Annotated in this window: 50 protein-coding genes and 1 pseudogene (2 of these 51 cut by a window edge); 31 read left to right on the forward strand and 20 right to left on the reverse strand. The window is 70.0% G+C overall.

Translation table 11 applies throughout. The features are described from left to right. A protein-coding gene (locus tag QCD66_RS15760) for an SRPBCC family protein (protein WP_357539154.1) crosses the window boundary here: on the forward strand, nucleotides 1-222 show its 3' end. It extends 261 nt beyond the left edge of the window; the window shows 222 of its 483 coding nt (coding positions 262-483); its start codon lies off the left edge, out of view; its stop codon occupies nucleotides 220-222. After that, on the forward strand, nucleotides 209-781 hold the full coding sequence (locus QCD66_RS15765) for a TIGR03086 family metal-binding protein (RefSeq protein WP_375734351.1): 573 nt from the start codon (nucleotides 209-211) through the stop codon (nucleotides 779-781). The genes QCD66_RS15760 and QCD66_RS15765 overlap by 14 nt, the downstream gene beginning before the upstream one ends. Before the next feature lie 198 nt (nucleotides 782-979). On the opposite strand, the gene QCD66_RS15770 is transcribed toward QCD66_RS15765, so the two are convergent. From QCD66_RS15770 to QCD66_RS15780, 3 genes are read right to left on the reverse strand one after another with little or no spacing between them, the layout of a single operon-like run. Further along, nucleotides 980-1,942: a glycoside hydrolase family 26 protein gene (locus QCD66_RS15770; RefSeq protein WP_375734350.1), complete on the reverse strand. Its 963-nt coding sequence runs from the start codon at nucleotides 1,940-1,942 to the stop codon at nucleotides 980-982. 5 nt (nucleotides 1,943-1,947) lie between these two features. Further along, the gene (locus tag QCD66_RS15775; protein WP_375734349.1) at nucleotides 1,948-4,161 is read right to left on the reverse strand and encodes a glycosyl hydrolase family 28-related protein; all 2,214 of its coding nucleotides are present in this window, start codon (nucleotides 4,159-4,161) and stop codon (nucleotides 1,948-1,950) included. Nucleotides 4,162-4,184: 23 nt separating this feature from the next. Further along, entirely contained in the window at nucleotides 4,185-5,225 is a 1,041-nt protein-coding gene (locus tag QCD66_RS15780; protein WP_407567172.1) for a LacI family DNA-binding transcriptional regulator, read from the reverse strand. Nucleotides 5,226-5,452: 227 nt separating this feature from the next. Here QCD66_RS15780 and QCD66_RS15785 point away from each other — a divergent pair, with 227 nt between their 5' ends. From QCD66_RS15785 to QCD66_RS15795, 3 genes are all read left to right on the forward strand, one after another. Next, entirely contained in the window at nucleotides 5,453-6,061 is a 609-nt protein-coding gene (locus QCD66_RS15785) for a DUF2690 domain-containing protein (protein WP_407567173.1), read from the forward strand. A gap of 218 nt (nucleotides 6,062-6,279) precedes the next feature. Further along, entirely contained in the window at nucleotides 6,280-8,445 is a 2,166-nt protein-coding gene (locus QCD66_RS15790) for a glycoside hydrolase domain-containing protein (protein ID WP_375734345.1), read from the forward strand. Between the two features lie 11 nt (nucleotides 8,446-8,456). Further along, nucleotides 8,457-9,116, forward strand: a complete 660-nt coding sequence (locus tag QCD66_RS15795) for a hypothetical protein (RefSeq protein ID WP_375734344.1) — start codon at nucleotides 8,457-8,459, stop codon at nucleotides 9,114-9,116. Nucleotides 9,117-9,207: 91 nt separating this feature from the next. Here the strand turns inward: QCD66_RS15795 and QCD66_RS15800 are convergent, their stop codons facing one another. Further along, nucleotides 9,208-10,329, reverse strand: a complete 1,122-nt coding sequence (locus QCD66_RS15800) for a hypothetical protein (RefSeq protein ID WP_375734343.1) — start codon at nucleotides 10,327-10,329, stop codon at nucleotides 9,208-9,210. 155 nt (nucleotides 10,330-10,484) lie between these two features. Here QCD66_RS15800 and QCD66_RS15805 point away from each other — a divergent pair, with 155 nt between their 5' ends. The 4 genes from QCD66_RS15805 (at nucleotide 10,485) to QCD66_RS15820 (ending at nucleotide 15,775) form a co-directional block, all read left to right on the forward strand. After that, nucleotides 10,485-11,477 (forward strand): histone-like nucleoid-structuring protein Lsr2, encoded by a 993-nt coding sequence (locus QCD66_RS15805; RefSeq protein WP_375734342.1) that lies wholly within the window; start codon nucleotides 10,485-10,487, stop codon nucleotides 11,475-11,477. A 14-nt stretch (nucleotides 11,478-11,491) separates the two neighbouring features. After that, nucleotides 11,492-11,983 (forward strand): UPF0158 family protein, encoded by a 492-nt coding sequence (locus QCD66_RS15810; protein WP_375734341.1) that lies wholly within the window; start codon nucleotides 11,492-11,494, stop codon nucleotides 11,981-11,983. A 63-nt stretch (nucleotides 11,984-12,046) separates the two neighbouring features. Continuing rightward, nucleotides 12,047-12,310, forward strand: coding sequence for a hypothetical protein (locus tag QCD66_RS15815; RefSeq protein ID WP_357539165.1), 264 nt, complete (start codon nucleotides 12,047-12,049; stop codon nucleotides 12,308-12,310). Nucleotides 12,311-12,490: 180 nt separating this feature from the next. Beyond that, the gene (locus tag QCD66_RS15820; RefSeq protein ID WP_375734340.1) at nucleotides 12,491-15,775 is read left to right on the forward strand and encodes a DUF4132 domain-containing protein; all 3,285 of its coding nucleotides are present in this window, start codon (nucleotides 12,491-12,493) and stop codon (nucleotides 15,773-15,775) included. A gap of 342 nt (nucleotides 15,776-16,117) precedes the next feature. Here the strand turns inward: QCD66_RS15820 and QCD66_RS15825 are convergent, their stop codons facing one another. From QCD66_RS15825 to QCD66_RS15840, 4 genes are all read right to left on the reverse strand, one after another. Continuing rightward, the gene (locus tag QCD66_RS15825) at nucleotides 16,118-16,996 is read right to left on the reverse strand and encodes an IS5 family transposase (protein WP_407567174.1); all 879 of its coding nucleotides are present in this window, start codon (nucleotides 16,994-16,996) and stop codon (nucleotides 16,118-16,120) included. 226 nt (nucleotides 16,997-17,222) lie between these two features. Then, nucleotides 17,223-18,644, reverse strand: coding sequence for a M20/M25/M40 family metallo-hydrolase (locus QCD66_RS15830; protein WP_375737220.1), 1,422 nt, complete (start codon nucleotides 18,642-18,644; stop codon nucleotides 17,223-17,225). Between the two features lie 695 nt (nucleotides 18,645-19,339). Next, nucleotides 19,340-19,630: a transposase gene (locus tag QCD66_RS15835; RefSeq protein ID WP_375737219.1), complete on the reverse strand. Its 291-nt coding sequence runs from the start codon at nucleotides 19,628-19,630 to the stop codon at nucleotides 19,340-19,342. A gap of 254 nt (nucleotides 19,631-19,884) precedes the next feature. Then, nucleotides 19,885-20,769 carry an SDR family oxidoreductase gene (locus tag QCD66_RS15840; protein ID WP_375737218.1) on the reverse strand — a complete coding sequence of 295 codons (885 nt, stop codon included), beginning with the start codon at nucleotides 20,767-20,769 and terminating at the stop codon, nucleotides 19,885-19,887. Nucleotides 20,770-21,372: 603 nt separating this feature from the next. On the opposite strand from QCD66_RS15840, the gene QCD66_RS15845 reads away from it, so the two are divergent. Both QCD66_RS15845 and QCD66_RS15850 read left to right on the forward strand, forming a co-directional pair. After that, nucleotides 21,373-22,317, forward strand: coding sequence for a replication-relaxation family protein (locus QCD66_RS15845; protein WP_375737217.1), 945 nt, complete (start codon nucleotides 21,373-21,375; stop codon nucleotides 22,315-22,317). Nucleotides 22,318-22,755: 438 nt separating this feature from the next. Further along, entirely contained in the window at nucleotides 22,756-23,604 is an 849-nt protein-coding gene (locus QCD66_RS15850; RefSeq protein ID WP_407567248.1) for an IS5 family transposase, read from the forward strand. Between the two features lie 28 nt (nucleotides 23,605-23,632). Here QCD66_RS15850 and QCD66_RS15855 read toward each other — a convergent pair whose 3' ends face one another. The 6 genes from QCD66_RS15855 to QCD66_RS15880 form a co-directional block, all read right to left on the reverse strand. Beyond that, on the reverse strand, nucleotides 23,633-23,779 hold the full coding sequence (locus QCD66_RS15855) for a hypothetical protein (RefSeq protein ID WP_375733863.1): 147 nt from the start codon (nucleotides 23,777-23,779) through the stop codon (nucleotides 23,633-23,635). 62 nt (nucleotides 23,780-23,841) lie between these two features. Beyond that, nucleotides 23,842-24,111: a hypothetical protein gene (locus QCD66_RS15860; RefSeq protein ID WP_407567175.1), complete on the reverse strand. Its 270-nt coding sequence runs from the start codon at nucleotides 24,109-24,111 to the stop codon at nucleotides 23,842-23,844. Then, nucleotides 24,108-24,668 carry a hypothetical protein gene (locus tag QCD66_RS15865; protein WP_375733861.1) on the reverse strand — a complete coding sequence of 187 codons (561 nt, stop codon included), beginning with the start codon at nucleotides 24,666-24,668 and terminating at the stop codon, nucleotides 24,108-24,110. The genes QCD66_RS15860 and QCD66_RS15865 overlap by 4 nt, the downstream gene beginning before the upstream one ends. A gap of 19 nt (nucleotides 24,669-24,687) precedes the next feature. Beyond that, a complete protein-coding gene (locus QCD66_RS15870; protein ID WP_375733860.1) occupies nucleotides 24,688-24,912 on the reverse strand; it encodes a hypothetical protein in 225 nt (74 codons plus the stop codon). Beyond that, a complete protein-coding gene (locus QCD66_RS15875) occupies nucleotides 24,909-25,202 on the reverse strand; it encodes a hypothetical protein (RefSeq protein WP_375733859.1) in 294 nt (97 codons plus the stop codon). The genes QCD66_RS15870 and QCD66_RS15875 overlap by 4 nt, the downstream gene beginning before the upstream one ends. Before the next feature lie 265 nt (nucleotides 25,203-25,467). After that, nucleotides 25,468-26,343, reverse strand: a complete 876-nt coding sequence (locus QCD66_RS15880) for a hypothetical protein (protein WP_375733858.1) — start codon at nucleotides 26,341-26,343, stop codon at nucleotides 25,468-25,470. A 189-nt stretch (nucleotides 26,344-26,532) separates the two neighbouring features. Between QCD66_RS15880 and QCD66_RS15885 the strand changes: the two genes are divergently transcribed. The 9 genes from QCD66_RS15885 to QCD66_RS15925 all read left to right on the forward strand — a co-directional run bounded on the left by QCD66_RS15885 (nucleotide 26,533) and on the right by QCD66_RS15925 (nucleotide 37,287). After that, nucleotides 26,533-26,856, forward strand: coding sequence for a hypothetical protein (locus tag QCD66_RS15885; RefSeq protein ID WP_375733857.1), 324 nt, complete (start codon nucleotides 26,533-26,535; stop codon nucleotides 26,854-26,856). 217 nt (nucleotides 26,857-27,073) lie between these two features. Next, nucleotides 27,074-27,292: a hypothetical protein gene (locus QCD66_RS15890; protein ID WP_407567176.1), complete on the forward strand. Its 219-nt coding sequence runs from the start codon at nucleotides 27,074-27,076 to the stop codon at nucleotides 27,290-27,292. 25 nt (nucleotides 27,293-27,317) lie between these two features. Continuing rightward, nucleotides 27,318-28,280 carry a hypothetical protein gene (locus tag QCD66_RS15895; RefSeq protein ID WP_375733855.1) on the forward strand — a complete coding sequence of 321 codons (963 nt, stop codon included), beginning with the start codon at nucleotides 27,318-27,320 and terminating at the stop codon, nucleotides 28,278-28,280. A gap of 1,079 nt (nucleotides 28,281-29,359) precedes the next feature. Beyond that, nucleotides 29,360-31,006 carry a thiopeptide-type bacteriocin biosynthesis protein gene (locus tag QCD66_RS15900; protein ID WP_407567249.1) on the forward strand — a complete coding sequence of 549 codons (1,647 nt, stop codon included), beginning with the start codon at nucleotides 29,360-29,362 and terminating at the stop codon, nucleotides 31,004-31,006. Then, nucleotides 30,999-32,078, forward strand: coding sequence for a hypothetical protein (locus tag QCD66_RS15905; RefSeq protein ID WP_407567177.1), 1,080 nt, complete (start codon nucleotides 30,999-31,001; stop codon nucleotides 32,076-32,078). The genes QCD66_RS15900 and QCD66_RS15905 overlap by 8 nt, the downstream gene beginning before the upstream one ends. Further along, a complete protein-coding gene (locus tag QCD66_RS15910; protein ID WP_375733853.1) occupies nucleotides 32,075-34,162 on the forward strand; it encodes an ATP-binding cassette domain-containing protein in 2,088 nt (695 codons plus the stop codon). Before QCD66_RS15905 ends, QCD66_RS15910 begins: the two co-directional genes overlap by 4 nt. Beyond that, nucleotides 34,155-34,994 (forward strand): hypothetical protein, encoded by an 840-nt coding sequence (locus QCD66_RS15915; RefSeq protein ID WP_375733852.1) that lies wholly within the window; start codon nucleotides 34,155-34,157, stop codon nucleotides 34,992-34,994. Before QCD66_RS15910 ends, QCD66_RS15915 begins: the two co-directional genes overlap by 8 nt. Continuing rightward, on the forward strand, nucleotides 34,991-36,253 hold the full coding sequence (locus tag QCD66_RS15920; protein ID WP_375733851.1) for an FAD-binding protein: 1,263 nt from the start codon (nucleotides 34,991-34,993) through the stop codon (nucleotides 36,251-36,253). The genes QCD66_RS15915 and QCD66_RS15920 overlap by 4 nt, the downstream gene beginning before the upstream one ends. Then, nucleotides 36,250-37,287, forward strand: a complete 1,038-nt coding sequence (locus tag QCD66_RS15925; RefSeq protein ID WP_375733850.1) for a glycosyltransferase — start codon at nucleotides 36,250-36,252, stop codon at nucleotides 37,285-37,287. The genes QCD66_RS15920 and QCD66_RS15925 overlap by 4 nt, the downstream gene beginning before the upstream one ends. Here QCD66_RS15925 and QCD66_RS15930 read toward each other — a convergent pair. Continuing rightward, a complete protein-coding gene (locus tag QCD66_RS15930) occupies nucleotides 37,200-39,404 on the reverse strand; it encodes a BTAD domain-containing putative transcriptional regulator (RefSeq protein ID WP_375733849.1) in 2,205 nt (734 codons plus the stop codon). The genes QCD66_RS15925 and QCD66_RS15930 overlap by 88 nt on opposite strands. Nucleotides 39,405-39,980: 576 nt before the next feature. Between QCD66_RS15930 and QCD66_RS15935 the strand changes: the two genes are divergently transcribed. Continuing rightward, nucleotides 39,981-40,232: an SAM-dependent methyltransferase gene (locus tag QCD66_RS15935; RefSeq protein WP_407567178.1), complete on the forward strand. Its 252-nt coding sequence runs from the start codon at nucleotides 39,981-39,983 to the stop codon at nucleotides 40,230-40,232. 301 nt (nucleotides 40,233-40,533) lie between these two features. Here QCD66_RS15935 and QCD66_RS15940 read toward each other — a convergent pair whose 3' ends face one another. The 3 genes and pseudogenes from QCD66_RS15940 to QCD66_RS15950 form a co-directional block, all read right to left on the reverse strand. Next, on the reverse strand, nucleotides 40,534-43,284 hold the full coding sequence (locus QCD66_RS15940; RefSeq protein WP_375733847.1) for a BTAD domain-containing putative transcriptional regulator: 2,751 nt from the start codon (nucleotides 43,282-43,284) through the stop codon (nucleotides 40,534-40,536). Between the two features lie 239 nt (nucleotides 43,285-43,523). After that, nucleotides 43,524-43,808: pseudogene (locus QCD66_RS15945) on the reverse strand (transposase); the annotation flags it as partial. A gap of 65 nt (nucleotides 43,809-43,873) precedes the next feature. Continuing rightward, the gene (locus tag QCD66_RS15950) at nucleotides 43,874-44,425 is read right to left on the reverse strand and encodes a hypothetical protein (protein ID WP_375733846.1); all 552 of its coding nucleotides are present in this window, start codon (nucleotides 44,423-44,425) and stop codon (nucleotides 43,874-43,876) included. Nucleotides 44,426-45,396: 971 nt separating this feature from the next. Between QCD66_RS15950 and QCD66_RS15955 the strand changes: the two genes are divergently transcribed. Next, the gene (locus QCD66_RS15955) at nucleotides 45,397-45,864 is read left to right on the forward strand and encodes a cellulose binding domain-containing protein (RefSeq protein ID WP_364218826.1); all 468 of its coding nucleotides are present in this window, start codon (nucleotides 45,397-45,399) and stop codon (nucleotides 45,862-45,864) included. Between the two features lie 277 nt (nucleotides 45,865-46,141). Here the strand turns inward: QCD66_RS15955 and QCD66_RS15960 are convergent, their stop codons facing one another. Beyond that, nucleotides 46,142-46,555 (reverse strand): hypothetical protein, encoded by a 414-nt coding sequence (locus QCD66_RS15960; protein ID WP_375733844.1) that lies wholly within the window; start codon nucleotides 46,553-46,555, stop codon nucleotides 46,142-46,144. A 905-nt stretch (nucleotides 46,556-47,460) separates the two neighbouring features. Between QCD66_RS15960 and QCD66_RS15965 the strand changes: the two genes are divergently transcribed. The 4 genes from QCD66_RS15965 (at nucleotide 47,461) to QCD66_RS15980 (ending at nucleotide 50,020) form a co-directional block, all read left to right on the forward strand. Then, nucleotides 47,461-48,882 (forward strand): WGR domain-containing protein, encoded by a 1,422-nt coding sequence (locus tag QCD66_RS15965; protein WP_375733843.1) that lies wholly within the window; start codon nucleotides 47,461-47,463, stop codon nucleotides 48,880-48,882. Nucleotides 48,883-49,126: 244 nt separating this feature from the next. Continuing rightward, complete coding sequence (locus QCD66_RS15970) at nucleotides 49,127-49,360, forward strand: DUF6244 family protein (protein WP_375733865.1); 234 nt, start codon at nucleotides 49,127-49,129, stop codon at nucleotides 49,358-49,360. Nucleotides 49,361-49,491: 131 nt separating this feature from the next. Further along, nucleotides 49,492-49,815 (forward strand): DddA-like double-stranded DNA deaminase toxin, encoded by a 324-nt coding sequence (locus QCD66_RS15975; RefSeq protein ID WP_375733864.1) that lies wholly within the window; start codon nucleotides 49,492-49,494, stop codon nucleotides 49,813-49,815. Then, nucleotides 49,802-50,020 (forward strand): hypothetical protein, encoded by a 219-nt coding sequence (locus tag QCD66_RS15980; protein WP_364218812.1) that lies wholly within the window; start codon nucleotides 49,802-49,804, stop codon nucleotides 50,018-50,020. The genes QCD66_RS15975 and QCD66_RS15980 overlap by 14 nt, the downstream gene beginning before the upstream one ends. A 371-nt stretch (nucleotides 50,021-50,391) precedes the next feature. Here QCD66_RS15980 and QCD66_RS15985 read toward each other — a convergent pair whose 3' ends face one another. Next, entirely contained in the window at nucleotides 50,392-51,597 is a 1,206-nt protein-coding gene (locus QCD66_RS15985; protein ID WP_375733842.1) for a M14 family zinc carboxypeptidase, read from the reverse strand. 532 nt (nucleotides 51,598-52,129) lie between these two features. Here QCD66_RS15985 and QCD66_RS15990 point away from each other — a divergent pair. The 5 genes from QCD66_RS15990 to QCD66_RS16010 all read left to right on the forward strand — a co-directional run. After that, nucleotides 52,130-52,372: a hypothetical protein gene (locus QCD66_RS15990; RefSeq protein WP_375733841.1), complete on the forward strand. Its 243-nt coding sequence runs from the start codon at nucleotides 52,130-52,132 to the stop codon at nucleotides 52,370-52,372. 151 nt (nucleotides 52,373-52,523) lie between these two features. Further along, the gene (locus QCD66_RS15995; protein ID WP_375733840.1) at nucleotides 52,524-54,677 is read left to right on the forward strand and encodes a fibronectin type III domain-containing protein; all 2,154 of its coding nucleotides are present in this window, start codon (nucleotides 52,524-52,526) and stop codon (nucleotides 54,675-54,677) included. A gap of 388 nt (nucleotides 54,678-55,065) precedes the next feature. Then, nucleotides 55,066-56,208: an acyl-CoA dehydrogenase family protein gene (locus QCD66_RS16000; protein ID WP_364218806.1), complete on the forward strand. Its 1,143-nt coding sequence runs from the start codon at nucleotides 55,066-55,068 to the stop codon at nucleotides 56,206-56,208. Then, nucleotides 56,205-57,101, forward strand: a complete 897-nt coding sequence (locus tag QCD66_RS16005; RefSeq protein WP_375733839.1) for a MaoC family dehydratase N-terminal domain-containing protein — start codon at nucleotides 56,205-56,207, stop codon at nucleotides 57,099-57,101. Before QCD66_RS16000 ends, QCD66_RS16005 begins: the two co-directional genes overlap by 4 nt. Nucleotides 57,102-57,103: 2 nt before the next feature. Continuing rightward, on the forward strand, nucleotides 57,104-57,671 hold the 5' portion of the coding sequence (locus QCD66_RS16010; RefSeq protein ID WP_375733838.1) for an acetyl-CoA hydrolase/transferase family protein. Its footprint extends 728 nt past the window's final position; only the first 568 of its 1,296 coding nucleotides appear in the window; its start codon is at nucleotides 57,104-57,106; its stop codon lies beyond the right edge, outside the window.

The following is a 57,671-nucleotide window of genomic DNA, read 5'->3' on the forward strand; positions in this document are numbered from 1 at the left end:
GACCGCATCGTGCAGACGTTCACCTACGAAGGCGACCCCGACGGTGTGGCTCTGGAGACGCTGTGGTTCGAGGACCTCGGCAACGGCCGGACCCGGCTGCGCACCCAGTCCCTTGTGGATAGTTTCGAGGGTCGGGACGCATGGCTGAGGAGCGGCATGGAGGTCGGGGTCAACGAGGGCTACACGAAGCTCGAGGAGATGCTCGCCGATGGCACTGCCTGACCGGCCCGCCGAGCGGCACCGGGAGATCAGCCGGGTGTTCACCGACCGCGTCCGGGGTGCCCGGTCGTGGGACGTGTCCTCGCCGGTCACCGGGTGGACCGCCCGGGACGTGGTGCGTCACCTGACGCAGTGGTTTCCCGCGTTTCTGGCCGCCGGCAGCGGCAGACAGCTGCCGGGCGGACCGAGCGTCGACGACGATCCGGTCGGCGCGTGGCAGGCACAGTGCCAGGCCGTACAGGCGCTGCTCGACGACCCGGCGACCGCCGACCTGGTTCTGAGCAACCCACATCTCGGCGAGGTGCCGCTGGACCGCGCGATCGACCAGTTCTACACCGCCGACGTGTTCATGCACACCTGGGACCTCGCCCGGGCCACCGGCCAGGACGACCGGCTCGACTCCGACTTCTGCGCCGAGCTGCTGGCTGGGATGGAGCCGATCGAGCAGGTCATGCGGTCGTCCGGGCAGTTCGGGGCCCGAATGCCGGTGCGAGACGACGCCGACGCGCAGACCAGGTTGTTCGGCTTCATCGGCCGGGACCCGGACTGGACGCCACGTTGACGGCGACGACCTCGACCGGATACGCCGCGTCGGGGCCCGCTACGACCCCGGCGCCGTCGTCACCCGCTGACCCGTGACCACCGCCCCGACTCCTCGAAAGTGGCGCGGCCTTCGACGACGGCCGACGCGCCTGGCCCCCCGTGGCCGACTTCCGGCCCGCTTGTGACCGGGAGGGCTGGCCGGCGCGAGGGTCCGGTGTCACGGTCCCGGCGGGTTGAAGTAGGGGTCGGCGGCGAAGCCGGCGAAGGCGCGCTGCGCGGGTCCGCCGTCGGGGACGGTGACCCGCCAACGGTTGTCGATGTCGTCGCCGTCGCGGTGGAAGTAGAGGAACGCCTTCAGGTTGGGGTAGTCACTCTTGATCACAGCCCGGGTGGTGTCGAGCCACGCGGCCTGGACGGGGGCCACGTCGTCGCGGTGCACGCCGGTCTCGCCGACCATGAACGGTTTGCCGTGCGCGACGGCGAAGGCGTGCGCGGTGTCGAACATGAGGTCGAACGGCCGGTAGTCGTAGTCGGGCTTGTCCGGCTTCGGCCGGGCGTAGCCGTCGGCGGCGATCCAGTCGACGTGGTCGTCGCCGGGATAGAACGGCTCGGCCTTGAACGTCTCCCGGTACGCCCGCCAGGTCGGACACCACACGAACGCCACGTTCGGCGCCTGCGCGAACTTCCCGTGCACGTACCGCCAGGCGTCCCGAAACAGTGCCGTGTCGGTGTAGCGCAGGTCGAACTCCCAGGTGAAGCGCAGGAACACGGCGGCGTCGAGGCCCGCCAGAAGCTGGGCCTGGCCGTCGATCTCGGCGTCGTGCACACCGTCGACGATCTGGCGCAGCCGGGCTTCGTTGCCGGCTCCCCAGGAGATCATCGGGATGCGCCCGGCGGTGATGTCCTGCTGGATGCGGGTCAGCGGCGCGCCGGTCCCCGCGTGCTGGAAGCTGTGGTTGATCCGCAGCCCGTGGCCGATCTTCGATTCCAGTGCCTCCGGTTGGGAGACGCCGGTGTTGTTGCCGGCGTACACGTAGGCGCCGAAGTGGGCGCCGGAGGCGGGGACGAGGTCGGCGGCGACGGCGGCGGCCGTCCCCGCCACGGCCGGGCTGGCGCCGCCCGCGTACGCCCCGATGGCGGCACCTCCGGCGAGGGTGAGCAGACCGCGACGACTGATCATGGCCGTCACCGGATCTCGATCAGCGTGAACTCGAGTTCGGGCACCGAACGCCCGGTGTCGTGGTCGGTGACCGCCACCCCCCACTGCGTGAACTCCGGGGTCTTGTCCCGGTAGCCGCGGTTGCCGCGCAGTTCGATCCGTTTGCTGTTGCGGACGCTGACCCCGTACGGGTGCGGGCCGAGGACGGTCGCCACCCGGAACAGCACCGAGTTGGCGAACAGCAGGTCACTGGAGTCCTCGATCTCGACCGCCTGCGACCGCCACCCGTACAGGTGGTCCTCGGTCTGCAGGCCGAGGAACTGCCACCTGGACACGTCGCGCAGCACCACCTCGCGGGTCTCGTGGTGCTCGACGGAGACCTCGTACACCCGGGTCGGAACCTTGGTGTCCTCGACGAGCAGTCCGTTGTCGGCCCAGCCGTTGACGCTCCAGACGTTGGCGAGCACGCCCCCGCCGCCGCGGACCCAGATGCCGTACTTGTGCGCGCCCCGGTAGGTGTAGCCGGGGTCGCCGGACGCGACGTCGGCCGGGTGCCACTTGACGAACTGTGTCGTGACGTCGGCCAGGTAGGAGCCGGTTCCGGACTGCCACAGCAGGTTCACCGAGCCGGCGGTCTGCCGCGCGGTGTCCAGGCCGATGCCGGTCACGGTGTTGCGGCCGCCGCGGGGTGTCGCGACCAGGGGGCGTGGCTCGCGCGGGTCGCTGAAGTTCGGGTGCCCGTCGGCGGCCAGCAGCCAGGTCTGCCGGGGGTGCAGGCCGATCAGGTTCGTCGTCCGGCGCAGGTGCAGCGTGTCGCTGAACAGGTACTGGCCGATCGGGACGAAGACGGTGTCGTGGCGGTCGACCGCGGCCTGGAAGACCTCGAGGTCGTCGGCGCCGGTGCCGATGCTGCGTCCCATCTCGGCGGCGACATCGGCGACGCTGACCCAGGTGCGGGTCGGTGGCAGGGCGGGCACGTCGGTTCGCAGCGTGCGGCGGATCTGGGCCGCGGGTGCGGCCCCGGCGAGGTCGGCGTGTACGCCGTCGGCGCGCTTCTCGTGCCGGCTCAACGCCCGCTCCACCCGCAGCCCGTACGTCAGCTCGCGGATGCGGGTCGACGCCGACCGGGTGCTCGTGCGGTGGCCGCTCTGGGCGAGCAGGAGCAGGTCCCGGGTGCCGGCGGCGGTGCAGTCGAGCAGCGTCAGCTGGTTGCTGTACCGGATCAGGTCGTTGTCGGCGCCGGGGATGGTGTCGCTGTCGTTGAGTACGACCGCCACGTCGCGGACGTCCTGGAAGTGGGAGTCCTGGATGTAGAGGTGCTGCCACTGTCCTTGCGCGCTCTCGAAGGCGCGCGGCATGCCGTCGAAGGCGGTGCGGACCACGACGAGCTTGGCGTCGTTGAACATCACCACGCCGGCGCGGCGTTGCCCGGTGAACCGGCAGTCCAGCAGTGTGGTCTGCCAGCCGGCCGAGGCCGCGTACGCGTGCAGGCCGATCTCGCCGCCGGTCACCCGTACCCGCTGGATGATGTTCGCGTTGTGGTCGATGCCGGTGTGGCCGTCGCCGACGTCGATGTCCATGTCCTGCAGCAGGCACAGTTGCGCGCCGCCGAACCGTACGGCGACCGCGTCGGTGTTGCCCGGGCCGATGCGGATGTCGACGTTGACCAGTGCGGAGCCGAACGTGTCGTTGTTCGCGTAGGCGATCGGGCCGCCGACCGGGCGGCGGCGGAAGGCGAAGATGTCCCTGATCGTTCCGGTGGCGTACCCGGGGGTGTGCGCACCCAGGAGGAACAGCGGGCGGCGGGCGCCGACGCCGACGACGCGTACCGAGTCGTAGACGTTGACCGGAGCGGAGAGCCGGTAGGTGCCCTGCGGTACTAGGACGACCCCGCCGCCGTCGCCGTGCGGGAAGTTTCGTGCGCCGCCGAGGATGTCGCCGAGCTTGTTGGCGATGCCGCGGCGGGACGCCTCGTCGATGGCGGCCTGCAACGCCTGCGTGTCGTCGCCGACGCCGTCGGCGTGCGTGTCGAATCCGGGGGAGCCGAGCACGACGGCGGTGGGGTCGTGTGGCGGGGTGGTGATGACGGACCCGAACCCGGTCGGGTCCCAGTGGGTGGCGGTGGGGGCTGTGGCGGTGCCGGGGACCGCCGAGGCGATGTCGGGAAGCAGGGGTGTGGCGGCGAGGCCGACACCGGCGGCGACGAGGCGTCGCCGGGACAGTCGGGGGGAGTTGTCCACTGTCAGGGTTCCTTTCGCGGCAGTCAGTTGGGGGCCGGGGCGCAGACGGTCTGCCCGGTCTCGACGCGGCAGGGGAGCAGCCGGTGGCGATCGGTGTCGCCGTGGCCCCCGATGAGTTCGACCAGCAGTCGGAGGGCCTGGGCGCCCATCTCCACGCGTGGGATGCGGAATCCCGACCAGTTCAGGCCGCTGTGCGCGGCGCTGTCGACCGCGATCTCGGGCTGGCCCAGGATCGCGATCGACAGGTCCGCCGGCACGGTGAGCCCTCGTCGGGCGGCGGCGGTGCGGAGCCCTTCCGCGCGGTGTGCCTCGGCGAGTACGAGTCCGGTCAGGCGGTTGTCGAGCACGACGTCGAGGATCTCGTCGGGGGTGAGGTCCGCGGGATCGAAGGAGGTGGGTCGCAGGCCGGCGTCGCGCATCGCGGCCCGGTAGCCGGTGAGTCGGTCGAGGATCGACTCGCGGTCGCTGAGTTCGCCGACGAAGCCGATCCGCTCGTGGCCCTGGGTGAGGAACAGGCGTACGACGTCGTGTGTGGCCCGTACGTAGTCGGCGCCGATGTAGGGCAGGTCGGCGTTGTTCGGCAGCTGGCGGCGGCCGACGAAGACGAACGGGAGGCCGTCGTCGAGGAGGTGGACGAGTTCCTGCTTGTCCTCGCTGTGGCCGAGCAGCAGGCAGCCGTCGGTGATGCCGAGGTGGGCGCGGGCCTTGCCGGAGAGCCGGCGGCGGCCGTGTTCGACCTGCGCGCTGGTGAACAGCAGCAGGTCGCATCCCCACTGTTCGGCCTCGCCTTCGATGCCGATGAGGAACGGGTGGTAGAAGTCGCCACCTCCACGGGGGAAGACCGGTTCGTAGGTGAAGACGCCGACGATCTGGTTGCGGCCGCCCGCCAGGCGCTGCGCGACCGGGTTGGCCGAGTAGTTGGTCTTGTTGATCGCGTCGAGCACCCGTCGGCGGGTGTCGTCGCCGACGCGGTTGCCGTCGCCCTTGAGTACCAGCGAGACGGTCGCCTGGCTTACGCCGGCCAGGCGTGCCACGTCGGCCTGGGTTGCTCGACCCGCTCCCATGAGACTCCTCGTTATGCGTATAACTACTCAGGTCCGCCGATCGAGGTAGGCGAGGCGGTGGAGCGATCTTGTTGCATCTCAAGATCTATGTCAAGGGTGTTACGAACTCGGGTCCAGCCGGTCATGCGAATAACGAACCGGGTCTCGCTGCCGACCAGGGAACATGTTGCGGGAGAGGTCGGGCGCTCCGGACCACCTGCCCGTGCCTCGGCGCCTACGCGCCGACCGTGGTCCGTTCCGGCCCGGTACCACGCGCGATCATGCATCAACAGCCGTTGCATCTACCTTCGAAGGCGCAAGGTGTCGTCGTCGCGCCGATCGCGGTCCATACGCTGCGCTCCATGCAGACCGTATCCGCGGAAACAGCGAAGTCGCCGATGGCACGAGAACCGAAGCGGCGGACCCTGAGCCGATGGCTCGTGGTGCTGCTCGTGGCGGCGGTGGCCGGCACGACGGGCACACGGGTGCCGGCCCGGCCCGCCCTCGCCGGCAAAATCAAAGTCGAATGCTGGGGCGACTGGTGTTCTGGCCGGGACCCCGAAGAGACGAGGTGTTCGGTCGATGCCTACACCGTTGCCTCGGCCGGCATCCCCTGGTCGGGCGGCCTCGAGGTCGAGTTGCGGTGGTCGCCGACCTGTCAGACGAACTGGGCAAGGGTGAACTACGGTGCCTTCTCGTTCGTTCGGGCAGTTCAGTCGGGGACCGGCTACACACAGGACTACAGCGCGACCAACGGCACCTACTGGTGGAGCCGAATGATCTATTCGCCTGACCGGTGCGTGAAGGCCAGCACGGCCTCAGTGCTCTACACCCAGGTCGACACATGGTGCGTGTAGCGACGCCGACAACATCGAGAGATTTACATCGCTGCTAACTGTCCGTACGATTGGCGCTACTCGATCAAGCTCCGGCCCTGGTCCCCAGCCTGCCTGGCGGGCCGGCCGCACAGCCACCGACCACCCTTCGGCCCGGCGGAACGATCGCCACCACGGTCCGACTCGTCCGCCGATGAGCACGCGACACATCGCCACGACGCCAGCAGTACGGGGGAAGAATGCCGATAACGATCCGTCCGCGCGCCACCTGGGGTCAGTACGTCTCCGAGCCACGGCGGGCGCACGCCTCCGCGGCCCCGGTGCCGACCACCGGGCGCGAATGGGACCCCGTCGGGGGAGTCTTCATCCACCACCGTGGACCCTTCAACCCGTTCGCCCGCAGCTACGACACCGAGGAGGACTGCCAGCGGGACATCGCCGAGATCTACGAGTCGCACTGGAACAGCGCCGACTTCGACGGCGACATCGGCTACAACTTCCTCGTCTGCCAGCACGGCAACATCTACCAGGGCCGAGGATACGAGCGGGGCGAGGCCAACTCCGGCACCGCCCCCAGGATCGACGGGCTCGGCCGCAACGCCGGCTTCTACTCCATCTGCGCGCTGATGCGCTCGAACCACTACGCGGCCGAGCCGCTGCTGCGCGCCTTCCGGTCGCTCATCGACCACCTGCGCAACGAGGCGCCCAGACGCACCGGCCCGCGCATCCTGCCGCACTCGTACCAACACGGCGAGACCGAGTGCCCCGGCAACCTCACCATGTACGCCCGGGCCGGGTCGACGATCGACCCCGCCGTCGCGTGGTCCGGCCTTGCCGACATCCACATCTACCGGGCGCAGCAGTGGGCGAACATCACCTACGCCAACGCGCCCGGATACCTCAGGTGTCCGGAGGACGGGCGGACCGGCTGGTCGACGGTCCTGTCCCTCACCCAGGGCCTCCAGCACGAACTCGGCATCTCCCCGACGGTACAGAACTTCGGCCCAGGCACCTTCAACGCGGTCCGCGCCCGCAACCTGCTCCCGCAGCAGGAGTTCCGGGCCAACCTGATCCGGATCTACAACGGCGCGCTGTGGTGCAAGGGCTACTGGACGTCCACCGAGCAGGGGACCTGGAGCGGTGACTCGCAGGCCGCGATCGAGCAGTTGTACGCCGACGCCGGACTGTCGTACTCGAACCAGACGATGCGGCACGCGATGTGGCCGCACGTCCTCAAGGCGATGCTGCGGATGGACCAGTTCCAGCTCGTGCCCGGTGGCGACGCCAACATCCAGACCATCCAGCGGCGGCTGAACTCCCGGTACGTCGCCGGGATCGGGATCCCCGCGATGGGCCTGGTGCCCTGCGACGGGATCTACTCCCGCGACGTCCAGCAGGGTCTCATGATGGCCATCCAGCACGAGATCGGCATCCCGTCCGCCTCGATCAACGGATACTTCGGCCCCGGCACCCAGACGGGACTGCGGACAGTCGGCTCCGGCACCCTCACCGGCGACCTGCGCTACCTGTTCCGCTCGGCCTGCTACTTCAACTCGCCCACCGTGTCACCCGACAACCCCGGGACACCGCTGGGCTACCGGCCCGAGGACATCGGCACCGACACCGCCACCAGCACCCACCTGAACTGGTTGCGGGCATTCCAGCGGTTCTCCCAGATCCCGGTGACCGGCACCAACGACTACACGACCTGGGCGCAGCTGCTGGTCTCCTCCGGCGACACCGACCGGCCGGCCATCGGCTGCGACTGCATCACCGAGATCACCGCGACCCGGGGCGGGCAACTCGTCGCCGCGGGCTACCGGATCGTCGGCCGTTACCTCGACGAGCACCTTCCCCCCGGCGACCCGTTCTACCTCGGCAAAGCCCTCAAACCGACCGAGCCGCAGACCATCCTCGACGCCGGGCTGCGCCTCTACCCGATCTTCCAGTACAACGGCACCCAGCTGATGAACTTCACCTACGAGAAGGGGTACGACCAGGGCCGGGCCGCCCACCACAAGGCCGTCGGGTACCGCCTTCCCGCCGGCACCTGCATCTACTTCGCGGTCGACTACGACGCCCTCGACGCCGAGATCGACAGCAACGTCCGGCCGTACTTCGAGGGGGTCAGAACCGCCCTGACCGAGCTGGGCAACCGCTACTTCTTCGGCGTCTACGGCTCGCGCAACGTGTGCAACCGGATCTCGCGGGAGGTCGGCGCCCGCTGGTCGTTCGTCTCCGGCATGTCGTGGGGCTTCTCCGGCAACCTCGGCTTCCCGCTGCCGGCGAACTGGTCCTTCAACCAGATCCGGGAGTACGAATTCCGGCCCGGCTGGGGACTGGACCACAACGTCTGGCGCGACGGGTCCGACCCCGGCGTCACCACCCTGGACAACGGCGAGTGAGGAGAGTTCCGATGGTCACCAGACGAAGCCTGCTCGGTGCGGCGTCGGCGGGCGTCGGCGTACTCGCCCTGACGCCCGGCGCCGGCGCCCACGCCGCCGTCACCGGCGAGTGGACCCGAGGCGTGTCCGCCAACGGCTGGCCGATCGATCCGAAGGCGATCACCGACCACCGGGTCGAGGGATCGTCGACCTCGGTGGCCCTGCGTGCGGGCCCGGCCGCCGTCGTGCTGCTGCACGTCGCCCGCCGCTGGCACTACGAGATCGCCCCGCTCGACACCGGCGAGGGAGGCGGGATCACCGGCCACGTCACCAGTCGGGTCGTCGGCGCGGACTTCGAGTCCAACCACCTGTCCGGCACGGCCGTCGCCTTGCACCCGACCGCGTATCCGCTCGGCGGCAGCGAAGGACTCTGGCCGCACCACGAGGTGATCGTGCGGGACATCCTGCTCGACTGTGACGGCACGGTCGTCTGGGGCGGCGACCTGCGGCCGTCGAAGTTCTCCCACTTCCACCTCGTCGCCAGGCCCGACGACAGGGCCCTGTCCCGGGTCGCCGCGGCCCTCGACACCGGTGTGCGGGTCGGGTCGCGGTCGCAGAGCGCCGGCACCGTCGCCGACCCGGCGACCCCGGCCCGCCGGGAGAGAGCCCGCCGGCTGTCCCGCCCGCGCTGACCCGGGTGGCGGCCAGCGGCCGCGAGGGTGACAAGTCCGTGCGTTTCGTGTGGCGGGCTGGTTCATACGGCTCGCCGCCGTCCGGTCGGCGCTATTCGTGCAGTCCGACTCGCACATGCGCGGCGAGGCGGTCGCTGAGGACGGTGAGCCGGGGCAGATGGCTGCTGGCGTACCAGTCGGACTTCTGTCCGCGTAGCAGTTGTTCGCCGTGTTCGTGCCAGGTCGTGGCGGGTTTGCCGGTGGCAGCCCGCAGGACACGATCGGCGTTGTCGGGGTAGCGGGCAGCGAGCCGCTGCAGCGGGACCGGGTCGACGGTGTCATCGTGCAGGTACGCCCGGACGATCTCCTTGTACCGGCGGCGGCGCATGAGATCGGGGTCAGCGAAGGCCTGCTCGGCGAGGGCGTAGTCGGCGTACATACCGAGGCCGGTCTGCGGGTCGTAGATCACGCCGACGGTCTCGGCCGAGTAGTCGAGCCAGTCCAGGTCGGTCGGCGGGGCGGTGCCGGGTTCGCCGGAGTAGGCGTCCCAGTACCCGCGTATGGCCTTGTCGACCTCGTCCACGCCGAGGGTGACCTCGTCGCTGCCGAAGTGCGCGACGAACGCGGCGTGTTGGGCGCGTTGCAGCTCCCACGCGCGGGCCAGGCGCTGCGGGTTGTAAAAGACGAGTGCGGGCTGCTCGGTCGCGAGCCGGATCGCCGCACCGTAGGCGTTGGCCCGGTCCTGGGCGGAGTAGCGGGCGGTAGCGCCGCTGAGCAGCCAGTCGTCGTGCACGGGCACGATGCGGCTGCCGATGAACGAGCCTGGCGGCATTTTGTCGAAGATCGGCTCGTCGGTGTTGGTGCGGATGCGGTAGGGCAGGTCGTCGACGAGATTCACGGTGTGCAGGACAGGGCCATCGCGCCCGGTCACCTCGAAGACGCCCTCGCGTACGTCACGCCAGCCAAGGAGGAACTCGCGTTCGGCCTCGGGGAGTGCGGGATGGGCTTCGACGAACAGGTCGATGACGGTGCGCCCGTCGTGCAGGCGGTGCTGCTGGACGAACCAGTCGAAGAAGTTCGACAGTTCGCCCTCGTCCTCCACGACGACGACCCGTCCGAACCGGGCTCTGATCTCCTGCCGGAACGCGCGGTCGAAGCGCGGCTTGCGCGCATAGTCGAGCAGTTCACGCTTCAGCGCCACACTGCGCCGCACCAACTCGTCGATCGATGACACAGGCTGCCCTCCGCAGGAGGAGCCTATGCCCGACCCATGACATGCCGCGCGCGAGGGCGGGCGGTCGCCTCTTCACAGCTCCGGCGATCGGCGCCGCATGATCCCGTCACCCGGTCGGCGGGGAACCCGCGGGTCGGCTGAGCAACACTGGACGCGTGGAGTTGCTGATCGCCAGGAACCCGGACGAGGCATCGACCCTGCCGTACCTGCTGAAGGTGCCGTTGGGCGACGGACTGGTCTTCCGGGCGCGCGACACGTGGCCGCGGACAACGGCGGTGTACCTGCACCCGGTCTGGGCCGACGAGTGGCCCGACACCCCGGAGATCGTCGAGCGGGTGCCCGTGCGGTCGTGCGTGCGCCGGGGTGCGGCGATCGACCTGGTCCTCGACCGCGGTCGGGAGAACCGGTCACAGATCGTCTACACGACCGCGAGAGGCCGCGAGGTGGTGTTCTGGCAATCGCCACGCACCCGCAAGCAGGCCAGGCCGCAGGTGAACACGCCCACCGCCCGCGCCGCCGGGCTGGCCGACCTGCCGGTCGTCGTCGACTCGCACGAGCGGTACGCCTACACGTTCGCCGGCAAACCCGTCACGGTCACCCGGCGGGCCCTGCACTGCGGCGACTACGGCCTGGAACACCAGGGCCGACTGGTGGCCTCGGTGGAGCGCAAGAGCCTGGCCGATCTGGTCGCCTCGCTGATGTCCGGCAAGTTGAAGTTCGCGCTCGCGGACCTGGCCGCGCTGCCCCGGGCCGCGCTGGTGGTCGAGGACCGCTACTCGCAGGTGTACGCGTTGACGCGGGTGCGGCCGGCGGTGGTGGCCGACGGCCTGGCCGAGGTGCAGGTGGCCTGGCCCAACGTGCCCATCGTCTTCTGCGAGACCCGCAAGCTCGCCGAGGAGTGGACGTACCGCTTCCTTGCCGCCGCCCACGTCTGGGCCGTCGGCGAGGCGCCCGCCGTGCGGGCAGGGAACGGGCCCACACCTGCCACCACTGCCGCGCCGGTCGGGTCGCAGCCGTCGACCAGGCAGATTCGTGCCTGGGCGCGGCTCAACGGCATCGACGTGCCCGACCGCGGTCGGTTGCGCCCGGAGGTGATCCAGGCCTGGCACGACGCTCACCCGTCCCCGACGACGCCCGAGACAGATTGAACGGGAGACTGCCCGTGCTGAGGATTGCGGACCTCGACCTCGACGAGCTCGTCACGGCGCTGCAGAGCCAGGACGGCTATGAGCAGTTCTGGCTCATCGACCCCGTGACCGGCGAGATCACGTTCGGGTCTTCGGACCTCGATCCGGATCCGGACCTCGACGACTGCGACCTGGTCCGGATCGATCCGCTGCCGTCGCGCGTGTGGTATCGGGACATGGCGGACTTCACCGACGGGATCGCCGACGAGCGGGCCGGGGACAGGTTGGCCCGTGCGATCCAGGGCCGGGGGGCGTTCCGCCGGTTCAGGGACGAACTCCACGACGAGTACCCGCACCTGCTCCAGCTGTGGCACGGCTTCTCGGGCCGGCGAGCCATCCGCCGGGCCGTCGAATGGCTCGCCGACAACTCTTTGGTCGACGTCGCCGACGCGGACCGTTTCCTGGCCGACCATCCTGACCTCGACCTGTCCGGGACGGGTCGAACCGCCCGCCCCACCGAGGTATAGGTGCCGCCCCGGGGACCGCGGTGGAGCGGCACCGAACTCGATGCTCTGATAGAGCTCGCGACCGTGGATGCGTACGACGACGATGACCAGCTCACCGGCCTGTACACCATGCTTGAGGAGCACCTGGCGCTGCCCTTCACCACCGAGGTGCTGGGTGTCGCGGTTTCGGTCGACCGGATCGACCTGACCGACGACGGCCGGATCGTCGCCGTGTGCGAGCGAGCCGGGATACGCCAGGCGATCGGCATCCTGGACCTGCCGCTGCCCGACCCCGCTCCGACCGGCAGCCAGTGGATCGCGGCATACCGGCGGTGGGCACGACGCTGACCCCGGCGGCGACGGCGTTGCCGGCTGATGCCGAAAGCACCGAGGCGGTGCTCTGGATGGTGCGGGCAGGAGTGCCGGCCGGGACGCCGCCACCAGGTCCCAAGCGGCCGGGAAGCAGTCACGGTTCTGTCGGTGGTCGTCGCTACCGTGTCGCCCGATCGCACAGGGAGGCGTACGGGGATGACCGACGAGGACCAGCTGGTGATACCGCGGGCGTGGTACCGCAGCATCCATCCGCGTCGCGGCGGCGCGCCGGTCGGCTACGAGCCGGATCCGGACTGGCAGAACGCGCTTCGCAGGCTCGTCGCGCAGCGCCCGTCGGTGCGTGACGCACTGCGGCACCACCACACCCCCGCCGAGGTGGCGTCGGCCGGGCTGGCATGGTTCGACGAGACCGGCGAGGAGACGCCGTTGGGTGCGGCGGCGGTCGCGACGGCGCTGATCGCGTTCGCCGACCGGCGCGACCCCGACTACCAGCCGATCGCCGACGCCTGGATCGGCCGGCACGGACTGATGTTCGCCGTGCGAGCGGCGGCGGAGCTGGCTGGGCTCGGCTACGGCGGTTGGTCGCGTTCGGGACCGGTCCACCGGGACCGCGAGGGTGGCGAGGTGATCGGGAGCCACTGGCTCGCACGTGGCCACGAGCAGGTCCTCGGCCGGGTACGGGCAGCGCTGGCGTGGGAGTCCAACGACGAGTACACGGCGGCGGTCGCGGCGCTGTCGGGGTATCGCGACGGGTCGCTGCGGCAGCGGATCGTCACCTCGTTCCTCGTCCCGGGCCGGGAGGACTGGGTCGACGCGGACGTCCGTGCCCTGGCCGGGATCGAGGACTCCTCGGCGCTGTTGTTGCTCGCCTCGGCCACCACGGTCGCCCAGGTGCACCTGATCGAGGATGCCCTCGCGGTGTCGGTCCGGGCCGCGCTGTTCTCGTCGCGGATGCTCCACACGGTCGCGGAAGGGCTCGGTGCCGCCGGCGCGGACCTGTTCGTGCACTGGCTGGACGACTTCTACACCGACGCCGCCACCCGCTGGGTGCTGCTGTCAGTGGTCGCGGCCCTGCCCGGTGACCACCCGTTCCAGCTGCTGCTGAACAGGCTGAACGACAGGCACGTGGCCGCTGCCGTCGTGGCGGCCGCCGACCGGTTCCCGCACCGGGCGCTGCGGCTGCTCGCCACGGCCCCGAAGACCGACGACCTGCTGCGCCGACACCTGCTGCGGCATCCCGGCCTCGCCGACGAGTTGCCGCCCGGCCTGCCCACCGCGGCATCAGCCCGGATCCACGCCGCCAGGGCAGTGCCGACCGAACCGACGGCACCCGCGCAGTCCCTGCCTGCACTTCTGGTCACGCCCCCGTGGACGGTGCGGCGCAAGACGCCCCGACCGGTGGTCCTGACCGGATTGCGCTGCGCCGACGAGCCCAAGTTCCATCCGGATTCCGCCGACCGGGTCCGAATCGATCCGGTCGACCTGCGCCACGATGTCAACCCGGCCTTGGTCAAGGCGCAGATCCGGTCCGGGACCGCCGAGGACTGGCAGGCCCGGCACGTGCTGGAGACCGAACCGCCGCAGATCGCCGTACCGCTGTTGGCGGTCTGGCGCCCGCGCGAGCTGTGGGGGCTTGCCTGGTGGCTGCCCCGCCTGACGACCCGGTTCGGTGTGGACGCCTACCCGCTGGTGCTCGACATCGCCCGGCGCAGCCCGGCCGAGGCCGGCCCGCAGCTGGCGCGGTTCACCAGCCCGGACATCGCGCTGCTGATGGCCGACTGGCTGGCCCGGCTGAAGACCGTACACAAACTCGCCCTCGCGTGGCTGCGCCGCCACCCGGCGGCGGCCGCGCGGGCCCTCGTCCCGGTGGCCCTGTCGAAGCCGGGAGTTGCCCGCCGGCAGGCCGAGCGGGCGCTCGTCGCGATCGCCGGGGCCGGGCACCGGGACACCGTGCTGGCCGCCGCCGCGTCCTACGGCCCGCCGGCCGCCGCCGCGATCACCGACCTGCTCGACGCCGACCCGCTCGACGGGTTCCCGGCGCGGATCCCGCGACTGCCCGACTGGGTCGACGTGGCCACGATGCCTCCCGTCCGGCTGCGTGACGGCACCGGCGTGCTGTCCCCCGACGCGGCCGGGCACGTCGTCACGATGCTCGCGATCTCCAAGCCGGACGAGCCGTACGCGGGGCTGCCCGTGGTCGTTGGCGCGTGCACCCCGGACAGCCTCGCCGCGTTCGCGTGGGAACTGCTGGAGCGCTGGCTGCGGGCCGACGCAGCGCCCGCGCACGGGTGGACGCTGAACGCGCAGGCCCTGCTCGGCGACGACACCACCGCCGGACGTCTCGGCGCCGTGGTGCGGCGATGGCCCCACGAGGGCGCCCACCAGCGCACCGCGGCCGGCCTGGACGCACTCGCCCGGCTCGGCACCGAGGCGGCGCTGCTGCAGTTGCACAGCATCGCCACCACGGTGAAGGCGAAGGCGGTCCGCGCCCGGGCGACGGCGAACCTGCAGGAGGCGGCCCAGCAGCGCGGCCTGTCGGCTGAGCAGCTCGCGGACCGGCTCGTGCCCGATCTCGGCCTCGGCCCGGACGGCACCCTCGTGCTCGACTACGGTCCCCGCCGGTTCGTCGTGCGCCTCGACGAGCAGCTCAGGCCGCTGATCACCGATGGGGACGGCAGCCACCGTAAGGGGCTGCCGAAGCCCGCCGCGGCCGACGACCCGCAGCTGGCCGCCGCAGCGCTGGACCGGTTCGCCGCGCTGCGCCAGGGGCTGCGCGCGTTCACCAGACAGGTGCACCGCCTGGAGGAGGCGATGGTGCGCCAGCGGCGCTGGACCGGTGCCGAGTTCCGGCAACTGCTGGTGGACCATCCGGTGCTCGGCCGGGTGGTGCCGAGGCTGGTCTGGGCGCTGTTCAAACCGTCGGGCGAGGTTGTCGGTGCGTTGCGGGTCGCCGAGGACCGTACGTTCGCCGATCTCGACGACGAGACGATCACGGTCGCCGACGATGCGTGTGTCGGCGTCGCCCACCCCGTGCAGCTCGGCGCCGACGTGTCCACCTGGGCCGACCTGTTCGACGACTATCAGCTGCTGCAGCCGTTTCCGCAGCTCGGACGTGAGGTTCATGGGTTGACCGTCGATGAACGGTCGGCGGTCCGGCTGGCCCGGTTCGACGGTGTCAAGGCGTCGACGGTCAGGCTGCTCGCGCTGGAACGGCGGGGTTGGCGGCGCAGCGGCGAGGACGGCGGCCGCCAGCATCGGATGGAGTGCGACCTGCCCGACGGCGGCCGGGTCGTCGTCGCGCTCGTCCCGGGCATCATGATGGGGGCTCCGGACCATCATCCGGAGCAGACGTTCGAGGACGTGTGGATCTGTCGCGCCGGCGGTGACGAGTGGCGTGACCCGCATGACGTTACGTTCGGGGAACTCGATCCGGTCTCGGCCTCCGAGTTGCTGCGTGACCTGACCGAGGCGACAGGCTGACGCGAGGCGCTCGAGGCAGCCGGACGGCCCGCGAGGCGGCAACCACGTCGATCTAGGACACCCGCCGGCGGGCGGTCCCGGCCGGCGGGCTGGCGACACTCGTCCCGGCGGGGTCTGTGATCAGGTCGTGGTGACGGCCGGGAAGCCGGCGGTGAGGGCGGCCATCGCGCGGCGGATCCGGGTGTCGGCCGCCGGGCCGCTCGCACCGGTCGGCGCGACGTGGTGCAGCACCCCGACCACCGCCAGGGCCAGTGCCTGCGTGTCGGTGTCGGCAGCAGGTCCGGGGCTACTGCCAACGCCTTGACACAGAGAGATTCCGCTAAGGCGTGTTTCATAAGTCGGTCAGAGCCATTCGGTGATGATGGTGATGGTCAGGACGGCTTGGAAGCGGACGGCAAGCTTGTCGTAGCGGGTGGCGACGCCGCGGTGGCGTTTGAGCCGGTTGATTCCGTTCTCGACGGCGTGGCGTAGCCGGTAGAGCTGCCGGTCGAACGCGGGTGGGCGGCCACCGCGGGAACCCTTGGCCTTACGGTGGGCGTCCTGGTCCTTCTTGCTCGGGATGCAGGCCCTGATCCCGCGCGAGCGCAGGTATCGGCGGTTGCCGCGGCTGGTGTATGCCTTGTCGGCCAGAACCAGGTCGGGGCAGGTACGGGGCCGGCCCACGCCCAGACGTGTCACGCGGATACGGCGCAGGACGGGGATGAACTGTGGACTGTCACCACGGTGCCCGGCGGTCACGATCAGGGAGAGAACCTTCTGCCCCTGCTCGCAGGCCAGATGAGTCTTGGTGGTCAGCCCACCCCTCGATCGACCCAGCGCGTGGTCGGCCGGCTCGTCGTGCACGCCGCCGGGAGGCTCCTTCTGCAGATGGCCGTCCTTGCGGGCACCCGCGGCGTGCTGGTGAGCGCGGCTGGTCATCGAGTCCACGCTCACCGTCCAGGCGATCCGGCCGGTCGCGTCGCCGACGGCCTGCAACGCGGACAGGATCTGGTCCCAGGTCCCGTCACGCTGCCAGCGGCGGAACAGGCCGTAGACGGTGGGCCAGGGCCCGTACTCGGCCGGGACGTCACGCCACGGGGCACCGATCCGGATCCGCCACCGGATCCCGTCGATGAGCTGTCGTTTCTCCCACTTCGGCGGACGACCCGTCGCCGGCGCGGCAGGCAGCAGCGGGGCCAGAACAGCCCACTGCCTGTCGGTCAGGTCATGCCGCCTCGTCACCGCTACGCTGGGCACAAGGTCTCCGGTATGAAGTTCTTGCTTGGTCGCAGAACCAGATACCGGAGACCTCTTCAGTTATCGATCACGCCACGCCGCAACTTCGTGGGACAGCCCGACTTACGAAACACGCCTTAGATCCACAGGCCGCGGGGTGGGACGGCACGCCGTCCCACCCCGGTACCGGTGCTTCCGTGCCGGGCGGGCTCACCGGCCACCCGACCGGAGGTCAGCCCCGGGCCGTCGCGAAGGTGGCGGCGCCGATTAGCTCCAGCGACACCTGGAGACGCTCCAGGCTGATGTTCTTCTCGATGGTGTCCTCCGGGCTGTGGTACGGCGGCTCCAGCAGCGCCGGGGACTCCTCGCCCCGCCAGGAGAAGTTGGCGCTGGCGATGCCGACCTCCTGGAACGACTGGTGGTCGCTGGAACCACGCTGCGTGACCGGGGAGATCCGCGGCTCGTACCCGAGTCGGGTGGCCGCCGCCGCGACCTCGTTGGTGGCCCGGTTCGCCTCGCCGGTGAAGGACAGCAGCCAGTACTTCGTGGCCGGGTCCCAACTCGTGGCGACCATGTCGTTGTTGTAGACCGCGAGGAAGCGGTCCCGCTCAGCCTGCGGAAGCTGCCGGACGTAGTACCGGGAGCCGATCAGGCCCTGCTCCTCGGAGCCCCACAGGGCGAACCGGATGGTCGCCTCCAGTGGCGTGTTCTTCAGCACCCGGGCCAGCTCCAGGGCGAGCACCGTGCCGGAGCCGTCGTCGTTGGCCCCGGGGGCGCCGATGACGGTGTCGTAGTGGGCGCAGACCATGACGATGGGGCCGTCCGCGCCGAGGGAACCGACCCGCTCGCCGATCACGTTGTTCGAGATCAGGTTGCGGTGCGCCGTGGTCTTGATGACCAGGACGAGCCGCTGCGCGGCGGCCAGTTCACGCAGCCGGTGCTTCTGCGCCTGCGCGACGCCGACGACCGGGATCGGTACCGGGTTGCTGGCCGAGCCGGGCAGGGTGGGGGAGAAGGCCGAGGCCATCCGGGGTGCCACCGCGTCCGCCGGGAGGAAGATCACGGCCGCCGCGCCCTTCGCCAGGGCGGTGGCGACGAGTTGCTCACGCTGGGCGGCGACGTAGTCGACGAGGACAATCCGGCCGGTCGAGTTCGCCGGGTAGTTCTCCGGTGCGCCGGCGCCGACGTCGATCACCTGGCCGCGGACCTTGGTGTCCAGCGCACCGTGCGCGGAGGCCCCGGCCTGCCAGCAGAGGTCCCAGGGCAGGCGGGTCGGCGAGCTGAGGTCGGCGAGGAACTTGTCCGCCACCGGGAACGGCTGCAACGTCGTGTCGTAGCCCATCCGGTCGAGGGTGCGGGCGATGAAGTCGGCGGCCCGCCGCTCCGATGCCGTGCCACCGATGCGGGGGCCGATCTTCTCGGTGAGGGTGAAGAGGTCGTTGAGGGCCCGCTTCGCCGAGGCCTGCCGGACGATCTTCTTGTCGTCCAGCGTGAGCTGGGGCATCCGGAGAGCACCCGGGCGCAGGTCGTCCGCGGCCCAGGCCGGGACCGGCAGGGCGACGGTGGCGGCACCGCCGAGCGCCACGGCCAGCATCCGGCGGCGGTTCAGGGGGGAGCGGGAAGAGGGGGTGGCGTGCCCGTCCTGTGTAGTCAAAGGGTCCTCCTGGTTTGGGGCTGGACCCGGGACCGTCTTGCGGTGGCCCGGGTCACATGCGACAGAACTTATCTGTCCGTTCATCTCTTCTCAAGATCGCGCAGCGGTTTCTCCGCAGGTCAGATCGTTATACGGCGGTAAAGTGACGGTTTGTGGACCGGGACTGCCGGCCTCGGCAAGGATCGTTACGGTCAGGTCCTAGTACCTGATCGCCGACCAGCCCGAACGGTCGATGACTGATTAATCCGTGCTGGTCCGGTATTGTCCGGTGTGCTCGCCGGGTGGTGGAACTCCAGCGGCGGGTCTGTGAAGCCAACGGCGACGTCTCTGCTGCCGACGCCTTGACACAGCGAGGTGCCCCGCCACGATGGCCGACCGAGTCAGGCAGGCCCACGCCTTCTTCCGCACGTAGGCCTTGTCCGCGTGCGGCTTGTCGGCCGCTGTCGAGGGCGGACTCGTCGGCCGTGGATCGGGGTGATGGAATCCAGTGGTGGTGGGGAACAGGTGGGCGTCGGGGACGTTCGCCGCCGAGATCAGTACGGTCAGCGGGACGCCCTTGCGTTCACACAGACGTGGATCTTCGAGCCTGGCTTGCCGCGGTCGACCGGGTTTGGTGCTGTTTCGTCGCCCTCTTTGCGCGCGGACGCTGATCGAGTCGACGACCATCCTGGACCAGTCGATCTCGCTGACGATGCTCAGGCGGTGCGGGAACCGCTGGTGCAGCCGTATCCACAGCCTGTCCTTGGTCCATTCGGTGAACCGGCGGTGCACGGTGAACGGCTGACGCCGAAGAGGACCGCCGGCAGTTTGGGCCAGGAGCAGCCGGACTGGACCAGGTAGACGATCGTGGCCAGGACCGCCCGGTCATCAGCCCGCCGCTTCCCACCGTCCTGCGGCCATGGCGGCGGGACCGGGATCAACGGCTGGACGGCCTGCCGGAAGTCGTCCGGGACCCAGGCCCGCACCATGTCGCCCACATCGACCATCACGCAAAAGGATGGCAAGCCATGGCCAGCTCATCACCATCTGTGATGAGCTCCAAGGGAGGGGGCGGGGCAGCACGAGGCGCACTCCCTACCCAGCCGGGATCGACGGCTGTAGGCCGCGCTGCCGCCATGGCGAACGTGAAACCGTCAGATACGGGTGAATCGCGACGCGGACGCTTCGTCGCGGGCCGACAGATCGGGGATCTGCAACGTCAACCATCTCGATGCGAACCGGTGACGCCGCCTCCACATGTTCAGCGGGCGAGGACTCGGCCGCCGAACAGGGCCAGGGTCTCGCCGGTGACGTAGCTGCTGTCCGCGTTGCTGGCGAAGAAGAGGAAGGCGGGGGCGATCTCCTCGGGCTGTGCGGGCCGGCCCAGCGGTACGCCGTCGATCTGGTCACCGTACCCGGCCATCTGCTCTGGAGTACGGCTGGAGGCGTTCAACGGCGTCCATACCGGTCCGGGCGCCACACAGTTCACCCGGATGCCCCGTGCGATCAGTTCCGTTGCCAGCGACTTGGTGAAGGTGTGGATCGCTCCGTTGGTTTCCGCGTATCCGATGAGCGACGGGTTTCCCTCGAAACCGGCGACCGAGCCGCAGTTGATGATGCACCCACCCGCCGGCAGGTGTCCCAGTGCCGCGCGGGCCATGTAGAAGTAGCCCGACACGTTGGTGCGGAACAGTTCGTCGAGAGCGTCGTCCGAGACGTCCGCCAGCGACGAGTGCTGGAACATGATGGCGGCGTTGTTCACGAGGATGTCCAGCCGGCCGAACTCCGCCACGGTGCGCTCCACCGCGTCGTCGCAGAACGAGGAGTCCTTCACGTCTCCGGTGAATACCAGGCAACGTCGCCCCTCTTGCTGAACCAGTGCACGAACGTGGTCGGCGTCTTCTTGCTCGGCGGGCAGGCAGACGATGGCCACGTCTGCCCCTTCTCGTGCGAAGAGGACCGCGACGGCGGCGCCGATACCACTGTCTCCGCCGGTGATCAGCGCGGTGCAGTCATTGAGCTTCCCGGAGCCGGGCAGCGCGTTCGCCTGGTTGCGTGGGCGAGGATCCATCCTGGCGTCCAGTCCCGGCCTCGACTGGGACTGTCCGCGAAAGGGTGGCGCGGGCTGCTCGACAACTCTGCTCAACATGATGCCCCCCGTCGTTGCGGGGCGGATCCCCCTTGCCACACCGTTCAAACATGAACTCGCCGGGGTCAGGTTCTGAAAGAACGGCGACCCGAGTCGGTCCTCAGCCCACCGCTACTGGCCACAAGATCGTAATGAGATCGTGGGGGGCCGCGGGCCACAGCGCGACCCTGACCGGCGGCGGCAGATTCTGGCCTGGGTGCCCGATTTGTTCGTGGGTCGTTCGGCGGTGTAGGTCAACGGTAGGCTCAGACATCAGCGATCTCCCGGACTGGGCGGATACGTGGCACCCCTGCGGGCCCACGCATTGACGGCCTTCATCCGCGCACGTCACCCCAACGCGTTGCCCCACCAGCGTCAGCCCGGCCCCGCGCGGCCACCGCCACAGCAGCCTGCGCTCGCCAACCACCAACCGGAGTGACGGCACAGATCGACCTACCCCGGTGAACCCGCCCGTTGGTGCGCCTCAACCGGACAGTTGGCCTCCCGCGCCACCGGCGGCCGACACCGGTCGGGTGCGTCGATACAAGACGTCAGCACCAGTTGGGTAACCGCCCGACCACGGCCGCCACATTGCGGTCGCCAGTTGGGCCATGGGTAGACATGAACGACACGTACCCGGGACGGGAACCACACCCGCCCACGACGCAGCCACCGCACCCCGCCGACCCCCGGCCGGCCACCGGACCCGCCGAGCCGCCCACACCGCCCCAGATCTCGGCCAAGCCCACACCCGGCACCGCCGACGCCCTGCCTGGTGACCCGCCCGTGCCGGTCACCATCTGGCACGTCACCGATCTTCACAACCGCGGCGCCCACCACACCGACACGATCACCGCCGAAACCGCGCGGCTGCTCGTCGCGTACTACACCAGCGGCCCCGGCGACGCGATCGTCAGCCTCGGCCACGAGCCCGCCCTCGCCGGAGCGGCCGGCGCCGCCGGCTGCACCTACGTCGCCGTCAACTCGCCCGCCGACCTCGCCGACCTCGACCACGTCGCAGGCACCGTCCGACTCCTCGTCCTGCGCTGGCCGCCGCAGCACCGCCAGCTCCCACCCGCAAAGACCGCCACCGCGGAACTGACCGACCTGTTCGCCACCTGCCGGCTGCTGCTGGCCCACAACGGCTACACCATCGTCGCCGTCACACCCGGTGACGCCGCCACCGACTACACCGCGCACGTCCGACTCGTCGTCCCGGCAGCCCGCCGAGCCGGCCTCGGCTGGCTGCGACACATCGTCGCGGTGACACCGGCCGCAGCCACACAGCCTGCCGCTCGCGCCTGCTACGAGACGACCACGCCGGCAGGTGTCGACCTACTGGTGTTCAGCATCGGCGACAACCCACGCGGCGAGCGACCACCCACCGCCAAAGCCGTACGAGACCGCCAGGACGCCACCGCCGCCAGCCCCCACCTGCACCACACCACCGGCACCAACCAGTTCTTCGTCGACCTCATCGTCCACTCCCGCACCCACGCCGGCTGCAGTTGGCGGCGAGGCAAGCTCCCGCAGTTGCGATCGCGCAGGCGGCGCCGGCCTGGGTGATCCAATCGGCCGAGTCTATCGAGGCACCTCACCAAAGCCCACCGCCGGACGAGTCATATTCAGCGGGAAGGAATCGGTCAGGGATGCCCTCGGCGAAGAATGACCCGACATTGAGAACTCAATGCAGTCGGAGCACCTCGCCGGCAACCGTGCCGCGATCAGCACGACCGCCATTGACGCCAGCGAAGGTGAGGTTTCCCGATGACGCGGAAGACGCCTACCAGTCTCAGTGCCCGTTGAAGAACCAGGTCGGCGTGGCTGGGCTCGGTTGAGGGCGCAGGAATCCGAGTCGATCTCGGTGTGTCGCGCGGACACGTGGTAGGGCCTCCGGTACGGCTGTGGTTGTCGAAGCCATGCCATCCCGAAGGCCCTACAGTGAGTTTCTACCTGGTCTGCGGCCAGGCCGTCGCCGCGCCCCCCGCCACCGCCCCGGAGCACCTGCCCACGGCCCGTCCACGCCGCTACCCGTCGGATACCACCGACACCGAGTGGCAGCTGATCGCCTCCTACCTGCCCACCGGCGGCACCGGCAATCGCGGCGGCCGCCCGGTCACCTACCCGCGTCGTGACATCGTCGACGCCATCCGCTACCTCGACCACAACAGCTGCGTATGGCGCGCACTACCGGTCGACTTCCCACCCTGGCCGACCGTCTACCACTACTTCCGCACCTGGACCCGCGACGGCACCCTCACCCGCCTGCACGACGGCCTACGCGAACAGGTCCGCACCGCCGAGGGCCGCAACACCACCCCGTCCGCGGCGATCATGGACTCGCAGTCCGTCCGCGCCGCCGACACCGTCGCCAGGACCAGCCGCGGCTACGACGCCGGCAAAAGAGTCAACGGCCGCAAGCGTCACATCGTCGTGGACACCACCGGCCTGCTCCTGGTCATCCTGGTCACCACCGGCGCCGTGCAGGACCGTCACGCCGCCCGCCTGCTGCTGTGGGCCCTACACGGCTGTTTCACCCGCGTGGCCAGGGTCTGGGCCGACGCCGGCTACGCCGGCCAACTCGTCGACTGGGCCACCGGCACGCTCGGGCTGACCGTCCAGATCGTGCGCAAGCTCGCCGATCAGGTCGGCTTCCAGGTCCTACACCGCAGATGGGTCGTGGAGAGAACACTGTCCTGGATCACCCGCTGCCGCCGCACCGTCCGCGACTACGAACGCCATCCCGCACACCACGCCGCGATGGTCCAATGGGCCATGATCATCGTGATGACCCGACGCCTGGCCAGATACCACCACACCGGCCGACTCCACACCGCCATCCACCCACGCTGACCAGGTTCTTCAACGGGCACTAAGGGGCTCATCTCAGGTGGTTGTTCTTGGTGAGTCGGCGGTAGCAGAGCAGGGTGCGGCCGAGGTCGGCGAAGGCCTGGAAGTGGTCGGCTTTGCGTTCGTAGCGGCGTACGAGACGTCGGTTGTTCTGCAGCCAGGCCCGGCAGGATCCCACGATCCACCGGTGCTGGCCAGGCCGCTGCGACGATGGTGTTCGCGAGTTCCGGGGCACCACCTTCACAGCGAGAGCCGGTCCTGCGTCCGCGGTCCGCCCATGGCCACCGCCGCGAACTCCCGCAGCCGCGACGACACCTCGGGCATATCGCCCCTCCGCAGGCGCAGCGTCACGGTCGGGTTCCCGACCGTGACGCTGCGCGCGTCCACAAACGACTGCACGGCCTGCCACACCAGGCGGGGCTTCTTCACCCGCAGCGCATGCGCGCCGCCGGATGCAGCAGGAAGCCCGTCGTAGGTGACCACCTCGACCCCAGGGCGCGGCGCGTTCATGCATGCCCCTGCTCGGCCTCAGGACCGCCGTCCACCAGTTCGCCGTCGGCCCCCGGATGCACCCACCACACGAGCAGGCAGAGCACGCCGATCCCGAGCAGGACGAGCGGCACCCAGACCCCGCCGACATGGATGAACGTCCCGAACGCGTCGGCTAGGTCGAGCTCGACTGCCGGCCAGTCGGTGGCGAGCCACGCGAACCCTGCAGCGGCACCGAGGAGCCAGCAGCCCAGCGCGTATGCGATCGCCTCCCGGTCTCCGACGGCGCGTCGCGAGACGACAGCGGCCGCGTACGTGGCAAGTCCGCCGATGATGCCCGCGACGAAGATGACGATCAGCATGAAGCGGGAAAGGCCGTGCGGGAGCGGGTCCACGCTTGCGTCGGTGATCTCCCCGATGTAGCCGAGCTGGTTCGCGAGCGCGTTGTCGAGCACGTTGACCCGCAGCACGTCATAGGCAGACGCCAGCCAGATCCCCAGGAGCATGCCGCATGCCACGAGCAGAACGGTGGCGATCACCGTCCCCGTGGTGTGGGTACGCCTCTTCGGGTTCGCCATGTTTGTGGTCCTCGTCCTGTCAGCCGATGGCGTTCTGCACGGCGATCGCCAGCCAGGCCGCTACTGCGGTCGCCAGCGCGGACGACACCCACAGCAGCGCCCAGGCAGCCCGTGATCCGGCCCGGGAGCGGGGCACGGACCAGAGCAGGGCGAGACTCACGCCGAGGCCGTTCGCGGCGATTCCCAAGGCCACCACCGGGCCGGCGAGCAGCCACGCGACGACGAACGCGATGGGGGTGATCACCAGGAGCGCCACGGCCGTGCGAGCCCAGCCCTGTGCGGGTCCCCACTGCGTCGCAGGGCTGCATCGAGGATCCCGAACCCGAGGAACGACAGGATGAGGCCGCCCATCACGGTCAGCAGGTAGAACGCGGCTGAGAAGAGCAGCGCCTTGTCGGTGGAGGGGATCGCGCCCGTTGTCGCGCCCAGGGCGAAACTCCCCAGGAGCATCAGGCCGAGCAGGATCAGCGGCGCTGATCCCGACACCGAGACACGGGTGCCCTCGGCCTTCGACGGCGCGGTCTGCTCGAGCATGCCGCCCTCCTCTCCTGTGCAAGTCTGCCAGTGCGCGAGCCGCGTCCGGTGGCAGCGCGTTGGAGTTCACCAGGAACGCGGCAGCTCCACCGCGTTCGCGCTGCAGTCGACGGCGACCTGCTCGGGTTCTCGGGGTCGACGAGCAGGTGGATGCTCGAACCGGGAGAGAAGCCGGCGAGGAAACCCGCGGTCGATGCGCACGACCAGCTCGGCGTCGTGCGGGGATCCGTGGAGCGGGAACTGCGCCCGCCGTCGGCTGGGTTCATCAGGTTCCGCCTCCGCTGGAGTCCGACTCATATGGGCGGTTGTCGGGGTGGTACTCGAGCGGGTGGTCCGGGTCGAGCTCGACGAGCAGGTCGCCGGCCGGATCGGTGAAGACGATCAGCGGTGTGCCCGGGACGGGGATCTCGTGCGCGTAGGTGTTCACCCGCACCCGGATCACCTGCTCGCCGGTCTCGTCCTGGTAGCGGATCGCCACATCGCCGCCCCGATCCCAGTCGTTCGGGTCGGGGAGCGCGGCGACGACGCCCGCTCGCCGTGTGCCGGTCTCGCGAAGCCGAAGGATGCGTGCCGCATCTCGCCGAGCTCGGCGCACGCCCCGGACGGCGAAGAGCGCGGCGATCAGACAGGCGGCCGCGGCGGCGAGAGCGCCGATCGTGAACACGGTGGCGTTCACGATCTGCCCCCTGTTCCACCCGTCGTGCTCGATCAGCTCCGGGTGCAGACTGATGTCGCTTGCGCGCCAGGCCCACCATGCCGCCAGGGCGGCGAGGCCGAGGGCGACGCCGCCGAGCAGTCCGGTCAGCAGGACCAGGGTGCGGGGGCGCTCGCGCATGATCAGCTCCATGCCCCGTATGTAGACGCCGGCGAGGAAGAACACCGCAAGGCCTGCAGCCGGGACCCCGAGCGCGAGCCACCACCACGAGACCGGCCCAAGATCCTCCGTGAAGCCGGCGAGGACGAGCCCGATCCCAGCCACCGCGAGCCCGGTGCTGACGGCGAGCCCGGCGACGAGAAGCACGAGCCCGGCTCCCACCGGTTCGAGAGATGCACCGTGCGGCACGCGTGTGACGTTGCCGTGCTTCTCCCCGTGGGTGGTGAAGACGGGCTGATCCTTCAGCCATGGCCATTCCTCGGCCATCTCGTGGCACCTCCTCTCGCTATCCCGTCACCATCGACTCGGCTCAAGGGCGACGAACTAGAGTTTGCCGTATGGGATGGAGGGATCGACTGCTCGGCAGAGAGTCTCTGTGCCCTGTGGTCGTCGACCCGTCGTCCGCTGGCGTCGGCGTCCCAAGACCTCACTGCCCCTCTCTACGCGCGGGCCTCGGTGCTCGACCTCAATCGCAGCACGGCGGCCGTTGACGTCCAGTCACCGGGCCGGGATTCCTTCCGCGCCGAGCTGCGCGGTGGCACCGAGCCGGGGAGCTTCACAGGGCTGGTGATGCGCTGGCATGCGCCGGTGATCATCGACAACGCGGATCAGAGCACGGTGATCCTGCTAGAGCCCCCGTGCGGTCCTGATCTGCCGCTGGTGCCGCGGCCGGTGAAGCTCGCCCCGCCAGCCGACGTGTCCGGCGAGGACCGCCGCACCGCAACAGGAACCGGCAGTGTCCCATCCGCGTACCAGATGGGCGACGCCGCCTGCCGGTAGCCGGATCGGGGCCGGTGCGAGGTCGACCGGTGGCGTCCGATGCAAAGGCCGGCGGCGGAGTCGGTCGGCCCACCGCAGCCGGGACGCGCCGGGACGAGGCGGCCGAGGCGATAGCGAACGCGTAGCCGACGCATAAGCGACTCGATCACACTGGCCGTCCACAGGGCGTGGCGCGGAAACCCTGCGTAACGAGTCGCCCTAACAAGAAAGGACTGGTATGGCCGACAACATGACCGCGGATCCCACCGCGGGCGACCAGGCCGAGTATTTCCTCGACCTGGACGACCTCGACCTCGCCGGCGTCGACGTCGACACCTGGGACAAGACCGCTGGCGGCACCACCCTGGCGTGCGTCGTCCGGACGATCACGGTGGTCACCCGGGCTGCCTGCGGTTCGATCGACTGCGGCCCGCCGCCGCCCGGTGGCAGCTACTGAGTTCCGTCAGGTTGGTTAAAGACCAGTGAAACAGCTCAGCCCTCCATTGCTGTGGCTGCGGAATGGTCCGGAAGAGGTCCAGAGCCTAGTTGCGGGCCTGGACCTCGTTCGGACCGCCGCGTACGAGGACGCCAGCCACGCGTGGCTTTGCATGATCGCCAATGGCACTGCGCACTACCTGTCCACCTACGCGCCGACGGAACTGCTGTCAAGGCTCTACGCCACTGACAACGAACTGTACGGCGTGGTCGCCCCGGTCGGCCGGCTACGCACCGGCACGGATGGCGGGCTGGTGCTCGACGGGTGCTGGCGGTTCGGCTCGGGGTCGCAGCGGGCTGCCGTAATGGCGATGGGATGCGAGCCGGTGGCGGGACGGCGCGTCACCGTCCTCGTCGACCGCCTGCGGCTCGAGGTGGCGCACCCATGGGAGGGGCCGGGGTTGCTCGCTACCGCCAGTCACACCCTGCGGGCCAGCGGTGTCCGCGTCTCGCCGGCGGATGTGGTCGACATGACGGACGTCCCGGCCGGTCGACCGGTCGGGATCTACGCCGATCCGGATCTGTTTCTGGCGAACATGCCCGGGGTGGCGCTCGGGCTCGCCGAACGGCTGCTGGCGCTGCTCGGCCCGGGGCCGGTGCCCGGTGTCTGGCAGGCCACCTACGCCGAATCAGCCGCCCGCAACACGCTCGCCCGGCGCGGCTTGGTCGGGATGCTGCACAGTCTCGACACGTTGGCCCGGGCGGGGAAGCTCACGCTGTTCTCGCCGGCGTTGCGGCAGGAGTTCCTGCTGATGTTGAGCGCTGCCTATCACATCGGGCTGGATGCCGCGCTCGCGCTGGCGGAGGGGTGCGACTCGACGGACCCGGCGATCCGGCAGGAGCTCGAGCAGGCGCGGGTCGACATCGCGACCATGCGACCGCATGGTGCGATGCGACCGTCCAGGTTGGTCAACGCGGGTCCGTCGGCCCCGGCGGGAGGGCTTCGATGACCTCTGTTCCGTTGCTGTCGACGCCGGGTTGGTGCTTGCTTCGGATTCCGGTACTGCCGGCGGTGCCAGATACCGCCGCGCCCGAGGGCCTGGCGCGGCAGCTGCTGGACCTGGCCATCGACTACGCGACAGTGTTCCAGCGCGCGGGGGAGGAGCACCGGGACTGGCAGGACCCGGCGACTCGACTGGCCGTCTACGGCAGCCGGGCGAGGTACCGGCCAACCCCGTTCGGTGTGTTCAGCCTGAGCCTGCTCGCCGAAATCAGCGACAACGACGGTGGTGCACCGGCTACCCGGCTCGATCTTGAGACCGATGTGCGGCTGCGCCGCCTTGACTTGCCGCAGCAGACCGGCAGGTGGTTCGTCAATCCCTCCCTCGCCGCCGAGCACGGCCGGTGGTCGTATCTGCACCCGGACAAGGGTGGGGTCACGTCGATGTCGGACGCCCCGGGAGTGCGCCAGCTCGCGGAGCGTTTCGCCGCGCAGTTCGCCGCCGCACCCCGGTCAGCGCAGGAATGGGCGATCGTGCTCGGTGGCGTAACCCTGTTCGACCTAGGGGTACGCCAGAGGTTGCTGCTGCCGGAGCAGGGGCCACCGATACTGACTGACCCGGCCGGGCCGGCCGCGCCGACCGAGGCGGTCAAGGCGGCGCTGGCCGCGGAGCGGCCGTTCAGGGACGACCAGTTCGTGGACGCGTTCAGCGAGGTCCGGGCCCGACTGCCCGGCGCGGGTACGGCGGCGCTGCTAGACGGGGCCGCTCAGCTTCTGCGGACGCACTGGCGACCCGGGCGACTCGACCGGGTGCGGGACCACGTGGCCGGCGGCTACAGCGGCGGGGCGGTGCCGTTGATGTGGCTGCTGACCGCTCCGGTCGACCACCCGCTGGGCAGCTGGCGGCGGCACGAAGCCGATGTCGAGGGCGCCGACCGCATGATGCCGGCGCGACGGCTGTTCGTACCGCGGGCCCGTCGCGACAGCGGCGCGGTGCAGTGGTGGCAGGAAGCGCTCACGCTGGATCAGTGGCAGACCCGCCGCACTGCGCCCCCAAACGCCGCCGTGGTCACCCAGCCGCAGTTCGGGATGGCCAACGGCGCACTGCTGGCCGAGCCGGTGGCCGGAGCGGACGCCTGGCTCAAACTGGTCCTGCCAGGCTTTTGGGGTGGGCCCGGCGCCCGGCTCAGTGAACAGCTGGGGATTCCAAAGCCCGAACTCGGTCCGACGGTCCCCGGCTGGCTTGCGGTCGAGATCGGTTGGGTACCGCCGGACCGGCGGGCGCCGTTGGTTCGCCGGCCCGAGAGCGGGTTGCCCCGACTCAACCTCAACCTGCCGCACCGCGCCGGTGACCTGCAAATAGCGGACCTGGCCGTGACCATGATGGCGGGGCGGCTCCAGTTGGTTCACCGGGCCGACGGACGCCACGTGCAGCTTCGGTGGGACAGCCCGTTGACGTTGAGTAACAAGGCCAACCCGTGGTCGGTGCAACTGCTGGGATTGCTGCTGGACGAGGCCCACGGCCCGGCGCTGGCCGCCGACCCCAGCCTGTGGGCGCCGCCGGGCGGGATGGTCCCTCGCATCACCGCCGGCCGTTGTCTGGTGGCTCGGCGCAGCGTTGTGCTGGACGCGCAGCACCGCGCCGATCTGCTGGCTCTGGCCGAGGACCCGGCGCAGTTGTGCGACGTGCTCACGCAGGTGGGGCTCGGGCCGCAGGTGGAGGTGAGCGAGGGACCGGATGTGACCATGCGGTTGGATCTCACCGACGTCACTCAGCGGTGGTGGTTCACCCGGCGGCTACGTCGCGAGGGCCTGCTGATTCTGCACGAGGCCCTGCCGGTGGCGACCCTGATCGAGTCGGAGCTGGGCGGGCACATCCACGACGTGTGGGTGCCGTGGCTGCGTCCGGATCCGCAACCGGTCAGGCCGATGTCGCAGACCCGGCTGGTGGACCGGCAGCCGGCTGAGGACCCGGAGTGGATTAGCTGGTTCGTCTACGCCCCGGAGCGGGTGGTGGAGCTCTGGCTGGCGGGCACCGAAGTGATGACGCTGATGCGCCGGGCGCAACTGTTCTACATCCGCTATCACGACGATCGGCCGCATCTGCGGGTACGGGTGCACCACAGCGTCGGCGTCGAGCCGCTCCTGGCCGACCTACGCGCCCACCTGGCCGCGATGGTGCCGCAGCAGCCCTGCGAGGTCGACGTGCGGACCTGGGTACCGGAGGACTACCGGTACGGAGGTGTAGCGAACCGGGCCGATGCCGTACGGCTGTTCTGCGCCGACTCGGCCTGGTGGGCGCAGCGGCTCGCGGCCGGCCCGGACCAGGCCGGCCGGTACACGTTGGCGGTGGCCCGGATCGCCGCCTGGTGTCGGCAGCTCGCCGGCGACGATCAGGCGTTGACCCTGCTCTGCGGGCTGCGCGGGCTGGACCCGCGGCTGCCCAGCTCGCGGGCTCAGCGGGAGTGGATGGCGACCTTCCGTGCTGCACGGGCGGACCTGGAGCAGGCCCTCGACGCCACGCTCGCCGAGCCGGAGCCTGCCCTGGACTACCTGGCCGGCCTGGACAGCGATGCCTATGCCACGGCGCTGAGCAGCCTTGTTCACATGAGCGTCAACCGTGGGTTGCCGCTCGGCCAGGCGACAAGTCGCGAGCCGGAACTTGTGGTGGCGGCGGCGCGGTTGTTGAAGGGTCGGCAGGCGCGGGTAACCCGAAGCGCAGCGGTCGATGGCTGAGGCCGATGCCGCCCGGCGACTGCTGCGTCGGCTTGTCGCCGAGCTACGGCGGCGGGGGCACGCGAGCCCGCAGGCGGTGGCAGCCCTTGCCCTGCTCGCGTCCCGGCTGGGTCAGCAGGCCCTGGCGGCGTCCCTGACCGAACTGGCCGTGCGGGGCGGGCAGGTGCCCGACTTTCGGGTCGGCTGGCTGCGCCACCGGCTGGTGGGGGAGTGCCTTCCACCTGGCCCCGGCCATGCCGAGGCACTGGCCCGGACCCGGGCGGAGGCGGTCGAAGTGCTCGATGCCTCTTACCGGTACTACGTCGAGGCCGGTGACGTCGATCTGATCAATGGCGCCGCGGGGGTCGGGATGACCCTGTGGGATCTCGCTGACGAGCCGGCTCGCGCCAGGATGGCACAGCCCATCACCGAGATCGCGCGCTCCATCATGGAGCAGGATTCGCCCGGTCTCTACCATGGCCGCAGCGGAGGCATCCTGCTGCTGCGGATGCTGGACCGCCGCTACGGCCAGGACCGGCTGATGACCGCGGCGGTCGACGCGCTGGTCCTGCATCTGGAGCAGCTGACCCCCGACGTGCTCGACAGCGGCTGGTTGGGAACCGGCGGCGTCACCATGTGCTATGGCCAGCCGGGGATGCTGACGGCGCTGGGGCCGGAGGTCGACCCGGTGGTTCTGGCGGGATTCGTCGATGCGGCGGTCACCGGCCCGGCCCTCGATCGGCTGGATGACCTGCTGGGCGACGTCGACGCCGACGTCACGGTCTGCCACGGACTGGCCGGGCTGAGCCTGGTCACCAAGCTCGCTCCCGGGTGGCGGGAACTGGTCGGCCCGGACCGCCGGACCCGGCTGGCGGCCCGGCTGGCCCGCCACCTGGACCAGACCGGTGACCAGGCGGTGGCTGCCGTCTTCGACACGCCGTTCCTGCTATCGGTGCTCGAGGGGACGCTCGGGATGGCGTTGGCGCTGGCGGAGACCGAGACGACGTCGCGGCCATGGTGGGGGGTCTGCGTGAGTCTGGGCGACGGATCGGCCGCCGTGGCCGGCGGCAGAGCAATGGAGAGCATCCGATGACGATCAGCCTTCAGACTGAAGACAACGACTGCGGCGTGTCGGCACTCGTCGCCAGCTTGCGCCTGCAGGGACACCAGTTTTCCGAGCCGCAGTTGCGAGATGCGCTGGCAACCCGGGGCGCGTTGTCGCTTAAGGACCTGCGGGACACCTGCGCCGCCGTGGTCGGCGTGCGTTACCGCGGCCGGCGGGACTTCCCGTTCGCCGAACTGACTCCGGGCACCATCATCCACCTGCGCGTCGATCACTTCGTGACCGTTGAGCGATGGCGAGGGCGGCGCGTACGGATTTTCGACCCCTCGGTCGGGTACGTGTGGCTGACCGAGGCCGCGTACCACGAGAAGGCCAGCGGCTGGGTGCTGTCGCCAGCCACGCCGGCTCCGGCGGCGGGCGCGCCTCGGCGTCCGCGGGCCGCGACCCGGGCCGCCTGGCTCTGGCCGATGCTGCGCTCCGGGCAGATCAAGTTCCGGCAGGTTGTGCCGGTCCTCGCGATGAGCCTGCTGCTCTACACCGGCCTGACCCTGCTCAACATGATCCTGCTGCCCTACCTGAACGAGGTAACCGTCGCCGGCACGGTCGCCACGGGTACCCTGGTCACCGCGTTGGTGGCGTTCAGCGTCGCGGCCAGCCTGCTGTTCTGGCTCCGACATCGGCAGATCACCTCTCTGGGGCTGTCGTTCGACCGGGCCATGCTGCATGAACTGGTCGACCGGTTGACCCGTACGTCGGCACGCACCGAGCTGACCTCCGGCGATGTGCTGCACCGGGTGCAGAGCGCCCGCGCCGTACGGGAGGCAGGCACCGGTCTGGCGCTGTCGCTGTTCACCGACATGGTCGCCGTGGTGATCCTGCTGGTGTTCATGGCGACGATGTCGCTGCCGCTGACCGGCGTGGTGGCCGGCGTCGCCGCGCTGCACATCGTCCTGACGATCCTCGGACGGATACCGATCAACCGCCGTACCGAGGAGCAACTGCAACGCGACGCTGAACTCCAGGACCTGTTGATCAGCATCTCTCAAGGGTTGACCACCTACCGAGGGCTCGGGGCGATCTCACACCTTCAGGTTGAGCACTCCCAGCGGCTGGACCGGCTGCAGCGGTCGATCCGCGGGCTGGAGTACCGGCTGGCCTTGGTGTACGGGCCGAGCAACGCCCTGCGGTTCGCCGGCCTGTACGTGATTCTCGTGGTCGGCTCGGTGCTCCTGTCGGCAGGTCTGGTCAGCACCGGAGAGCTGTTCGGGTTCCTCACCCTCGGGGGTACGGTGCTGTTCTCGGTCACCACGATCGCTCAGAGCCTCACCGCCGCCGCCACGCTGGAGCGGCAACTGCGCTACGTGACAAGTCTGTTCACGTTGCCGGTGATGGAGCGGGGAGCCCGCACCGAGCCGGTAGCGGACGCGCCGGCGGTGATGCTGGAGGGGGTCCGGGTGCACCGCCCGAGGGAGCATTTCGACCTGCGGCTGGACCTGCGGGTCGAGCGGGGCGAGACGGTGACCGTCAGCGGTCCGAGCGGGGTCGGTAAGTCCACCATGGCCCAGATCATCAGCGGCTTGGACCCGGTGCCCGCGGGGCAGGCGACCATCTACGGAGTGCCGATCGCCGACTGGGACCCGGATCGGCTCCGCCCACTGGTGTGCTACGTCCCGCCCCGGTCCGACTTCCTGCACACGACGATCCGCGAGAGCCTGTCCAGCGGGGCGACCGACGTGACCGACCAGGAGATCCGCGACCTGCTCGCCGTGATGGAGCTGACCGAGGTGATGCGCCCCCTGCGGCTCGGGCTGCGCACCCGACTGCGGATCAACGGCTCGACCTTCAGCGCGGGAGAAGTACAGCGGTTCGCGTTGGCCCGGGCGCTGCTGCGCCGACCGTCGCTGTTGATCCTCGACGAGGCGACCAACTCCCTGGACCGAGACCTGGAACTGCGGCTGCTCGCCGAGACGCGGCGGCGGGTGGAGACGCTCATCGTGGTCAGTCATCGCCCGGTCGGTGAGCACCTTGACAGCCGGCATGTTCAGATCGTGCGCGATGATACCGGCGTATCCCGGCTCGAATCGACGGCGGCCGCGGCGGTCGTCGGTGCCTGAGGGAGTACGTGGTGTCCACGCCTACTGGCAGCTGCCCAGCCGGCTGCCCCGGGCTTACCAGCAGTTGTCCCGGGTGACCTGGCTGCTGAGCATCCGCTCGTGGCAGCGATACGCCGGGCCGATCACGCTCTACGCCGACCCGCCGACGATGGAGTGGCTCGACCGACTCGGCTGGCTCAGCTGCTACGACCAAATCGAGACGTTGGACGACCGGGATCTCGACCAACGCTACGACCGCGTCGCCTGTTTCGCCCTGCCGAAGCTGCTCGCTCTGGACCGGTATCCTTACGCGACGCTGGTGGACACCGATGCCTACCTGCACAGCCGGCTGCGTCTACCGGCTACCGGATCGGTCTTCGCGCATCTGGAGCACGGCGACGCCGACTTCTACTCCCGGCTGCGGGAACTGCGCAATCCCGCCCAGGTGGATCTGCCCGACTCGCCGCCGGTGGTCGGCAACACCTCGCTGTTCCGGGCAGCCGACGCGCACCTGGCACGCCGGATCAGCCACGCCGGGCTCAGCTTCCTGGCCGGCAACCCGACCACCCCCGGCCGCGACATCCACCTGCACATGACCGTCGCCGAGCAGGTGCTCGCCACCCACCTGACCACCGTCGCCGGGCAGCAGGTGGTCAACCTGTTCGACGCGCTCTGGTGCCCGCGGACGCTGCGCTGGCTGAGCGAACCGCCCCGCTTCGGCCATCTGTGGAACCTCAAACGAGGGGCACCGGCCGAGCACCTGCTCGCCGCGTACGTGGCAGTCACCCGGACGCTTCAGAACGAATACGGTGTTGCCCAGGACCGGCTACACGCAGCCATGGAGCGGATATGATCTCGACCGAGCTGCTCGATCGGCTGGCGAACACAGGTGCCGGGGTGACCCGACCCGCCGGATCGACCGTCCCCGACGGACTCTTTCCGGACTGGGTGGTGGAGCCAGAATCGTTGGCACAGCTCACCACGCTGGTCCGGATTCTGCACAACAACGGAGTGGACTGGCGAGTAGACGCCCGCGGCCGCAACTGGGGGTACGACGACTCCCGGGTCCGCGAGCCAGGACTGATCGTCCGCCTGGCCCGGTTGGACCGGTTGGATCTCGATGTCGAACTCGGCCTCGCCACCGTGCAACCCGGGGTGACCTTCGCGCAGCTCGACGAAGCGTTGCAGGCAGCCGATGCCCGTTACTATCTGCCCCCGCCGGGCTCCGGCCCGCACACCTCGGTGCTCGGCAACGCCCTGGAGCGAGGCCTGCTCGCCGGCCTCGGCGAGCGGGAACGCCACTGCCGAGACTTCCTCGTCCTGCACCGCGACGGCCAACTCACCCGTATGGGCTGGGACGACGCCGCCGACGACCGGGTTCGGCGGGCACTGCCGTATCCACCCGGCCCGCACCTGCAAGGGTCACTGTTTCAAACAGCCGGGTACGGACCTGTCGTGGTGGAGCTGACGCACGTGCTGCCGGTGGCGACCGTGCAGACGGCCGAGCCGGTGCTGCTCGCCGGTGCCGAGCTGACCGAGGAACTGTTGCGTTGCTGGCGGGACCTGCTCCTGGGCGAGTTGGTAACCTCCACCATCCTCATCTCGCCAGCCCGCCGCCGTGCTCAAGGAATCACCGTCAGCTACGACGGGCTCGTCCTCAACCTGTACATCGCCGCCAGTTCGGCCGGTATGCTGCGCGCCAAGGTCGTCGACGTGCAGCGGCTGGCCCGCCAACACGGGCAGCGGCTGGCCGCACGATTCGCCGGCAGCCACGACGACCTGAGCATCCTCGGCGGCGATCGGAACCATCCGGAGGCGGTCGGTCAACTTCCGGAAGGGCTGGAATGGCAAACAGCGGCGTTGCCGTTCGTCCCTTCGCTTGTCGCAGCCTTCGCTCGGGCAGTGCGGACGGACCCGGTGCTGGCGGACATTCCATGGACACTGCGCCCGCTCGATGCCCGGGCGTTGGTCTGGCTGGCACCGATCGTCTACCGCAAGGACGACTCGGACAGCGTCGCGTTGCTGCGGCGTCGGGTGGCCGCCGTCGCCCGGCTCCGCGACGAGTTTGCCGTCCCGGCCTACCGGTCCGGCGCGGTCCGGGGCGACCGATGAGTCATGTTCTGATCACCAGCGTCCATCGGATCCACGCCGGACAGTCCGGCGAGGCGGTCCACCTGCGCCAGCTCACCGAAGCGCTACGAGCCACCGGCGAGCGGGTGACTGTCCTGGATGGCCCGATGGACCCGGGCAGGCCCAGCGCCGGCCACGAGGCCGGACTGCGCTCGCTCGCCGACCAGTTGGACACCCTGCTGGCCCGGGACCGGCCCGACGCCGCCCTGCTCTGGGGGCATCTGGGCGAGGAGACCGAGCTGGTGCGGCGGCTGGCGGCGGCAGATGTTCCGACCGTGCTGGAGCATCCCGCCGCGGACCTCCAGCCGGTGCCGGAGACACTGCGGCTCATTGACGAGGTGGTGGTCCCGTCCGAATTCGCACGGCGGCTGTTCGGTTCGCAGACCGGCCGCCAGGCTCGGGCCATCGAGCCGTGCCTGCGCGGCTGCGACTGCCCATCGGATACGCCCCGCGAGCCGCCCCGTAGCGGGCCCTACCGGCTGACATTCATCAACCCGGAGCCGGCCAAGGGGCTCGGGGTGGTGATGCACCTCGTGGCGGCAGCCAGTGCGGCGAAGCTGCCGTTCCGGTTCCGGTTCGTCGAGGGGCGATGGACCGCGGCCCACCTCGCCCGGCTCGGCATCGGCCCTGCGGACCTGCCCGGGGTGGAGATCGTCGAGTATCGCGCCGACATCTGCGCGCTCTACGCCGAAACCGACCTGCTGCTCGTACCGAGCCTGTGGCAGGAGAGCTTCGGGATGGTCGCCCGCGAAGCCGTGATCCACGGAGTACCGGTGGTGGCCACCCGGGTCGGCGGGCTGCCGCAGGCGGTCCGTGGCGGGGGAGTATGCCTCGAACCGCCGCAGTGGGGCGACGGCTACCAGGTCACGATGACCGCAGCCGAGGTCAGGGCCTGGCTGGCCGCCGTGGCTACGGCGCTGCGCGGCGCTCACCGACCACTACCAGGCATGCTGTCTCGCACCACCGCGGACAGCGTCCGGGCGTACCGGGCCGTGCTCGGCTCGTCGGCGAAGTGAACGTGTACGGCGGCCCGGCCCATGGCATCGGCGATCACCGAAGCTGGCGTGGTCCAGCGCTGCTCGCCGGCTACCGCCACCACCGTCGCCAGGTTCTCCCGCTCTTCGTGCAGCCAGTCCTGCGGCGTGGCGAGCAGCCGGTCCAGCTCCGCCGGCGAGAACAGCGGCCGAGCAGAGCGGCCCGGCCGCGGATGCCGATCGTCCATCCGCCGTCGGCGGGACGGCGCCAGCCGGTGGACGGCTTCCTGCGCCAGGACGCTCCAGCCGTCGACCGCGCGCGCCAGCACCTGGTCGGCGGATACGGCGGTGAGGGGCGATTCGTCCGCCGCAGCGGTGAGCGCGTAGGACCGGACCAAGTTGGGGAGCAGGTAGCGGTGCGGGCCCACGGTCTGGCGCGGCACCGGCGTCAGCAGGTGGGAGCCGACCAGCTCGTCCAGTGCCTGCATAGCCTCGCGGGGTGCCAGCCCCGCGCAGATCGTGGGCGCCCAGTCCGGGACGGTGACAGTCGGAAGTATGGCGATCCGACGTAGCGTCAGGCTCGCCACCTCACTGAGCGCCCGAAACGACGGTGCGAGGTTGTCTCGCATCGACCCGGCGTCGGTACTCAGCTCGTCGAGCCGGTGCTGCGGGTCCCGCAGCAGCGCAACCAGGTCGGCGGCCCACCGGCCCCGGTACATCCGGCAGGCGGCGAACCACAGGGCCAGCGGCAGGCCGTCGCAGAGCACCGACAGCGCGCGGAGTGCGACCGGCTCCGCCGACAGTCGATCGGGGCCGAGATGAGCGGCGAGGGTCTCGAGTCCCTGCGCGTGCGACATCGGCGCCACCAGGTGCCGGTGCGCCCCGGGAAGGGAGAGCTGCCAGCGGGCGGTGACCAGCACCGTGCAGCCGGCCCCGGCCGGCAGCAGCGGCAGCACCTGATCGACCGCGCGGGCGTCATCGAGCAGCAGCAGGCAGCGCCGGTCCGTCAAGAGGCTGCGCAGGAGCGCGGCCCGCGCCGCCAGCTCGGCCGGAATCGCCAGGTCGGCGACGCCCAGCGCGCGTAGGAGCTCTTCGAGCACCTGGTCCGGGTTCCGCGGCTGCCCGCTGCCCGCGAGGTCGGCGTACAACTGACCATCTGGATAGGCGGCGGCGACGGCATGAGCGACCTGGAGCGCCAGGGCGGACTTGCCGACTCCGGGCATGCCGTGCAGCAGCGCGACGCGCGGACCGGCGTTCGCAGGCCGGCCCGGGTCGCTACCCAGGCGCCTGACCAGGTCCGCCAGGTCGGCCTGGCGCCCCACGAAGAGCGGCGACGCGGGCGGCAGCTGGGCTGGCCGTGGCTGGTCGGCGAAACGCAGGGGCGGCAGCTCATTGACGGTGACGGCGAGGCTCGGATCCTGCCGGAGAACGGCCTGCTCCAACTCGCGCAGGAGCGGACCCGGGTCGAGCCCGTGCTCGTCTACCAACAGTTGGCGGCCTTGCCGGGCCACACTGAGCGCCTCCGGCTGCCGGTCGCTTCGGTACAGCGCCATCACCAGTTGGGCGCGTAGCAGTTCCCGCAACGGATACTCGGCGACATACTGGGTCAACTCCGGGATCAGGTCGCGGTGCGAACCGAGCTGGAGCTCGATGTCGATCAACCATTCCAGGTCAGCCAGCCGGGTCTCCTCCAGCCCTTCACGGGTCGGGGCAACGAACGCGGCGACCGCACCGGTCAGTGCCGGGCCTTTCCACAGCGTCAGCGCATCGCGCATGAGCTTGCGGGCGTTGGGAAGCCGGCGGCGGTTGCCCTCGACTCGTGCCAACTCGGCGAGCCTGGTGTAGGTCGCCAGGTCGAGTTCGTCCGGGGCGAGGTCCAGCACGTAGCCGCCGGGCTTGGTGAGTAGCGGCACCGTCGCGTCGTCGGCTCGCCGCAACGTCCAGCGCAGCGCCGAGATCTCGGACTGAATCTGCGCCCGTGCCGTGGCCGGCGGCGTGCTTTCCCAGATCGCCGTGGTCAGCTGGTCGACCGACACCACACGGTTGGCGTTCAGCAGCAGGTAGGCGAGCACCGCTCGGCGGCGCGGCCGTGCCACGCCGACCGGCTCGCAATTCACAGCTGCGCCGACCGGACCAAGCACCGTGAAGCGCAACGTCATGCGGCTGCCCGGGGGCTCTGTCGAAGACCACGAAGGGCAGCAGCGTAGTGAGCCGGCGGCAGTTGGCGACCTGCTCGGAGCAGAGCCAGCTCCGCCATCCGGGCGGGGATGGACCCGATGCCGGCACGTTTGGTTCTTCGGCAGGTCCGCAGGGGGGTGACGGGGCCGTCGGATAGTTCCGCCGGTCCGGAGGAGGTGCGAGCGAGGAAGTCCGAAAAGCACGCGGGCGCCGATTCCTGGCGACGCTGCGGTGTTCCTGCCGTATACACCCTGAGAACCGTTTCCGCTCGGGTGACAATGGCTGAGGACGGGACCGTATGCACCGGGGCTCCTGGATCGGTTGGCGGCGTTGCTGAATCCGTCGCGCGATGTCCGGTCGAGGCCCGATGGCCCGCGCCCTCATTTGAGTGCCAGCGAAGGCCGGTGAAGCGGACACGACACGGATGCCGTTGCGCTTAGGTGTGTCCGTGCGGCAGAAGGGTATGGCGATCCACATACAACTTCGGTACAAGTGGCGTACATGCCGATCCTCAAGCCGTGCCATATAGCAGCGCGTGCCGGATAGCTTCACCTAGCGTGCGTGCTTGGCCTAGGTTGGTACTGCTCGAAAGGGCCAGCACTCCGAGAATTGTCATCGACCGGCTACTGGCCGCAGTGCCGTCCGGAAGCTATGTGGCCGTGGCCAACACGACCACGGCGGTCAACGGCGAGGTCACCGCCGAAGCGGTCCGGGCGTGGAGCACCGATGCCCACGCCGAAACTGAAACGGCGAACCCCGAGCGGATCGCCGAGTTCTTCACCGGCCTTGAGAGCGTAGAACCGGGCTGATTCTCATCCTCACGATGGCGCCCCGAGCCGCACGAAGACGGCAGCCCGCCGGTCGAGGTCGACCGGTGGCGCGGAATCGCTCGCAACCCACAATGCGCCCACCTCAAATGGAAATGTCGACGGGTGGGCGCAGCGGGGCGACGCTCGCCAGCGCCTTGTACATCGCTTCTTCCGGAACGCGTCCACGAATGGGCGGTCCGGTCGCCCAACGACTCCGCAGCTGGTGAGGTCCCCGTCGAACGGTGCCGGGTACTGGATGGACAAGGTCTCCGGCATCCGCAGCGTCCGAAGGTGTCGAACCCTAACCTTCTGACTCGTAGCGTTCGAGACGGCGACGTGTCTCCTCGGCCGCCGGGTCGCCCACGTCCTCGTAAATTCGCACGGCCTGACGCCAGGCGGCGGAGGCAGCGGCCCGGTCGCCCATCCCGTCCCGGGTGTCCCCGAGCCGGATGAGGGTTTCCGCCTCGTGATACCGGTCGACGGAATCACGAAAGAGCTGGATCGCCTGCTCGTAGCAGTCGGCCGCGCGGTCGCGATCACCGAGGCGGTCGTAGGCGAAACCGAGGCTGTCCAGCGTGGCGGCCTGGCCGTTGCGGTCGTCGCTGCGTCGTTGCTGGGCGAGTGCTTCGGTGCAGCTCTCGATGGCCTGGACATAGTCGCCGGTGGCGGCCAGCAGCCAACCGATCGCGTTGAGCGTCCGGGCTTCCCCCGAACGGTTGCCGACCAGCCGGTACAGCCGCAGCGCCTCGCGACCGTGTGTGAGCGCCTCGTCGAGCCGGCCGTCCAGGTAGCAGAGTTCGCAGTAGTTGTGCAGCGTCTGGGCCTGACCAGTGGGATCGCCGAGACGTTCGTGCAGCTCAAGTGCGCGTTTCAGCCGGTGCTCGGCGGTGTCGTGGTCGCCGAGTCGGGTCAGTGCGCGGGCGAGCAGCCGGTTGGCGGCGGCCTGCCCGGCCAGGTCGTCGATCTTTTCTGCCGCGGCCAGCGCGACCAGTTGGGTGGCGAGCTGGTCCTGCCACAGGCCGCGCGGTGCCAGGAAGGTGTTCAACGCCCAGGCGATCTGCCAGGCGTACGCTTCGAAGCCGTTCTCAGCGGCCTGCTGGACCACCCGCATCAGCACCCGGTGCTCCGCGGTGAACCAGGCGAGCGCGCCGTCGTGATCGGTCACCGGCCGCCTGCCGGGTACGGGCAGCGGTGGCACCGGCTCGATCGGGGGCCACTGCGGCTGGAGCAGCAGGGCCGCCGGATAGGCGTCGTGCAGGTAGTGGTCGTACAGGCGTGCCCGGGCCGCCTCGTGCTCGTCGGCGCGCTCCGGCGACTCCGCGAGCTCGGCCGCATAGACCCGCAGAAGATCGTGGAAGGCGTACCGGCCGGGCGCGTGCTCGGCCAGCAGATGGAGCCGGGTCAACTCCCGCAGTCGCGGCGTAACGTCCGCGGCCGACACGCCGGCGAGCGCCGCGGCCGCGGCGGGGGTCAGGTCCGGGCCCGGATGGAGCCCCAGCAGGGCGAACAGTCGGGCCGCGTCCTGCCCCAGGGCCAGGTACGACCAGGAGAAGACGCGCCGTACATCGCCGTCGGCCAACGCGTCCAGCCTCGCCTCAGCCGAGTGCAGTTCGGCGGCGATGGCGCCGAGCGGAAACGTGGGATGGGTGGCGACGCGTGCCGCCACTATCGACAGCGCCAGCGGGAGCCGGCCGGTCGCCTCGACGATGTCGGCCACCGCGGCCGGCTCGGAGGCGAGGCGGCCGGCGCCGAGCCGGCTGGCGAGCAGGCTCGTCGACTCCTCGGCGGTGAGCACACTGAGCGTCAACGGCGCCGCGGACTCGGCGGCGATCAGGCCGCCGAGCCGGTCGCGGCTGGTGACCACGACCATGCAGCCGCCGGCACCGGGCAGCAGGGCGCGAACCTGGGCGGAGTCGCGAGCGTTGTCGAGCACCACGAGCATCCGGCGGGAGGCCAGCAGGCTGCGGTAGAGACCCGTCCGGGCCTCCAGGTCGGAGGGTATCCGGGCCTGGGGTACGCCGAGCGCCTCGAGGAAGCCGGACAGGGCGTCGGGCGGCGACACCACCCCGGCTTCGTCGTACCCACGAAGGTTCACGTAGAGCTGGCCGTCGGGGAAGCGGTCGGCCACCCGGTGCGCCCAGTGCAGTGCCAGGGCGGTCTTGCCGACTCCGGCCATGCCGGACACCACAGAGATGACCACTGTCGTAGGCCCCTGCGCCCGGCTGCCCAGGAGAGCGTCGAGGCTGGCCAGCTCGACTCCGCGGCCGACGAACTCCGGCACCGCACGCGGCAGCTGTTCGGGGCGCTGAATGAGCGGCCCCGGTGGCGCGTCCGGTGCCGGCCCGTCCGGCCGCGCTGGCGGGCACGCTGCCAGCCCCGGGCGGTGATGCAGGATGTCGTCGTACAACTTGGTGAGCTCCGGCGCCGGATCGAGGCCGGTCTCCTCCGCCAGCACCTGCCGAGCCTGCCGGAAGGTATCCAGCGCGCCGGCCACGTCACCGATGCGGTAGAGGCCCACCATCAGCTGCCCCCACGCCCGCTGCCGCAGCGGGTGCCGGTCGAGCAGGGCACGCAGCCGGTGTATCACGTCGGCCGGCGCGCCGAGCGTCAACAGTGCCCCGGTGTAGTCCTCCTCGGCGAGCAGCCGGCGCTCCTCCAACTGCGCCACCCGCCGGGCCAGCGCCGCAGGCAGCGGCAGGTCGGACAGCGGGTCCCCACGCCACAGTCCCAGCGCAGCGGAGAGTTCGGCCTCGGCCCGGGTTGCATCCGAGGCGGCGAGAGCGTCGCGGCCCCGCGCCGCCGCGGCGTCGAACAGGTCCAGATCCCGTTCGCCTGGTTCCACCCGCAGCAGGTAGCCGCCGGCGGCAGCGGTTATCCCCTCCCAGGACGTCCCGCCGCCCAGCGACTGCCGCAGGCCGCGTACGTAGGTGCGCAGGTTCGCCGCGGCCGACGCCGGCTGATCGTCGCCCCACAGCATTGCGGCCAACTCGTTGGTGCCGACGATCTCGTTCGGACGCAGCAGCAGGGTGGCCAAGAGGAGACGTTGCTTCACCGAGCCCAGCGGAACTGGCTGGCCATCGCGGTACACGCGGATCGGGCCAAGGAGGTCGAAACGCACAAGCACCTCAAACGTGGGCGCTGTCACCGGGTGCACCGTAACCCGATGACGGGGGCGAGTTGGTAGTCTATCCGTCAGTTGCGCAGCGATTGTCTGGGCTCCACCGTACGTTCGGCCGTCCACACTTTTCCATCGGACAGCGCACTCCACGCGCACTGGATGCGCGACGACCACCCGCCACCGGGGCGCGGCATTCGGATGCGCGCGAGGACCCGAGTGAACTGCGGGCTGTCGCCGCGTTGCCCACCGGTCACCACCACCGCGAGCGGCTTCTGGCCCGGTTCGCAGCCCAGATGCAGCTTGGTGGTCAACCCGCCACGAGAACGACCGAGGGCGTGGTCGGCGGGTTCGTCCTCGACGCCGCCGGGCGGCTCCTTCTGCTCCTACGGTCGAGCGCGGGTGACCGTCGAGTCGATGCTGACATCCCAGTCGATCAGTCCGGCCGCGTTGGCGCTGGCGCCTGTCTGGATGTGTCGCTGGCCGGGACCCCGTAACGGGGTCCCGGCCAGCGGGGCGTTTGGTGTCAGCTGTTCCAGTGTTCGGCAACCAGGTCGGTGGCCTGGGTTTCCCACTGCGCGTAGTGGTCGGGGAAGGCGGAGACCTGCACGGTCTGCGCGGCCTCGGTCAGTGGCATGTCGTGCCAGCCGTCGACCTGCTTGAGGCCGTTGAGGAACGCGGTGGTGGCGTACTCGGGGTCGGTGATCTGCTCGACGGTGCCCCAGCCGGACGACGGTCGCTGCTGGAACAGGCCCTGCGAGTCGTGGTCGTTGCGTTCACCCAGGTGTCCCAGGTTCTCCAGCTTCGACTCCTGCAGGCTGGTCGCGATCGCGATGACCGCGGCGCGTTCGTCCATGCCGTTCTTCTTCGTCGCGGCGATGATGGCCTTGACGTTGTCGGTCTGTTCGGCGCCCAGGGTGATCTGGGACTGCTCGCCCTGCACTGCGGTGGTGGTGACGGCGGCGGAGCGGGTCTGCGGCGTCGCGGCGCTGGCGGCGGTGACGGGGCCGGCGATGACGCCGGTGGCGAAGGTCAGGCCGGTGATGCCGAGAATCGTCTTGCGCAGGATCGTGTTCATGGGGGTGCTCCGTTCGTGGGGGGATGACGCCGACTGGGGGAGGTCGGCGTACGGGTCCGCGAAAGGTGCGGTGGGAAAGTCTGTGGGGTCACCCGTTGGTGCTCGGGTGGGTCGGGGATGTGTAACGACCGGGGGTGGTCGTTCATTCCAACCGACCTGCCCGGAGGCTGAGCTCACGGGGCGGTGGTGCTGGGTGCGTCGGGGATGTGTAACGACCGGGGGCCGGCCGTCATTCCGTCGACGTGGTCCGGGACCGGGAGGTTCGTTGTCCTGCTCGGTCCGCCAGGGTGTGTAACGACCGGGGCCTGGCCGGCATTCCGCCGGCCGGGCTTGACCGGCTACGCAGGGTGGGTCGTAACGGACATCGGGCGCATCGGTCCCGCTGGCCGTCGAGAGTGCCGTCCGCGGATGTGGCTGCGTGGAGCCGTACCGGGGTTGTCTGTTATTGGGTGGGCGGTTATGTAGCGTGTGGTGTGGGCGAGTGCGAGTTGGGTGGTTTGCGGCGGCGTTGGATGGTGTGGGTGATGTGTTGCCGCATGGCCGGGGTGACGTGGCTGTAGATGCCGCGGATGCCGGGTACACGGTGGCCGAGTCGCTGGGCTCACTGATGTCAATGGCCAGTGAGATCGGACTCTGACACGGTTTCGGCGATCGCGACTGGTCGATGGTGGATTATGTGTGGTGTCCAATGCTGGAGTCTGCGGCGGGTTCCTTTCGCATCTGTCCAGGTTGTGGGTGACGAACGTATCGGCGATGGGTTCGACGGTACGGATGTACGCCCAGAGGCGTCGAAGTCGCATAGCGCCGGCTGCCCGCTCGCGTCGCGTAGGAGGTCGGGGCCGCAGGCTTGACAATCGAAGGTGATCGATTAGTGTTGGTGCCTGCGAGGCGAACCGGACAATCAGCGGCGACTGGCGCCCCTCGTTCCGCCGCGCTGCCGTACGCCGATCTCCGGAGGAATCGCAGCCACCATGAGACTGAAGAGCAGCCTTCTCGGTGTCGCCGCGGCGGCTGTAACGCTGGCCGCCGCCCTGCACGGCGCCAGCGCGCCGACCACCGTGCCGGCCAGCACGGCTCTGCCGGCCAGCACCGCTGTACCGACCAGCCCGTCGCCGACCGGGGCCGCCTGCAGCGTCCGCTACTCGGTCTACACCTGGGACACCTACCTGACGAGCAGCATCACCATCACCAACACCAGCGGAACCCCGATCACCTCCTGGGTGCTGAAATTCCCGCTGCCCGCCGGACAACGCATCACCAGCGGCTGGAACGCGGTGTACTCGCCGTCCAGCGGCAGGGTCACGGCCCGTGGCCTTGACGACCACGTCATCATCGGGCCGGGCGGCGCGATCGCCATCGGGTTCGTGGCCACCCACACCGGTGGCACCGACAGCCCGTCCTCGTTCACCCTCAACGGGACGCCCTGCTCACTCGGCTGAGCCGCCGATCAGTCAGGGCGGCCGGGGCGGGCTACCGTTGCCGGCAAACGGCCGCCGGGCTGGAGGCGGGTTCCGGCACGGCGGCTTGGTTTGCGAGTACGGCGGGTTGAGTTTGTTAGCGCGTTCGGGCGCCGGATGTCAGTTGCTTTCAGCGCCACCGACTTCCGGTCGGAGTCGGTGTCAATGAGTTTCGGCGCCAGTCGCGGTGACCCTTGCACGCGGAAGGTCGACCAGGCCGGCCAGACGCTACTGCCGGGCAGCGGGGCGGGTGCAGAGGTCAGCCGGTCACGGTCCATCCGAGGCTGTTGCACCCCGGGCAGTACAAGACCCACTCGGGTTCCTGTCCATCGCGCCAGGGCAAGATCGTCCCCTGCGAGAGCGTCACCTTGCCCCGGCCGCAGCATCGGTCGCAGGTGGCTGCGAGTTGCGGCCGCAAAGGCTTCAGGTAAGCAAGTTCCGGATACTGCTCAGCGGCTCTGGCCAGCGCGAAGTCGCGCTCGGCTTGATCGGCCAGCCGCAACGGGCCGTCCTCCTCGTCATTCATGACGACATCGCCCGCCGGGGTCAAGTACATGACGGGTCCCAAGCTGTTGAACAGGGGGAGGTGCCCTGGACGGGCAAGGCCGCCACGCCAGTCAGGTGCTTGGGCAGTCTCCTCGATCAGTCGATCGATCAGTTCAGCGTTCGTCATGTGACCTCCTGGGGCGCAGCATACGAAGCAGCCGCCAGCGCGTCGCGCGTTCCCGCGCGAATGCCTTTCACGATCATTCGTGCTTCTTGATCGACACGCGTACTCTCACGCTTTGGATCGTTGGCATGGGCCTTGACCTTGGGTTTGTTACTGGGTATGAGCGCCACCGGACAGCGGCCTCGATCGGGTGAGTCGATGTAAGCGAGTTTCGGCGCCACCGGCGCGGTGGGAGCATCGGCTGGTCGGGGCGGAGGTCCGCCGATGCCGCCGATGTCGAAGATGTCGAAGGTCGAACTGTTCGCGGCGATTCGCAGGGGCTCGCGAGCGGGTCGGCTACCGCGTGACCGGGCTCGACGACGCGGATAGATCCGCCGAGCTGTCGTTCGCGGTCCGTGGCCTGACCATCGCGGCCGTGGTCAACGTGGCCAACGGCGTCAAACTGTCGGTCACCGAGGATCCGTCGACCGGCTCGTTCAGCGCGGCGATCGGCACGACCGGCACTCAGAAGGCCCTACAGGCACAGATCGTCGCGACCGGCCCCGACAGCAACGTCGTACGAGGCCAGTGGAGCGCCACGACACAGGGGTCACCGGTCAACGGGACCATCAGCATCCCTCTTCCCGGCCGGCGTGAACCTGGACCCGGTCGTGCAGCTGCTGGAGCTGGACTCCACCGGCCTCGACCAAGCCACCGCCGACCGCCGCAGCCGCGTCATCCCGCTCTGACATCGGCTGGTCCCTGGTGCGGCCGGCGGGGTAGCACAGGTCGCACCAAGGTCCGGTGGGGACCTGCCGCTCAACCCGCGCCTCAGACGCAAGACCGAGGTGCGGATCTTGTCGGTGGGAGCGGTTAGCGTGGGCACGCCACCCGGTCAGGGCCGGCGCCGACCCCCTCGGAGGACCCGCATGTCGCAGGAGACGACCTACCTCGAACTGTCCGAATCGGACGGTGGAGCGCACAAGTTCTACGAGGTGGTGGTCGACGACACCACCCTGACCGTGAGCTACGGCCGGATCGGCGACCAGGGCCAGGTGAAGACCACCGGCTACCCCGACAATGCGCGGGCGCGGGCCGCCGCCGCGAAGAAGATCGGCGAGAAGGTCCGCAAGGGGTACGCCCCGGCGGTGCGCGGCGTGCGCCAGAAGCGGTCCGTCTCCCGGCGGCAGATCGTCAGCACCCGCTCGACCGCCCGCACCGCCCCGGTGCTCTGGCGGTACAACTCCGGTGCCCCCGCGTTCGGCATCTTCATCGACGGCCGCACCTGCATGGTGGGCAACGAGCGCGGTGTGATCACCACACTTGACCACGACGCCCGAGTCCTGGACCAGGTCCGCCTCCCCGACGGGGTCAAGTGCATCGTCGCCGACGACGCCTGGATCTACGCCGGCTGCGATGACGGCAACGTCTACGACCTCTCCGGCAAGATCCCCCGAGTGGCGTACGCCATCGCCCCCGACATCGACATCTACTGGCTGGACATCCACGACGGCGTACTCGGGGTCTCCGACGCCGACGGCGGCATCGCCGCCATCGACCACGAGGACGAGTTCCTCTGGCGCCGGGGTGGGCGCGGCAAATCGGCCTGGATGGTCCGCTGCGACACCGACGCCGTCTACCACGGCGACTCCACCGGCGTCAGCCGGTACGACTGGCGCACCGGACAGGAGCAGTGGCACACCCGTACCGGCTCGGTGCTGTTCGGCTGGCAGGAGCGCGACGCCGTCTTCGCCGGCACCGCGACCCGCGAGGTGGTCCGGATCGGCAAGAACGGCCGCGCCGCCCAGACGTACCGCGCCGACGCGCCGGTCTTCTCCTGCGCCACCGCCGAGGACGGCCGGTACGTCTTCGCCGGCGACAGCCAGTCCTCGATCTACTGCTTCGCCGCCGACGGCACCCGGCTGTGGAAGCTCGGCACCGGCTGCGGCTCGGCGTACTCGATGCAGTACCACGACCAGCGGCTCTACGTGGTGACCACCAGCGGCCAACTCGCCTGCATCGACGCCAGCGAGCCGGCGATCCGGGCGGCTGAGGAGGGCAACGTGCCCGACGTGGTCGACGTCAAGGCCCCCACCCGGATGCCGGAGCCGGCTGCGGTGACCCAGGTCGAGGTGGTCGCCGACGCCAGCAACGGCGTGATGGTGGAGTGCGTGGAGGAGGGCGGCCGGCTGCGGGTGCACGTGCTCAGCACCGGCTACCACCGGGGCTGGTCGGTGCAGTTCCCCAAGGGCATCCGCGAGCCCGGGGCGCGCTACCTGGTCACCGACGTCCGCGAGGCCGGCCGGGGCGGCTTCTACCGCGCATACGGCGACATCCGCCGCCTGCGGTGACACCAGGGACCCAAGCCCCCCGAACCTGCCGGCTGGCGTCGCGCGACGGTCCCACCAACGCGGGAATTGACCGAGGGCTGAGGGATCAGCCCTCGGTACGTCGTCGACGCTCAGGACGATCTTGCCGCAGGTCCAGACGGAGATCGGGGGCCTGGCTGTCCTGGCGGGTGAGGCCACAACGGTCTTGGCTGCCGTCCCGCGGCAGTCGACCCCGCAGGAAACCGTCGCGATGCTCCGCCCAGTGATGGAGAAGCTCAACGGGATCCGTGCTGGAGTCGGTGGTTGTATTGGGCAGGTCGACCAGGCCAAGCAGAAGGCCGCGGCGGTCCTGCACGGTGGCGATCCTGGGCCTCTGCTGGCCAGGCTGGATGCGATCCTTCAGGTCCTGGCCGGGGTTGGTCAGCACGTCGACGCTGCCAGGGAGCAGGTCGAGGCGGCGATCGGCGAGGCGAGAAGGGCCGGTAGCTCGGGAAACTGACTTCGGGTGGCGGACAGAGGGTCGTCCCGGCACCCGTGACAGCACCGGCTCGAATACCACCGAACCGTTCCGCAGTCGAAGAAATCCGTCGGTACGTCGGGCGGGATGTGGCCGCAGGGCGTTTGTACGACGTGGACGGGCGACCTCTGACGCCTCTCGTCGGGCCGGGTGACACCGGTGCGGCGGAAGATCTTGCCGCGCCGCGCCGGTCGATGCGTTTCGTTCACCACGTGGAGTCGAACGCGACCGCGTACATGCGCCGGCACGGCGTGCGCTCGGCGGTTCTCTACATGAACATGCGACCCTGTCAGGGCGAGGACGGCTGCACCGAGAACCTCAAGGCGACGCTGCCGGTAGGTTACCGGGTGACCGTCTACCAGGTGTACGGCAACGGGTCCGTGCGGCTGTGGGACTTCAAAGGGACCGGGGAGGGACTGACCGATGATCGACGCTGACGACCGCCAGGTGTGGGCCGACCCCGCAACCCTGGCCGCGCTGAACGAGCGGGTGCACGACCTCGACACGCACGAGCTGACTGCCTACGCCGCGTCGCGCGGCGTCCGGCCGCCCGACGACCGCCCTGGCTGGTACATCGTGCTGGAGTATGCCCCCGATCTGACTGAGCGCGGTCTGTTCTGGGTCGGCCCCGACGACGAGTGACTATCGCGATGTCCGGATAGGTGGCGATACGGAAGCCCGGTTGCTGGTGCCGGGTGCATCTTCCCGGATCATCCGGCCGCGAGGAAGGCTCCCCGGCTGCTGGCGTGCGTCACGCCCGGACCCCTGACCCGGATCTGGCGCGACGCACAAGGTCACCGACGACGACACCGACGCCATGCTCGCCCTCGGCAAACGCTGGTGTACAGCCCTGGGCGTCGATCCCGACACCGCACCACCCCGGCGGCGGCATGACCGTCACGGCGAACCCTGCCGGCGACCTCACGACGCCCGGAGGCCACCCCCCATCGCTGGGAAGTGGCCTCCGGGCGTGATCACCCGGTGCGGCTGGCTGCCGTACCGGCTCTACGGCCTCACCAGTACTTGGGCAGCTGGTAGAAATCGGCGTGGTTCAGGTTGTCGACGGACCCATCCGCCATCCGCTCGGCGATCCCGACGATGCCGGCCTCGACGGCCTTGGTCAGCTGGCCCTTCTGCTTCTGGCCCCAGGCGTGGGACTGGCCGCGCACCTCGAACAGGACGGTCGCGCTGCCGTTGAGGGCGAACGCCGACCGGGCCTGCCCGGCGTAGTCGCGGTCGAAGCTGTACCCGTCGGCGACCTGGTAGTGCACGTACTGGCTGACCCCGCCGACGAACGGCGAGTTCTGGGCGTTGCCGTTGCCGCCGTGCTGGATCATGCCCTGGGCGGCGGCAAGCGCGTGCCGACGGGAGCTGTCCTGGTCGAGCAGCGGCCAGTCGGCGTACCGCGGGTTGCCGTCGATCTCGGAGCCGAGCGGCGGAAAGTCCAGGGCCACCGTCACGTACTGGTCGCTGTCGTTGTTCTGGTTGCACGGGCCCATGTGGTGCAGGTCGACGTAGGTATCGACCTTGCCGAACTCGTTGCGCAGGTCGACGTACAGGTCACGCAGCGCCCGGGACTCGTTGGTCACGAACATGCCGGGGAGGGTCTCGTTCGCGGGCCGAGTCGCCGGCGACGGCTCGGCGGTGAGGTCCGCACTGAAGTCGCGGTTGACGTCGAAGCCCTGTGCGCCGTTGCTGTAGTAGTACGGCGGAGTCGTCCCGGCCAGCTGCGGGAACTTCTCGACCGCCTCGCTCCACGGGAAGTCGTTCTGCCGACGGTTCAGCTCCGCAGCGTCGGGGTTGAACTTCGGGACGGCGACGACGGTCAGGTTCTCGCGGATCAACTGGGCCTGCGGGCTGCCGCTGGACCCGAGGGTCTTGAGCATGCTCAGCAGCGCCTCGGTGCCGGTCTTCTCGTTGCCGTGGATCTCGCTCGTGATCAGGAGCACGCGGTCACCGGTGCCGACCCGGGCCGCGTAGATGTCCCGGCCCCGCTGGGACTGTCCGATGACGTCCACGTCGACGCGGCCGTGGCTGGTCGCCTCGATCTGGGCGAGTTGCTTGCCGAGCTCCTCGTAGTTCGTCCAGCCGGAGGCGGAAGGATTACCGGGCAGATTCTCGCAGTTGGCGTTTCCGTTCTCCGCTGCCGAGGCCGGCGCGAACAGGGTTACGGCACACATTGTTGCGACAGTTGTCGACAGCAAAAGACGTCGGTTCATCAGATCTCCTCTAGGTGAAGAAGTTCAGTGTCCGGTTCATCATTCGGGCGTCATTCGGTTGCCCGGCTCCCATGATTAACCTGCTCCTTCTGAGTGCACATCGCCTGCGTACGGCCGGTTCGGTGAGGTGGCCACGCCAATTGACGTATGGCAAACCTAAAGTCCTCGGTGAATTGGATCGCTCCCAGGCGGAGCCACTTGAGAAAATCTTGAGTTTCATGGCGGTCGAGGTGGTGTCGCGTTGGTTGACCCCGGTCGGACCCCAGACCTAAGGCCCAATGCCGCTTCCTTAAGCTCAGTGTGTTCCGTCGTGGCTGGGGGAGCCTCGTATCGTCAGGGCGGCGCGGGACAGGTTGCCGGATCGGGTGGCGATTGGGGTGTTGACCAAGACGTTCCGCCGGAACCCGCTTCACCAACACCACACCCGACACCGTCCTCAGCTACGGCGACCTCATCCTGGTACTGCCGAACCGGTACCGGACACGTTCCGGGAGGTGCCGGCGCAGATCGAAGGCCGGTTCCGCTGCTCGTGTTGACCCTCGACCGGCAGATCCCGGTCCAGTTCGACCACCACTCCCAGGCGCCGGCGTGGCGGGCCCGCACCGTGGCCGCCCTCAAGACCCTGCACACCTACGCCACCGTCCGAGCCGCCGGCGGTGACCCCGAGACCGCCCCGGCCGACCTGCTCGCGTGGTGCCGCGCCGGCGCGGTCCTGCTGAACCGTCGGCGGCCCGCCACTGTGGGCAGTCGCCCGGCGGGACGCAAGAGATTCTGAGTGGCGTTCCCCACATTGTCGGCGAACCGATAGTCGTCGGCCGTTCGGAGATCCACATGACAGCCTCGGCATGGCCGACGCCTGTCCAGAATGGATAGAGCGGCTCGGGCGGTCCGGGGGGGCGCCGCCCTCTCCACAAGAGAGGGAGCTAGTGAGAAGACGTATCCGTGCCGCGATGTTCGCGGCGCTCGCCACGACGGGGGGACTCGTGGTGCAGGCGACACCTGCCCACGCCGGGCCCTTCTGCGAACGGCCGAACCCGCCGCCGGCCTGCGACCCCGGTGGCCCCGGCCTGCCCCCGATCGGCAGCCTGAGCACGGCGACCCGGGTGCCGGCCGGTATCCAGGTGACCGGCTGGGCCGAAGACGCGGACGGCGGCAACGTCCTGGTCAACATCAGCATCGGCGGCCGGAAGGTCGGATCGGTGACGACCGCCGCCAACGGCCAGTTCGCGGGCACCGTGCCGGCGGTGGCCGGCGCGAACGTGTGTGCCACCGCGATCAACAACGGTGCGGGCCACGACGCGGGGATCGGCTGCCGGACGCTGAACGTCGCGGTCGACCCGGTCGGCATACTGGAACCGCTGGAGCGGGTCGGCACGTCGCTGACGCTGCGCGGCTGGGCCGTCGACGGCGACACTAACGCCGCCGTCGAGGTCCGGGTCTACCACGGTGACCAGCTCGTCGGCGGCAAGCTCGCGAACCAGCAGCTGCCCGGAACGTTGGCCGACTACCCGGCGTACGGCACCGCCCGTGGCTTCAGCATCTCGGTGCCGGAGCGGCCGACCGACGGCGACCACACCGTCTGCGTACGGGCCGTCAACGTCGGAGCCGGTGCGGACAAGGTGCTCGGGTGCCACACGTACTCGGTGCGGCACAACCCGTTCGGCGCCCTCGACGAGGTCACCCGGGTCGGCGACAAGGTGCGGGTGCGCGGCTGGTCGGTCGACCCCGACGAGCTGACGACCCCGACCCAGGTCGACCTCTACCACGACGGCACCTGGGTCCGTAGCGTGATCGCGGACGGTCACCGTTCCGACCTGGACCCGCGGTACGGCACCGCGCGCGGCTTCGACATCGCGGACCTGCCGGCGACGATGGTGCCGGGACCACACCGGATCTGCGCGTACGCCATCAACCGGTCGTACGGGACGGTCAACACGGAACTCGGCTGCCGGGACTACACGCTGCCGGCACCGGTCGTCGCGCCCACCATCCTGCCGTTCGGCGAATGGGGCATCAAGGCGACCAGCATCTCGTTGGGCTGGCGGGACAACTCGACCACCGAGGACGGCTACCGGGTCGAGCGGTCGGTGGCCGGTGGCCCCTGGACCGAGATCTGGCGTGCCACCGTACCGGCGACCGGGACGACCGACCGGGACCTGACCCCGGGCACCCGCTACTGCTACCGGGTCATCGCGTTCAACGTGGTCTCCGAGGCGGCGGCGGAGGTCTGCGCCACGACCCTGCTGCCCCGGCTAGCCAACCCGACCGGGCTGACCGTGACCGGCCGGACCGACTCGACGATCACGATCAGCTGGCAGGACAACGCCGACAACGAGGCCGAGTACGTCGTCGCCTGGCGGCCGGTCGGCAGCACGAACCCGGCCACGACCGTGGTGCTGGCGGCGAACCCGGGAACCGGCCAGATGACGTACACGATCACGGGTCTGAGCGCCACGACCCGGTACGACTTCGGCGTTTATCCCCGCCGGTCCGGCCACGAGCTGGGTTCGTCCGCCGACGGCACCGCCTGGACAACGGGCCGGCCGAAGGTCGACCACTTCACCTCGTCGGCGACTGCCGTGCACGCGTGCGCCAACACCTCGGTCAACCTCACCTGGCGCGTGACCGGGGCGGACCGGGTGGTGGTCAGGAGGGGCGGTACCACCCTCTCCGACATCCCGTACGGCGGTGTGGGCACCTGGGAGGGCAGCGTCGGGGGTGGCACGCACGACGGCAACGTGACCTACACGCTGACCGCGTACGCCCCGGACGGCCGCACCTACTCGACGGACCTCACGGTGGCGCGGACCAGCAACTACCCGTTGCTCGCCGCGCTCGACTTCGAGAACGTCGGCTACCAGACCCTGGAGGCGTGGTACAAGGACATCAACGGCAACCTGCTCCAGCGGGCCGCCACCATCGCACCCCGTAGCCGGCTTCTCATTCCGCTGTCACACTGCAACCTGGTACGGCTCGAGGTGATCGACCCGAGGACCGGGTACGTCGCGTGGCGGCATCCTACGGGAGGGATCATCCTCGGCCACCACGAGGGCTTCATCCAGACGGGGAAGGGCGCCTGACCTGATCTGACCGACCCACCGGGGCCGGTGGGACCGCGTACGTGCGGTTCCACCGGCCCTTCGTCGTACCCGGGATGGCTCGGTGTCCACAACAGAGTTCTGGACTGCGATCCGGTCCGGTGTGATGACCGAGGACGCCGCCGTGGCGGGCGGGCGTGTCGTCGCCGGTCGGGTTCCGGTGGTTTCCGCCGGTCGCCACCGGCGAGGTCGCCCCGGATGGTCCGACCCTTCGTGTACGCGTACGCGCACTCCGCAGCCGATGCTGCGCTCAAGTCAAGGGGCGGGCGTCCGCCTGTGGTGAGCCACTTGTTCTCGCGGCATGGCCTCTTGACGTGCACGTAACGTGGAGTCAATATATGGCTATGATGCGCATGGATAGGGGTCGGACGTGACGGAGGAAGAGAGCGAGATCGTCGACACCGTGGCCCGCTTCGTCGATCGCGAGGTCCGCCCGACAGTCCGGGACATCGAACACGCCAACGACTACCCGGAGGCGTTCATCGAGGAGATGAAACGCCTCGGGATCTACGGCCTGCTGGTTCCCGAGGAGTACGGCGGTATCGACGCGTCGATGGAGTGCTTCGTCGCGGTCACCGAGCAACTGGCCCGCGGCTGGATGAGCCTGGCCGGCGCCATGGGTGGGCATTCCGTCGTGGTCTACCTCCTGCGCACGTTCGGGACCGCCGAGCAGCGGTCCAGATACCTGCCAAGCCTCGCGACCGGGCAGATCCGGGCGACGATGGCGCTCACCGAGCCTGGCGGCGGTTCGGACCTGCAGGCCATGCGCACCGTCGCGACCAGGCACGGTGACGGCTTTCTGGTCAACGGGACCAAGACCTGGATCAGCAACGCGCGGCGGGCCGGGCTCGTCGCCCTCCTGCTCAAGACCGATCCCGCCGCGCGGCCCGCCCACAAGGGGGTGAGCGTGCTACTCGTCGAGCCAGCGCACGGCTACACGGTGTCACGGGATATCCCCAAGCTCGGCTACAAAGGCGTCGAGGCGTGCGAGGTGGTGCTCGACGACGTGTTCGTACCCGGGGACGCGGTCCTCGGCGCCGCAGAGGGCGCCGGCTTCGCACAGATGATGCGTGGCCTCGAGGTGGGCCGGATCCAGGTCGCCGCCCGCGCGCTGGGAGTCGGACAGGCCGCGCTGGACGACTCGATCAGCTACGCACAGGAACGCGAGACCTTCGGCAGACCGATCTGGCAGCACCAGTCGATCGGCAACTATCTGGCCGACATGGCGACCAGCCTGCGGGCCGCCCGCCTGCTGACCCTCGACGCGGCCCGGAAGATCGACTCCGGCGGGCGTGCCGACCTGGAGGCCGGGATGGCGAAGCTGTTCGCCAGCGAGACGGCGATGCAGATCGCCCTCGACGCGGTCCGCGTCCACGGCGGCTACGGCTACTCGACCGAGTTCGACGTCGAGCGGTACTTCCGGGACGCCCCACTGATGATCGTCGGCGAGGGCACCAACGAGGTTCTGCGCACCGTCATCGTCCGACAGTTGATCGAACGGGCGAACCGGTGACCGGCCCGGACCCCGCCGCGCCGGGCTTCGCGGCCGGGATCGAGGCGTGGCGGCCGCCAGACATGCACGAGCACGACACCATCACGGCCGGTCCGGCCGCCGGCTTCGCCGCCCTGCTCGACCAGCCGTCGCCGGTACGCGCCGACGGCGACCTGTTGCCCCCGCTCTGGCACTGGTTCTACTTCCCGGTCCACCATCCGCAGGCGGCACTGGGCCCGGACGGCCATCCCCGGGACACCGGCTTCATGCCACCGGTCGACTACGGCCGCCGGCTGTTCGGCGGTGGCCGAATGTGGACGTACGGCGGGCTGCGCTGCGGCGACGAGGTTCAGCGCCGTACGTCGGTGGCAGCGGCGCGGACCCGGACCGGGCGCAGCGGCGAGATGCTCATCGTCACCTTGCGGTCGGAGCTGTCGGTGGCCGGCGAACTGCGACTGGCTGAGGAACGCGAGGTCGTCTACCTGGCCGACCCCCGAGGCGCCCGCCCCGAAGGGTCGGATCCGAACCGGCCGGTCCCCGGGCAAGTGGTGCCGGCCGAGCCGGAGCCGACCTGGCGGCTGTCGATACCGCCCGATCCGGTGCTGCTCTTCCGGTTCAGCGCGCTGACCCACAACACCCACCGGATCCACTATGACCGCTCCTACGCCACAGACGTCGAGGGACAACCGGGGCTGCTCGTGCACGGGCCGCTGCTGGCGTTGCTCCTGCTCGAGCTGCCGCGCCGGCACGAGGTACCGGTCACGTCGTTCGACTGGCGGGTGCGGCGACCGGTCTTCGACCACGAGACGATCGAGTGTCGCGGCGACCGGTCCGGCGACTCGGCACGGCTGTCGGCCTCCGCCGGCGGAGGCGGGGACCGGGTATCCGGGCAAGCCACACTGGCCGGCGGTTAGCCGTGCCGACCGAGATCCCGCTCGCCGATCTGGACCTACGGCGCCATGTCCGGGCCGGTGACACGGTGCTGTGGGGGCAGGGCTGCGCCGAACCGCGGCCACTGGTCGAGCGGCTGCTGGCCGACCGGGCGGACATCGGCCCGTTCCGGTGCTTTCTCGGCATCCCCGCCGCCGACACCGTACGCCCCGAGCACACCGACGTGGTCTCGTTCGTGTCCTACTGCGGTACCGGGGCCAACCGCGAGCTGATCCGGGCCGGCCGGCTCGACATCCTGCCCGGCCACTACTCCACGCTGCCGCAACTGTTTGCCTCGGATGAGTTCCGCATCGACGTGCTACTGCTTCTGGTGCCGCCGCCCGACCCGGACGGGACCTTCCGGTACGGCCTCGCGCAGGAGTACCTGACCGCCGCCCTCGCGCGCGCCCGCGTGGTGATTGCCGAGGTCAACGAACTGGTGCCCCGGGTGGAGTGCGGCGGCCGGCTGGACCCGGACCGGATCGACGTCGTCGTGCCGACGCGGCGACCACCGGTCGAGATGCCGTCCAGGCCGCCGGCGCAGATCGACCTCG

Origin of the sequence: Polymorphospora sp. A560 (assembly GCF_045781765.1) — a bacterium.
GTDB lineage: Bacteria > Actinomycetota > Actinomycetes > Mycobacteriales > Micromonosporaceae > Polymorphospora > Polymorphospora lycopeni.

What these genes read in the sequence shown, in the direction of transcription:
- QCD66_RS15790 (WP_375734345.1), top strand. Translation starts at nt 6,280, where the DNA reads ATGCCGATAACGATCCGTCCGCGCGCCACCTGGGGTCAGTACGTCTCC.
- QCD66_RS15980 (WP_364218812.1), top strand. Translation starts at nt 49,802, where the DNA reads ATGATCGACGCTGACGACCGCCAGGTGTGGGCCGACCCCGCAACCCTG.
- QCD66_RS15965 (WP_375733843.1), top strand. Translation starts at nt 47,461, where the DNA reads ATGTCGCAGGAGACGACCTACCTCGAACTGTCCGAATCGGACGGTGGA.
- QCD66_RS15865 (WP_375733861.1), bottom strand. Translation starts at nt 24,668, where the DNA reads ATGGCGAACCCGAAGAGGCGTACCCACACCACGGGGACGGTGATCGCC.
- QCD66_RS15970 (WP_375733865.1), top strand. Translation starts at nt 49,127, where the DNA reads ATGGAGAAGCTCAACGGGATCCGTGCTGGAGTCGGTGGTTGTATTGGG.
- QCD66_RS15835 (WP_375737219.1), bottom strand. Translation starts at nt 19,630, where the DNA reads ATGGTCGATGTGGGCGACATGGTGCGGGCCTGGGTCCCGGACGACTTC.
- QCD66_RS15925 (WP_375733850.1), top strand. Translation starts at nt 36,250, where the DNA reads ATGAGTCATGTTCTGATCACCAGCGTCCATCGGATCCACGCCGGACAG.
- QCD66_RS15960 (WP_375733844.1), bottom strand. Translation starts at nt 46,555, where the DNA reads ATGACGAACGCTGAACTGATCGATCGACTGATCGAGGAGACTGCCCAA.
- QCD66_RS15900 (WP_407567249.1), top strand. Translation starts at nt 29,360, where the DNA reads ATGGCCAACGGCGCACTGCTGGCCGAGCCGGTGGCCGGAGCGGACGCC.
- QCD66_RS15905 (WP_407567177.1), top strand. Translation starts at nt 30,999, where the DNA reads ATGGCTGAGGCCGATGCCGCCCGGCGACTGCTGCGTCGGCTTGTCGCC.
- QCD66_RS15875 (WP_375733859.1), bottom strand. Translation starts at nt 25,202, where the DNA reads ATGCTCGAGCAGACCGCGCCGTCGAAGGCCGAGGGCACCCGTGTCTCG.
- QCD66_RS15845 (WP_375737217.1), top strand. Translation starts at nt 21,373, where the DNA reads ATGAACGACACGTACCCGGGACGGGAACCACACCCGCCCACGACGCAG.
- QCD66_RS15780 (WP_407567172.1), bottom strand. Translation starts at nt 5,225, where the DNA reads ATGGGAGCGGGTCGAGCAACCCAGGCCGACGTGGCACGCCTGGCCGGC.
- QCD66_RS15950 (WP_375733846.1), bottom strand. Translation starts at nt 44,425, where the DNA reads ATGAACACGATCCTGCGCAAGACGATTCTCGGCATCACCGGCCTGACC.
- QCD66_RS15920 (WP_375733851.1), top strand. Translation starts at nt 34,991, where the DNA reads ATGATCTCGACCGAGCTGCTCGATCGGCTGGCGAACACAGGTGCCGGG.
- QCD66_RS15890 (WP_407567176.1), top strand. Translation starts at nt 27,074, where the DNA reads ATGGCCGACAACATGACCGCGGATCCCACCGCGGGCGACCAGGCCGAG.
- QCD66_RS15765 (WP_375734351.1), top strand. Translation starts at nt 209, where the DNA reads ATGGCACTGCCTGACCGGCCCGCCGAGCGGCACCGGGAGATCAGCCGG.
- QCD66_RS15880 (WP_375733858.1), bottom strand. Translation starts at nt 26,343, where the DNA reads ATGGCCGAGGAATGGCCATGGCTGAAGGATCAGCCCGTCTTCACCACC.
- QCD66_RS15910 (WP_375733853.1), top strand. Translation starts at nt 32,075, where the DNA reads ATGACGATCAGCCTTCAGACTGAAGACAACGACTGCGGCGTGTCGGCA.
- QCD66_RS15795 (WP_375734344.1), top strand. Translation starts at nt 8,457, where the DNA reads ATGGTCACCAGACGAAGCCTGCTCGGTGCGGCGTCGGCGGGCGTCGGC.
- QCD66_RS15860 (WP_407567175.1), bottom strand. Translation starts at nt 24,111, where the DNA reads ATGAACGCGCCGCGCCCTGGGGTCGAGGTGGTCACCTACGACGGGCTT.
- QCD66_RS15820 (WP_375734340.1), top strand. Translation starts at nt 12,491, where the DNA reads ATGACCGACGAGGACCAGCTGGTGATACCGCGGGCGTGGTACCGCAGC.
- QCD66_RS15955 (WP_364218826.1), top strand. Translation starts at nt 45,397, where the DNA reads ATGAGACTGAAGAGCAGCCTTCTCGGTGTCGCCGCGGCGGCTGTAACG.
- QCD66_RS15985 (WP_375733842.1), bottom strand. Translation starts at nt 51,597, where the DNA reads ATGAACCGACGTCTTTTGCTGTCGACAACTGTCGCAACAATGTGTGCC.
- QCD66_RS15930 (WP_375733849.1), bottom strand. Translation starts at nt 39,404, where the DNA reads ATGACGTTGCGCTTCACGGTGCTTGGTCCGGTCGGCGCAGCTGTGAAT.
- QCD66_RS15770 (WP_375734350.1), bottom strand. Translation starts at nt 1,942, where the DNA reads ATGATCAGTCGTCGCGGTCTGCTCACCCTCGCCGGAGGTGCCGCCATC.